The organism is Niabella drilacis, assembly GCF_900101395.1.
GTDB lineage: Bacteria > Bacteroidota > Bacteroidia > Chitinophagales > Chitinophagaceae > Niabella > Niabella drilacis.
The window spans coordinates 1-57,671 of sequence record NZ_FMZO01000001.1 but is presented as its reverse complement, the minus strand read 5'-3'; the positions used below and the strand labels follow the sequence as shown (position 1 = coordinate 57,671).

Below are 57,671 nucleotides of genomic sequence, written 5' to 3'. Positions count from 1 at the left end.
ATGGTACCGTGGGAGCCAGGGGCCAGGGCTTGCTCTCCAGCACTCCATTCATCAGGAAAAAGGTTCCGGGATTCCCAATTACACCACCGATGGAATCCCCAAAGGCCAGGCTAAACCCGAAAACCACCCAGATGATCGAAACAATTGCCATACAGATAAAACTTTGCAGCATGGTAGATATCACATTTTTCTTTTTTACCATACCACCATAAAAGAAGGCCAGTCCCGGTGTCATGATCAGAACCAGGGCCGCTGAGGTCAGCATCCAGGCCGTATCACCGGAATTGATCTCCGCGAACTGCTTTATTTCTGTAGGATTATGACCAAACAAAAGACTTAAGATTACAATAAGAATTAATAAGGCAAAAGGAATGATAGCTAGTTTTCGAGTCATTGACATATTGTATATATTTTATATTTTAAATTATAGATAAAAAAACAATAATGTAAAATTGATTTAGCTAAATCTCATACCAAAAATAGTGTTTAAAGAGATAAAAAGTCAAGACTCCATAAAAAATAATATATATATTATTTTTTATAATATATAAAATTAGATCTTTTTGATCCATTATCAGCGATTTACACGCTTTTAATAAATATTACTATTATATATAATGTTAATTTTATAGGAGCTCTTTTGACAAAATCGCAGGATCGGACATAAAAAAAGGAGCTCTGATTACAGCGCCCCTTTTATATATTTTTTTTTATGGTCCTGTTTATCGCCTTCCCGGGTATACTTTCAGCGCCTGTTCCAGACAGTCCATCGCCGCATTTATGGCATCCGTATTTAACACATAAGCTAACCGTACCTCATTGACCCCCAATCCTGGTGTTGCATAAAAGCCCGTTGCGGGGGCCAGCATCAGGGTTTGATTATTGTGTGTAAACGATTCCAGGAGCCATTGGCAAAACCGGTCGCAATCGTCTATAGGCAACCTTGCAATGGCATAAAAGGCGCCCCCCGGGTTAGGGCAAAATACACCCTCCATTGCGTTTAACCGCTGTACCAGGAGATTACGCCGCCTGCGATATTCTTCACGCGTGCCATCAAAATAATTTTCAGGAAGATCCACCGCGGCCTCTCCCAATACCTGGGCCAGTCCCGGAGGGCTCAGCCGCGCCTGGCCAAATTTCAGTGCGGTCTGGTAAACCTCTTTATTACGGGTGACCAGGGCGCCTATCCGTGCACCGCAGGCACTATACCGTTTGCTGATCGTGTCCATCACCACCACATGCTCCTCCAGCCCCGGCAGCTGCAACGGGCTCAGGTAATCACTGTCGTCCTCATACCGGAACTCCCGGTAGGCCTCATCTGAAAACAGGAACAGTTCATGTTTCCTGCAAATATTGCCCAGCGCCTCCACTTCGGCAGTGCTATACAGGTAGCCGGTAGGATTATTCGGGTTGCAGATCAGGATGGCCCTGGTCCTGGCAGTGATCGCCCGTTCAAAGTCCTCAACCGGCGGCAGGGCAAACCCGGTATCGATACCGGAGGGAATAGGAATTACCCTGATGCCGGCCGTGCAGGCAAAACCATTATAGTTGGCATAAAATGGCTCCGGAATGATCACCTCATCCCCGGGATTCAAACAGGCAAAAAAGGCAAACAGGATCGCTTCGCTGCCACCGGTCGTAATCAGGATCTCTTCATGCGTTACCGCAATCCCGATCCGCTTATAATATTCCACCAGCTTACGGCGGTAACTTTCATTTCCGGCGCTGTGGCTGTATTCCAGCACCCGCATATGCACATCTCTTACGGCCTGCATAATAGCAGGCGGTGTTTCAATATCCGGCTGTCCGATATTCAGATGGTACACCATCACCCCCCTTTGCTTGGCAGCCTCGGCATAAGGGACCAGCTTCCGGATGGGTGAAGCCGGCATTTCCACTCCTCTTTGAGAAATTCTAATCATACAGAAAAATAAGAGGGCAAAAATAAAAAAATTCCACCTTTGCAGATGGAATAAGTTGAAACTGTTCAATAAAACTAAAAAAAACTAAACTCTTAGATAATCTCCCCGGTAAAATATACCGTTTTAGGCTGGGCGCCTTTTATCTTAATGGTCACATCTTTTTTAAACGTACTGCCTGCAGCAGCTGTAGCATCATAGCCTACTTTTATCTTGCCCACTTTGCCCGGCATAACAGGAGCAGATGGTTTTTCTGCAACGGTGCAGCCGCATCCCACCAATACACTTTCCACGATCACCGGTTTTTTGCTAATATTGGTAAACTCCATAAAAAAGGAAGTCCCTTTTTTAAATTTCAATTTACCCACGTTGTATTCTTCTTTTGCCATTTTGATCACCTTGTCTGCCGGTACTGCTTCCTGTGCATTTGCAGTAACAGCAAGACCCATAAAAAACAAAACTGCTAAAAGGTAAAATTGCTTCATAATCCTATTTTTTATTGACAACAAATATAAAAACAACAAAATTACGGTATAGATGTTCAACAGTTTTCAAAAGTTGCATGCTTCTTTGAAAAATTATTCAGTAATGAGTATATTGTGATATCCCTATTTTTGCCAATATGGAGAATCAAACTTCCAACCTTACTACCCCTGGTGAAATGCTTTCTTTTGATAAGTTCAAAGACGGCATCCTGCACGACTACTATATTGCCTGCCTGAGTCGTGAAACCAGCTTACTGGGCCGGAGGGAGGTATTGACCGGCAAAGCAAAATTTGGCATCTTTGGAGACGGGAAGGAAGTGGCGCAGGTTGCGATGGCCAAATTTTTTAAACCCGGCGACTGGCGCAGCGGGTACTACCGCGACCAGACCTTTATGTTTGCCATAGGAGTAGGTACTCCCCAACAATATTTTGCGCAGCTGTATGCAGACCCCAACCCGGATCATGAACCATTTAGCGTGGGGCGGCAAATGAACAGTCATTATACCAGCAGGAATGTAGATGCAGAAGGCAACTGGCTGAACCTGGCAGAGATCAAAAACACGGCCACGGATATGGCCCCCACAGCCGCCCAGATGCCCCGCTCCTTTGGACTGGCCTATGCATCCAAAAGCTTCCGGGAAGTGCCGGAACTTCGGCAATTCACAAACCTGTCCCACAACGGGAACGAAGTCTGCTTCTGCACTATCGGCGATGCATCCACGAGCGAAGGGCATTTCTGGGAAACCGTTAATGCTGCGGGAGTGGCGCAGGTACCACTGGTTATCTTTGTCTGGGACGACGGGTACGGGATCTCCGTTCCCCGGGAAATGCAGACCACAAAAGGCTCCATCTCTGCCGCGTTAAAAGGCTTTGAGAAAGAAGAAGGGACCAACGGTTTTTATATTTCCAAGGTAAAGGGCTGGGACTATATGGGCATGATCGAAGCTTTTGAAGAAGGTATCAGCCTGGCACGGGAGACACATACCCCTGTTCTTTTTCATGTAGACGAGCTGACGCAGCCCCAGGGCCACAGCACTTCCGGCAGTCATGAGCGGTACAAATCTACCGAACGCCTGGAATGGGAGCGGGAACGGGACTGCCTGAAAAAAATGAAAGAGTGGATCCTGAAGAACGGGCTAACTGATGAATCGACGCTTGAGAAGATTGAAACAGATGCCCGCAGCAATGTAAAGGAAGGCCGGGATAATGCCTGGAAGGCCTACCTGACGCCAATAAAGGAACAGGTAGAAGCTACCAGGAACCTGCTGAACCAGCTGGTCCTTGATGTGCCGGAAAAAAGCGCGGAACTGAAAAAGCTGATCCCGGACCTGGTCACCAACCGGGAACCCCTAAGAAAAAACGTTTTGCAGACCTTGTATAAGGCCATCCTTATATGCGGCGACAAAGCCGGACAGGTAGCTGCTTATTATGATGAGCTCTGCAAGGAAAATGCAGCTATCTATAATTCAAATTTGTTAAATGAAGGAGCTAAAAGCGCTTTAAAAGTGCCCCCGGTGGCACCCGTTATAACCGGTGAATCCCCGCTGATCAACGGCTACGAGATCCTGAACCACTACTTTGACCGGCTTTTTGCCAGTAACCCCAAGGTACTGGCATTCGGAGAAGATCTCGGGCAGATCGGGGATGTAAACCAGGGGTTTGCAGGCCTGCAGAAGAAACATGGTGCAGAACGGATCTCCGATACCGGCATTCATGAACTCAGTATCATGGGGCGTGGTATCGGACTGGCATTAAGGGGGCTAAGACCTATTGCTGAAATTCAATACCTCGATTACCTGGTTTACGGGTTGCAGCCGCTTACAGATGATGTGGCCTCCCTTCAATACCGTACCGGCGGCCAGCAGTTCTGCCCGCTTATTATCAGGAGCCGGGGACACCGGCTGGAGGGTATCTGGCATAGCGGATCTCCTATGGGAATGATCATCAACTCCCTGAGAGGGATTCATATTTGTGTGCCCAGGAATATGGTACAGGCGGCAGGCATGTACAATACCTTATTGCAGAGTAATGATCCGGGGCTGATAGTGGAAAGTTTGAACGGCTACCGGCTGAAAGAGCGGCTGCCGGAAAACCTGGAAACGATGACGGTTCCCCTGGGCGTGCCTGAACTGCTGCAGGAGGGCTCCGACATTACCATCGTAAGCTATGGCTCTACCCTGCGCATCATCCAGGACGCGTTAAACAAGATCGCCCCGCTGGGCATCAGCTGCGACCTGATCGACGTGCAGACCCTGTTACCTTTTGACATCCACCATCGTATCCTGGACTCACTCAAAAAGACCAACCGTATTGTTTTTATAGATGAAGATGTACCAGGAGGCGCTGCTGCGTTTATGTTTAACAAGGTAATGGAAGAGCAGGGCGGTTACCGGTACCTGGATGTAGCACCGCGCACCGTTACAGCAAAGGAGCACCGGCCCGGCTACGGCAGCGACGGGGACTACTTCAGCAAACCCAATGCAGAAGAGATCGCTGCTGTGCTGATCGATATGATGCGGGAATAATTTTTTGTTCCAGGTTTGAAGTTGCACATCAGATCCGGTTCATGCCCGATGAGCTGTCCGCCGTTTTAAGCCGGGAGTGAAGCGTGCATAGTCCATAGTGAGAAATTTTACAATTCACCGTTTAACGTTCCGAACCTTCGGAAGAAGTTTAAAGTTCAGCACTAACCGGGTCCTTCGTATATTAGCAGGTTAATCAGAAATCAGAAATGGAACCATTAAAAAGATATTGTCTCGCGCTGGATTTAAAAAACGACCCGGCGCTTATTGCAGAATACGAAGCCTATCACCGGGCCGTATGGCCGGAGATCCTGCAGAGTATTCTTGATTCCGGTATCCGGCACATGGAAATTTTTCGCGTGGAAAACCGCCTGTTTATGATCATGGAAACCGCCCCGGGCTTCTCCTTTGAGAAAAAGCAGGCTGCTGATGCACAAAATCCCAAAGTGCAGGAATGGGAAGCGCTGATGTGGAAGTACCAGCAGGGGTTGCCGGCTGCAAAGCCGGGCGAAAAATGGATATTGATGGAATCGATCTTCAAAATCTGATTGATCCTCATTAAGTAATAGCTGAACCTGCTGCTTTGCGCCTGTTTTTAACACCCGGCATCGAACCTTTCTTTGCAACAAGCCGTCTATCCTCAAAATTTGGCATTTCAATTGCATAAAGCATAAAAACATTGATTATGAAAAGAATTTCACAAATCGCTCTGCTTCTGATGACCGTTTCTGTTATAGGCGTTGCCTGCTCCAATAGTAAAAAAAGCGCATCTTCCACTGTTCCTCGGCAGGATTTTAAAGGTACCTGGGTTGTAACCGGCGTCAGCATTGAAGGAACCAATACCAAGAACCTTAAGGTGGAAGCTTTTGATGATGTGGCCCTTTCATGTTTTGAAGGCAGTGTCTGGGTTTTTCCCAATAACGGTTATGGAAGCTATACGATTAACGGACAGGATTGTTCGGCAGGAGCCCGTGAGATCTTATGGTCGACCCGGAACTATAACGGCGTTACGCATCTTAATTTCAAACGGGTAGACGGGTTAAAAAAGAACCAGTCTAAAAATGTGGCCGAAGGATATTCGCTGGAAGTAACTTCTGCAGGAGACAATCAGTTCATAGCGCAATCGCCCATATCTTTTGAGGGAAAAACTATTTATATCGTTTACAATTTTGAAAAGAAATAACCATTAACCATCCAAATAACAAAAGGCCGTTCCTTTCCCGGAACGGCTTTTTTATATATGTTTTAACCTTCCGTTTCCTGCCATACAGCGTTTGTTGCCGGTTTTTCAAAAAGTATTGGTATAAATCCATTGCAGGAGGGTTACTGGCATGTGACTTGTAAGGATAATAGCATGCCCAAAAAAATCAAACCACAAGAATGGGTCCCCTGGGAGCTAAGAAGGATCAATCCTGATATTTTTTATTTTAAAGAAGACCCGCAAATTCCCAGCAGCCCGCTTCCGTTGCTGGTTTACAGGGGATTTTTCGACAAGGAATATGATGCCTGCGAGGATTGGCTGATAAAAAAATTCCGTTCCAATAAATGGTTCCCCTCCCCTGCACTCGGGGCGTTCAACTTTACCCATTACTATATTAACACGCATATTGTCCTGGGGGTTTGCGCGGGGGAGGCTCAATGGCAGCTGGGCGGCACACTGGGTATTATCACCGTTCTTGAAAAAGGGGACGTGATGGTGATCCCTGCGGGAGTGGCGCTCCGGCATCTTGGCTCAGGCACTGATCTGAACCTGGCAGGGGCCTGTTCTGTAAACGTGAGCCCGGAGCTCCAGAGAAGGCAAAGCGGCAACCGTGTTCACGCCAACCGCAGCATTGCCAACATTCCCACTCCCGATAACGACCCGATCCTCGGTCCGGGAGCCGGGCTGCTTACGATCTGGCAGCCGGTAGATTCCTGTTCCCGGTAAATATACCGCAAGCGCTTTCCCCTTCCTGCTGACCTGAAGCAAATATTGCTGCGTACTGATAGCCCCCCGACCCGCAGGCAGGCTGAAGGGGCATTCTCATTGCTGTTTATAGGGAATTTATTTCAAAACAATCTCCAAAAATCATTTAGCGCTGCATAAGGTTCATGCCCCTTCTGCCATCGACCTATCCATTAAACCGTTGCAGATATGCTGCCATTTCGGCCTGGTACTGACCGGCCACCGCAGCCGCGGCATCTGCAAAATCCTCTTTGCCTGAAGCATAAATAACCGCCCTGCTGGCATTTACCAGCAATCCGCAGTCTTTATTCATGGCCTTTTCAGAAACCTGTTCCAGACTGCCACCCTGTGCCCCCACCCCGGGCACCAACAGAAAATGGCCCGGAACCAACTCGCGGATGCGGATAAATGCATCCGCCTGTGTGGCCCCCACCACAAACATGAGGTTTTGATCAGTGCCCCACCCGGATACGGTTTTTAATACCCGCTCATATAAAAGTCCTTCCCCACTGGCCTGCAACTCAAAATCCTGCGCCCCCTTATTGGAGGTGAGCCCCAGCACGATCGCCCATTTCCCTTCATACTCCAGGAAAGGTCTTACACTGTCTTCCCCCATATAAGGCGCTACGGTGACCGCATCAAAGGGTAGTGCTTCAAAAAAAGCGCGGGCGTACTGGGTACTGGTATTACCAATGTCGCCACGCTTGGCATCAGCGATCTTAAAATGATCCGCCCCTATGTAGTGAACGGTTTTCTCCATCACCTCCCAGCCTTTTGTTCCCAATGCCTCGTAAAACGCAGTATTGATCTTGTAGGAAACACAGGCAGCACGGGTAGCGTCAATAATGGCTTTATTAAAACGGAACACGGCGTCTGCATCCCCGGATAAATGCGCCGGCAGCTTCGCAGGGTCAGTGTCCAATCCCACACATAAATAAGATCCTTTCTCGCGGATCAGTGCAACCAATTTTTCCCGGGTCATCTTTATACTAATTTATTAAATCTAAAAAATCTATAACGGAACAGTAGCACGGAACAAGAGCGAAGGAGCGCCGGCCAGTACTTTTACAGCCGCACCCGGAAAAGCTGCGGCAGCAATGCTACCGGCCTTTAATACTACCCGGATATCCCCGGAGGTAAGCTCCACCTCCCCTTCTGTAAGCAAAAACAACTCGGCCGTTACCGGCTGCAATACGGTTTCATCACCCGTTTTCAGCTCATAGGAATGCAGTTCAAAATCCGGAACGGGCGCCGGGTATACCTTTGCTTTTTTGTTGCCTCCTGCGGGAATGATCTGCGGATGCGTGGCTTCGCATTTCGTATGTTTCAGCAACTCCGCCGTGTCAATATGTTTGGAGGTAAGCCCGCCACGCAGCACATTATCAGAGCTGGCCATGATCTCTACATTATATCCCTCCAGGTAAGCATGGGGCACACCTGCGTCCTGGAAAATGGCTTCTCCCGTTTTCAGATGAACAATATTAAAAAAATAGATCGAAAAAATTCCGCGATCGATGGAGCCGGGCCGGATAAAGGTTTGCGCGGCCCGGGCTGCCCAGAAATCCTCCGCGGAGGGGTCCAGCTTTTCCTGCAGGTATAGCGGAATGATCCGGTTGATCAGAGGCTGCAACAGCGCATTCACTTCTTCCTGGGCCATTTCCATTGCCATCTTATACAGGCTTTTATAGCCTCCCTGCTTAAATACCGGTATAAAAACATGCAGCTCCGGCACGGCTTCCAGCGTTTGTAACAGCTGCGCTTCCGGTTTAAAGCCATGCAACAGATAAAACCCGCTGAGTGCTACCATCAGTTCGGGCTTATGGTTAGCGTCCCTGTAGTTGCGGTGGGGTGCATCCAACGGAACCCCTTTGCGGTTCTCTGCTTCAAAATCCAATGCAGCCTGGGATTTAGAGGGGTGCACCTGGATGGAAAGCATATCCTTTACATCCAGCACTTTTAACAAATAAGGCATCTGGCCGAATGCAGCATTTACGGAAGCGCCCAGTAACGCCCCGGGGGATGTGCTGATATACTCCCGGAGCAGTATCTCCCTCCCGTCGTCCATCGTCAATACACAGTTCGCCCCCGGGTGCACACCCATCCAATATTCAGCAAAGGGCTTCATTTGCGGATTTTCCACCTGAAGCAGGGAGGGTATGAACGACACGCCACCCCAGTCATAATGCTTGATAGCACCTTTTACTAATGCCAGTTTCTGCATAAAAAAAATAGATTAACTTGGGGGTAAAGATAACTGAATGGGAACACATAATCAATTGGGAAAACAGGGAGAGCAGCTTGCCGCAGCCTACCTGGCGCAGGAACATTATACCATCCTGTTCCGGAACTGGCGCTACTCGCATTATGAAATTGACATTATTGCCACCAAAAGCAACAAATTGCATTTTGTAGAAGTAAAAACCCGCAGCAGTAACCGGTCAGGCTATCCGGAGGAAAGCGTTACCAAAAGGAAATTCCGGTATTTACAGCAGGCTGCCGATGAGTTCCTTTGCCAGTACCCGGGGCACTATCGCATCCAGTATGATATTTTATCCATTACCATTGAAGCAGGCCGGCCGCCTGAATATTTTCTGATCGAAGATGTGTTTTTGTAGTATTGAGTATTGAGAACATGAGAACCGTGAATGGAGCGATGAGCCTCCAGAGAAAGGAGTCGAGTATTGAGATGATTCTGTCTGAAATCTCAATTCTCAACGCCGAATAGCTGATAACTCATCGTTAATCTGTAAATTAGCGATCTGCATTTATTTTATAACGATCTTAAACAACTAGAATGAAACTAAACTCACTTTCACTAAGTGCTATCACACTGGCGGTACTGCTTGCCTCCTGTGGCGGTTCTGAGGGAACAACCGAAACGGCCTCCTCCTCTTTTTGTACCGACTCTGCCTGTATTACAGAGCCCCTGCGTTTGGGCAGCCCTACACCGGACAAGCCTTCTGTTACCGTAAGTTTTAAAGATTGCCAGATTGATTCCATCCTCTTCGACAACGGGAAAACAGGTAATGCAAAGATCGGGTTTGCCGATTTTTTCCAGGGCCGCAATGTTAAACCCGGCAAATCGCTTTTTGGCTACGAATTCGGAGACGGGCAGGCCGCCTGGCTCAAATTCAATGATTGCGCCACCGGGCGGGGATATCTTATAAAAGTACCCGTAGGCAAGGGGATCAGTCCTATGAAATATTTCAGCGCCGTAAACAGCTTTGATCCCAAGTTCAAAGTGGAAGACGGGCTTGTTTCTTACTACGACAATACTTTTATTTATGTAGAAGATGTACATACCGGCAAAGTGGCAAAAACGCTGCTGACCGATACCGGTGTGAAGGGTGTTGACCATGACAATGTACACTCCTTCCTGGATTCTGTAAACATCCGGAAAGATCATCTTTATGCCAAGATCCGATATGAAGAAAAAGACATTGTTCATGATGTTCCCCTTACCTTCAAATAATTAACAAAAATCAAAAAAGCCTGTTATCTTTCCGACAGGCTTTTATTTTTATGTGGGACGCTTACAAGAAAAGTTTCCAGGCTTATTTAAAACTGGAAAAATCGCTTTCCGGAAATTCAACGGAGGCCTATCTGCGGGATGTAGATAAGCTTACGGATTACCTGCAGCTCCAGCCACAGTCACTGGCGCCTCCTGATATCACCCTGGAACACCTGCAATCCTTTGTTGGCTGGATAGCGGAGCTGGGAATGCAGCCGGCTTCCCAGGCCAGGGTCATCTCCGGCATCCGCGCTTTTTACCGTTTTTGCCTCCTGGAAAATATTGTGCAGCAGGATCCCGCACTGCTGCTGGAAGCGCCTAAAACCCGGCGCACCCTCCCGGATGTACTAAGTTTTGAAGAAGTGGAAAAAATCCTGCTGGCAATAGACCTCAGCAAACCCGAAGGCGGCCGCAATAAAGCCATTATTGAAACGATGTACAGCTGCGGGCTGCGGGTAACAGAGGTAGTACAATTGCGGATTTCACAACTCTACCTGGATGTGGGTTATATCCGGGTGATCGGAAAAGGAAATAAAGAGCGGCTGGTACCCATCGGTGATTCCGCCGCCAAATATATAAAACTCTACCTCCGGGAGATCCGCTGTCATTTAACCGTAAAACCCGGCAGTGAAGACATTGTTTTCTTAAACAAACGGGGCGCACAGCTGACCCGTGTAATGATCTTCCTGATCATTAAGGACCTGGCAGCAAAGGCCCGGATCACCAAGACCATATCGCCGCATACCTTCCGCCATTCTTTTGCCACCCACCTGATCGAAGGCGGCGCTAACCTGCGCGCCGTGCAGGAAATGCTGGGACATGAAAGTATCACCACCACTGAGATCTATACACACCTGGACAGGGAGTTCCTCCGTAAAACCTTACATCAATTCCATCCTCTTTTCAACAAAAACAGCTGAAAGTTGTTAGGCTGCTGGAGCAACTTATAATATTACGCTATTTTCGTAACTAACAAAAACAAGTAACAATGAAACGTATCTTATTTTCCTTTCTTCTTGCAGGCGTACTTTCAGCCAGCCAGGCTCAGGTAAAAATACCGGCCGCAAGTCCGGCCCAGACTATCAAACAGGATTTCGGGCTTGGCACACTGGAGTGGTCTTATAGCCGCCCCAGCCTCAAAGGCCGCCGGCTATACGCTGATCTTGCTCCTGCCGGGAAACTCTGGCGCACGGGGGCCAACGGCGCCACCACACTCACCGTAAGCGATGAGATCATCGTTGGCGGAAAAACGATCCCTGCAGGTAAATACGGGCTGCTCACCATTCCCGGGCAAAAGTCCTGGACCGTGATCCTTACCCAACAGACCGATGTAACCAGTGATCCTACCGCCTATAAAGAAGCGGACGATGTAGTAAGGATACAAGTAACCCCGGTAACTACAAAAACAAATACGGAAACCTTCACCATTCAGCTGGCGAATGTTACACCTACCACCGCTGATCTGCAGCTCTCCTGGGGTAATATATTGGTTCCCGTTCCGATAAAAACAGAACTTGATGCGCGGATCATGGCATCGATCGATGCTTCTATGCAGTCTGACAAACCGGCATATTTCCAGGCAGCAACCTACTACCTGGAAAACAACAAAGACCTGAATAAGGCGATCGGGTGGTTTGCCAAGGCAGCAGAAGCCCAGCCAAAGGCTTATTGGATCCAGTATCAATATGCAAAGGCGCTGGCAAAGACCGGGCGGAAAAAAGAAGCCCGGGCTGCAGCAGAAGCATCCATGCAGCTGGCCAAAGAAAATCACAACGATGATTATGTCCGGAACAATCAAAAGCTGATCGCCACGCTGTAATCGCCCATATTTAAAACACGATCATGAAAAAAACCATCCTGGCATTGTTCTGTATGGCCGCATCAGCGGCTTCCATGCTGCATGCCCAAACGGTTACGCTGAAATTCAATCCTGCAAACGGCAGCCGGTATGATGTAATCAATAATAATACCATCAGTATCCAGCAAACGCTCATGGGACAACCCGTGAACATGAAGTTCGGCAGTACTGTAAACATGCATTATGATATTGCAGATGCAGGTGCGGATAAGGACCTGACCCTGACCTACGGCCCTTCAAAAATGAACATTGACTTCATGGGCCAGGAGCTGGTTATGGATAGTGAAAGCCCCGATACAACCAATGCCGCCAACAGCATGTTCCGGTCTATCCGCGGGAAAAAAATAAAGATCCTCATAGCCGCTGACGGCACGGTAAAAAAAACAGAAGGATTTGAGGATCTGGCCGGCAGCATTAACACATCAGACAGTGAGGCCAAAAAGATGGCAGAAGAGCTTTTTTCCGAAGCTACTATAAAAAGCTTGCTGGAGCAGAGCTTTAAAATGTACCCCAAAGATCCGGTATCGCCCGGAAGTACCTGGACTGCCAATATCCGGATCGAAAAACCGTACACCCTGACCCTGCAGAACAACTATACACTAAAAAAAATAGAGAACGGGAAAAGCCTGGTCACCGTAGCCGGAAAAATAGGCACTGATGGCCTTACAAAAATGATGCAGCAGGGCATGGAAATGGAAATAAACCTGGATGGAACAGTGGCTGGTACTATAACGATGGACAATGCCACCGGCGTAACCGAGGTGCTGAATCTGGTACAGCAATTAAAAGGGATCGTAAAAGTTCAGGGAATGGAAGTTCCGATGGAGGCAACGGTAGACACAAAGATCGGTATGCAGCAACGTTAAGGAACAGCACGGTTTTATCCAAGACCTGTATAAAAAACGGTCCGTGCAAATGCGGACCGTTTTTTATTTTCTCCTTACGGTATATTGATCTTATAGTCTTTAGGAGGCCGGGCACCTAACAGGTATTCTACGAAATAATCCCATCTCCGGCGCATCATATAATAAGAGTCCGCTCCATATCCATGGCGCGCGTTCGGTACTACCACCAGGTCGAAGGACTTATTGGCTTTAATGAGCGCGTCGGCAACCAGGTAGGTGTTATAGGGAGGTACATTATCATCCATTCCACCGGTTACCAGCATTAATTTTCCCTGAAGGTTTTTTGCATAGCCCTGGTTGGCCTGTTTTTCGTAATTATCGCCTTCCAGCAGGCCGATATACCGCTCGCCCCAGTCATCTTCATAATTGCGGTTATCATGATTACCTGATTCCGCGATGCCTACTTTGAAAAACTCCGGATATCTGAACATAGCGGCGGCTGTTGCAAAACCACCACCGGAATGCCCCCAGATACCCACGCGGTCCAGGTCCATAAAGCTGTTCTTTGCTGCCAGTTGCCGGAGTCCCGCGATCTGATCCGGCAATGTATTTTCTCCCATATGACCATAGCAGGCATCGTGGAACGCTTTGGAACGGTTGGGGTTACAGCTACCTTCCAGCCGTACTACAATAAACCCAAGCTCTGCCAGTGCCTGAAAGTCACCGGCGGCAATATTAAAAGACCAGTTGCCCACGCTGCCGCCCTGTGGTCCCGGGTAGATATACACCACTACGGGGTATTTCTTTGACGGATCCAGGTTTTGAGGTTTATATAATAATCCATAGAGATCAAACTGCTGATTGGCCGATTTCACGCTGAACATTTCCGGGGCCTGCCAGCCGGCATCTTTTAGCCCGGAAAGATCAGTAGCGCCCAGCTCACGGATGGTTTTCCCCGAAAGGTCCTTCAGCTTTATAACCGGGGGTACAACGGGAGTTGAATACCGGTCCACAAAATACCGCCCTCCCGGAGAAAGGGTCATTGAATGATTTCCTGGTTCCGGCGTGAGCGCCACCATACGCTTTCCACCAAAATCAGTGGTATAAAAATGGCTGAAATAAGGGTTTTCTCCCGGCTCTCTTCCTTTTGCTTCAAAAAGGATCTGCCGTTTCTTTGCATCTACCTGCAACATTTTTGTTACTACAAAATCACCCCGGGTGATCTGTTGCTTTACGTTGCCCGTTAACAGGTCATACAGGTACAGGTGTCCCCACCCGCTCCGTTCCGAGTACCAGATCACTTCGTTGGTCTCCGGCAAAAATTTCCAGTTGGCCATTCCCTGACCGGATTCGTATTGTGTGGGTACTTTTTCCTCAAACACGGTACGGATATCCCCGGTTCCTGTATTAGCCACCCGGAACTGCGCTGTTTTGTGATCCCTGCTTACGGATACAAAAGCCAGCTGTTTTCCATCAGCACTCCAGTCATTATCGCCAAAACTGCCATCGCATGCAATATCGTCACAAAGCGTGCCCCTCCGGTCATCCGGTTTCATCTTAAAACGGATCATCGCCGTTGTTTCCACATCCAGTACCAGCCGGTGTATCTTAATAATGGCGCTATCGCCGGGAAGCGGGTATTTCCATTGCTCCAGTTCCGGTGCCCCCACTTTTGTACGAACCAGGTACATGTCCTTTATATGGCGCTGATCCTGCTGGAAAGTGGCAATTTTTTTACTATCCGGCGACCACAATACAATGGGGCGGTCCGAATGTGTCCAACCCGCATTATCAGTGGCATAGCCAAAATCCTTCACCCCGTCCGTCGTCAGCGGGCGTTCCTTTCCTGTTGCAATCTCCTTTACCCAAAGATTCCAGTCCCTGATATAAACAACCTTTGTTCCATCAGGCGATACCACACCCGGCCCTCCCGAAACCTTAACAGGAGCCGGCCTGGCAGGAGCCGGTGATTGCTCCGCTACTGTTTGTCCTCCTTTTTTTACAGAAGGGTCTATAATCAGGTACTGCCCTGTTGCCGGCAACCGGTACCACAATTTGTCGCCGGGCAGCCACTGCGGGTTAATGGATTGACTGCTATAGGCTTTAGCTGCTTTACCGCCACTCATTACACTTACAGCCCGGTCGTAGTCGGCAGGGGTAAATACGCTTTTTTGCTGCGCAGCCAGTCCAAGCACCATCTGGGCAAGGCCCGCCAGCAGGAAGTATTTCTTCATAAACAAAACAATTAAACCTGTCTCAAAAATTTCCGGCCAAATTAGTTCAAATTTTCGGAAATTTGTATCCGGACGGTCGGTTATCGGGTTCCAGGCTGCCGGGTTCTGTTTCTATATTATGATAAGAAGTTACCTGTTTCATTTCGAAAAACCAATGCGTCTACTGTTAAACGAAGTAAATGAGTGGTTCCAGGTATATAAAGCTGTTGGTGCTTCTGAGCATTGCCGGGCTAGTAGCCGGTTGCCAGAAGAACGGGGACTCTGCGCCCGGCCAGTACACCCTGACCACTATTTTTGAGAACCCCCTGCCGGAGTCCGTATCCATACAATATTTCAATGCCCGCGTCAATCCCAACGGGGATACCACCATCCTTTTCTCGGGAGAAAAGATCCTTGTAGACGCCAACTCGAGTACCCAGGTTGTTGAGGTCATCTGTTTAAAAGATTGTGCTCCCAGCCGCATACCACCGGTTTTTAATATGGCCCATATTACGATCGGTGACAAACAAAGAACAGACATCAACTGTAACCTTGTTTCTTCCGGCACTGCAATACCTGATTGCGGGAAAGACCCTTCCAACATTTTTAATGAGGCCTCATGGTCGGTCACAAAAAAGAATTCAGGCGACCTTCTTAAGACCTATACGCTGGGCCTCTTTGAACCCGGTATGACCCGATAATACCCCGGGCTTCAGGGGGCTATTTAACAAAACATTGGATGTACCGCAAATGCCGGAAGAGAAAGCCTGCTTAATTTTAATAACATCTTTCATTCTATATGCAACGAAGCATTTCCATATTGATCCTGGGTTTTGTGCTGCTGCCGGCAATAACATCGGGCCAAACCTACCTGCGGGGGAACATTTTTATGTATACGAACGATACTCCGGTCCCCGGGGCATCCGTCACCAATCTTACCAGTGGTAAAACAACACTGGCTACACCTTCGGGGTCCTATACTATTGAAGCGAAGAACAAAGACATCGTTGTCTTTTCTTTTACCGGCCTCACCAGTGATACCGTAAAGGTAGAGTCACAACTGTTAAAGACCGGCTATGATGTCGGCCTGACAGAAGATCCTCATACGCTCCGGAATGTGACCGTAACCAGTAACTACCAGCTGGACTCTTTAAGACGGAGGGAGGAATATGGCCGTTATTTTGAAAAAGGACCGGGCATCACCGGGGGAAACCGGCCTTCCGATGGATTCGGGATCTCCGTGAGCCCCATCAGTCATTTTTCCAAAAAGTCCCGCGAACAACGAAAGTTCAGGAAACAGCTGCTCAAAAACGAGGAAGAGGCCTATATCGACTATGTTTTTTCCCCCGCCTGGGTAACCAAGCTCACCGGTTTAAAAAACGACTCGCTGCGCCAGTTCATGTATCTTTACCGCCCTTCCTATAAACAGGCCAGGGATCTTGACCGCTCCAATATGACGGCCTATATCAACGACCGGTACAAAGAGTTTATACGTCCCAAAAATAAGTAGTGGTCAGTTGTCAGCCGTCAGTTTTCAGTGTCAACCTTAAACAATATTAAACCACATTCAACAATGTTCGATCATATGAGACCAGGAACCCTCCTGTGATCTTTGAGGGATAAAAACGGATCTAACGTGAAACCTGAAACTTTAAACAAACATAAGAGCTGTCAGACTTCATTAAACAATAATAAACCACGTTAAACCTGAAACAGGCGTAGGATATTAAAGGGCGCCCCCCGGCTGTTTACCGGCAGCTTCTCCGGACTTACCGATCTTCATTGGCCGGCAGGTTTGCAAAGCGCCATCTTTGTATTCTTAAATGAAGCAAACATGATGAAAATAATCTGCGTTTTATTCGCCCTTATTGCAAGCATACTGGCTGTTGTTGCGTTCATTCCTTTATTGGGCTGGCTGTACTGGCTGGTGATCCCCATTGGCATCCTCTCTCTTATCGTTTCGGTTGTAGGAGGTTCTTCTACCGGTAAAACACTTAGTATCATTGTTATCCTGGTGGGCATTTTCCGGCTGATGATCGGTGGCGGTGTTCTATAAAGCGGATGCGGTCACATTCGGTGCTACATTATTATTATGAAAGATAACCGGATTCTTCTCATAACAACCAGTTGCTGTCAATTTTATTGAAATATTTTCAAAAGGCATCTGCGGGCTCGAACTTCTACCGGGCCTGGTCAGGGTCTGCACTATCCATAAGGCAAGTGGCAAAAGGGCAATGCTGATGCCGGTTTATCATAAAAAAACTCCGGAACGGATCCCGGAGTTCAGCTTATGAACTCATTATAGTATTCCGCCGGTACATTGCATCGTCTCACCGCGGTCAAAGAGTTCTTCCAAAAAATGAAACTTACTGTATCAGTGCTCCCGGAAAATCGTGAATGGTCTCGCAGCAAAGCTGCTCCATTACCTGCTTCAGCTGTGCCTTCAGCATGGCAATGGTATGATTACCGCCTGCCTTCCCCAGGGCGCCTACTCCATACATAAAAGGTCTTCCCATAAATGTAAAATCAGCGCCGCAGGCCAGTGACCGGCCGATATCCGGCCCCGAGCGGAGGCCGCTATCGATCATTACTTTGTATTTATCGCCGTATTTTTCCGCCAGTCCTTTTAACGGCCGGATGGTGGATTCACCCGCATCGATCTGCCGGCCGCCATGGTTGGAAACAATGATCCCATCCACCCCGATCTTCGCACAAAGATCCGCATCCTGCTCACTCACCACACCCTTTACCACGAGTTTTCCTTTCCACTTATCCCTTATAGCCGCCACTTTATCCGCATCTACCCTTCCGGTAAACGTGGCATTCATGAACTTGCCCAATTGCTTCATGTCCATTCCCTTTTTCATATAAGGCTTTAATGTAGCAAAGGAGGGAATACCAACCCGCAGGGTTTCCAATCCCCATACCGGGTGCATTGCAGCCTGTACAAAGTTGCTGATGGTGTTCTTTGGCGGCATGGAAAGCCCCGCTTTTATTTCACGATACCGCAATCCAAAAGAAGGCACATCGATCAGCACCACCAGAACAGGACAATTTACGGCTTCCAGCCTCCGCAGGATATCATCCCGCAATTCATTTTCGGTGGGATGGTATAACTGGAACCAGAATTTACTTTCTGAAAGTTCGGCGATCCGCTCGATGCTGCTGGTAGAAACCGTGCTCAGGATATAGGGAATATTGTGTTGTAATGCTGCCCTGGCCAGGATCTCCGGGGCGTTGGGCCACATAAGCCCCTGCAGCCCAACCGGGGCAATGCCAAAGGGGGCATCATAAGTATGGCCGAATAGTTCTGTCCGCATATCTACCCCCTTATGTTTTTTCAGATACTGGGGCATCAGGAAAATATGCTTAAAGTCCTCCTCGTTCCTCCATACATTCAGTTCATCATTACACCCGCCCTCCAGGTAGTCGAAAGCAAATTTCGGGATCCGTTTCTTAGCCTTCCTTTTCAGGTCTGCTACAGAAGGATATTGCGGATTATACTGCAGTAAATTTGTGCTCATAACTCTTTTTGCAAAGAAAACCGTTTATAGAATGCAGCAAGATTAACAAATAAAATCCAGATCTCTGTCCTGCGCCATCCGGTAGCAGCCCTTCCTGAATAAATTGTTTTATAATTGGTAAAAATGGTTTACCAATAAAATAAACGTTCCTTATTTTTTTATTGCCGAAAAACTGTAACGGCCCGATCCCGTTTTTACGGGTGCCCGATCATATCCTGGCGGAAAGTAAATGGTAGCCCTGGTATTAGCCGGGATCTCCACATTTACGGTAAGCCGGCTGCCTTCTTTTTTCCAGTCAACTTTTATCATACCCCGTACAGAATGATAGCTTGCCTTTGCATTATTGATGGTGCCTGCGGGGTGCGGCCTGATCTCGATGTCCCTGAACCCGACGGAGCCTTCGGCCTGCCGGATGCCGCAAAGCCCGGAGTAGAACCACTCCATCAGGTGCCCCAGCATAAAATGGTTATTGGATACGGAAGGCAGCGCCGCCCATGATTCTGTAAGGGCGGTAGCCCCATGTGCCAGCTGGTAACCATATCCCGGAACATCACTGCGGTTATTCATATCATAGATCACGTCACTATACCCGGCATCTTCCAATGCACGCAATACGTAGCGGTAACCCACATCCCCGCCCGTGAGCGCGTTGTTACGGCCACGGATATCCTTTACCAGGTTTTGTACTACTGCATTGCGGTATTCCGGTTCTACCAGGTTCATGTATAAGGCCATTGCGTTGGCGGCCTGGCTACCGGTAGCATACTGCCTGGTTTGCGGGTTAAAGAATTTTTTATTGAATGCTGTCTTTACTTCTTTAGCCCAGTTTTGAAATAAAGGCAAATCTGCTTTTATACCCAGTAATGCCGCCACTTTTGAAAGAATGGTCAGATTGTAATAATAAGTGGCTGTAGCCGTAACTCCCATCGGCGTCAGCTGCGAAACACCGGGGTGTTGCGGACCAATATCATACCAGTCGCTCAGACCAAACTCAAGGATATGGTTCTTTGACCGGGCTTTCAGGTACGATACGTATTTCTTCATCATCGGGTAGGCCTCCTTCAGCAGGGCTGTATCGCCATACCATTGAAATGCATACCAGGTAAAGATCACGCCGGCGCTTCCCCATTCCGGCGAATCGCGGAAGCCACCGTCAAAATGTACATACTCCGGTGCAATATCCGGGATCAGCCCTTCTGCCGTTTGAGCATTGATCATATCTCTTACCACTTTTTTGCAAAGCGCAGCGATGTCATAATTGTATTGCACCGAGCTACCCATCAGGTGTGTTTCCTCCAGCCAGCCCAGTTTTTCGCGGTGCGGACAATCCGTAAATACACTTACCATATTGCTGCGGATGGCCCAGCGGATGAGATCGTTGGTTTTGTTGAACAATTCGTTTGAGCTGCTGAATGAACCGATCTCCGGCGCGCTGTTGCGGATATGCAGCCCTTTCAGCTCCCGGATCACCGGCAGGCCGGAGGCGTTGCCTTCCGGTGCCGCGCCCTCTACCTGCACATACCGGAAACCGTAATAAGTAAAGCGCGGCTGCCATTCTTCCACCCCGTTGCCTTTGAGCACATACGTATAAATATGTGGAGATCCTGTGGCTCCCTGGTTGGCTGCCCCTTCTTTGGTGATCAGTTCCGCAGGACGGAGCCGGATGGTATCTCCCTTTTTGCCGGAAACCTTTATTGCCGGAATGCCTGAAAAGTTCTGGCCCAGGTCATACAGCCAGGTACCCCTGCTCAATTCTTTTTTTGAAACCGGCTGAAAGGTTTGCAGCACCCGTACCGGCTCTGCCGGTTGCGCCTGCAATTGCGGCGGGCCATCAGTTACCACTGCAGCGGTCCAGCCTGCATCATTGTAACGCGGCCCGTCCCAGCCTGCTTTTTCACGGTTGGCATCATAATCTTCACCACCGTAAATACTGGAAAACCAGATGGGCGACTCCGCAGTTTTCCAGCTGTTGTCGGATACCACCGTTTCTGAAGAACCATCCTTATACTCGATCAGCAGCTTTGCGATCATCTTCGGAAACCCGTAGGCACCGGTCAGTTTCCGGTAGCGTTCTCCCGGTATATAATAAAACCCATTGCCCAGCATCACCCCCAGTACATTTTCACCCTTTTTCAGCTGATCCGTTATATCAAAAGTTACATATTGTGCATGTTTGGCATACTGCGTCCACCCCGGATCCAGGAAATGATCTCCTGTTTTTTCCCCGTTCACATGCATCTCAAAATGCCCGAGCCCGCTGATAAAAGCAGTTGCCTGCTTTACCGGTTTTGCGATCTCAAAGTGCTTACGCAGCAGCGGCAATACATCCGGCCGCCGGCCCCATTCATCCTGCCCGCCACCATGTGCAAAGGGAACGATCACACCGGCCTGAGGCAGCACCTCCCTTGCGATCCACTGCGCACCAGACCAATCAGCCTTATCCAGCAGCCCCATCTGCCACAATGCCGGCTCACTGAAGGAAGAGGGCCTGCCACCGGCATCCCAGGTCATCACTTTCCAGTAATATCTTTTACCGGAAGCCAGTTGTTTACCGGAGTAGCGGATCTGGATAGATGCATCGGAGGACACTTTACGCGAATCCCATACATTACCCGTTCCCTTTCCCAGCAGTTCCGGATCATCGGCCACCAGGATACGATAGGCCGACTGCCGCATATTTTTCTGGCTGCTGGTAAGCTCCCAGCTCAGCCTCGGATGGGGGTCCTCTACTCCAAGAGGGTTTTGCAGGTACTCACAGCGCAGGTACCGGGCTTTTAGCTGGGCATTGCTCCACAGACCGGTCATAAACAGCAGACCGAAAAAAAACCATTTTTTCATATGCAAACCATGTTTATTGAATGTTCTATTTTGCAGAACCGGGTAAATGTAAGAGGAATCTGTTGTTCAACCGTCCTGCGGTCTCCTGTACCGCCAGGCGCCGGCACAACGGTTGTGACCCCGGGCTGTTGCAAGCGCTTCCTTAAGAGATCTTAAGGCCCGGAGGGGATATTCCCGAAGAGATGTCAATACTTTTGTCCTGATGGGGTACGGGCTATTCGCAATGCCGGTTATCATCCTTTTTTTAATGCCTTATGATTTTACCAGCATCATTCAGCAGGATCTTTTCGTTTTTATATACGGTCAGCAATACTTCAGGTGTTTCACTGCTTCCCAGGCGGTTAACGGCCACTACATACCGGTATACATCGTTTGTAAAGCTGATGGTATGATTTCCTCCGCTTCCCTGTGCTTCATAAACCCCGTTATACAGCACAAGGTCCGGTTCTTTCTTCCCGCGCTGGAGCCCCCAGGACGCATAACGCAGCTGATCGCCTGCGCTTTCATCGATCCGGATCCGGTAGTGGTTCGTAATAATACTATAAAGGGGTTTATCAAACGAGCGCAAAGAGGGCGGCAGTTGCTGCCGGTCTTCCCGGATGGCATTTTCCAGCAATCGTTTTTCTTTTTCCGATTGATGGTTCACCGCTGTTATGTTGCCTGCATCATCCATCCAGAGCACGCCATTGCCCAGCATCGCGCCTCTCCAGCCCATAGCTGTCCAATCTCCTGCACCTGACCGGGCAAGCGGCTTCAGCAGTTTCCCGTCAAATACCACATCAAAACGGTCCAGCATAGCTGCTTTATTTTTTATATCACCGAGGGGATAGATTCTTTTTAAGGGATACGCCACCCGGGAGGCGATCTGCTGTTTATTACCGGTTTTTGCCGCATGCACCAGCTGGAGAACAGCGCTTTGCTGAGCGAGGGTTAATCCGTTTGTTTGGGCATACAACGCCTGCGGCATAATTGTAAGCAGTAATAGAAGAATGGCTCCCGGTTTCATCTGCCTAAGTTACAAAATAACGTACAACGGCAAACATAAAAAACCGGGTAAATGCTATGCACCGGGCTACCGGGAATACAAAAAAATCAGCTAAATTTGAGGAACGCGCCACCCCGGGATATGTCCCTCTTTCAATTAGTAAAACAGCAAACATGAATCCCATCAAAAAAGAAGATATCCGCCAGGAAGTATTTGATCTTTATGATGACTATGCACACAACCGCATCGACCGCAGGAATTTTGTTCAAAAACTTTCGGCCTATGCCATTGGCGGACTTACGGTTCCGGCACTGATGAGTTTTTTAATGCCCGATTATGCAACCACCGCACAGGTGGTACCGGGTGATGCAAGGGTGCAGACAAAATACATTCACTATAATTCACCCAAAGGCGGAGGCTCCATTAAGGCTTTACTGGCATGGCCGGAGGGCCTGAAAAAGAAGACCGGGGGCATTGTGGTGGTACATGAAAACCGTGGGCTCAACCCCTATATAGAAGACGTAGCGCGAAGGGCTGCACTGGAAGGATTTATAGCCCTTGCCCCGGATGCTTTATCCCCGCTTGGCGGCTACCCCGGCAACGATGATGAAGGGCGCGCACTCCAGGCAAAACGGAACAAAGACGAAATGCTTGAAGATTTTATTGCTGCAGCCGGCTATCTCAGGACCCAGCCGGATTGCAATGGAAAGGTTGGCGTTGTGGGCTTTTGCTTTGGCGGATGGATCGCCAATATGATGGCAGTCCGGATGCCGGACCTGTCGGCAGCAGTACCGTTTTATGGCACACAACCCGCAGATGCGGAGGTTCCCAAAATACAGGCCCCGCTCCAGCTACACTATGCCGCCCTGGACACGCGGGTTAATGAAGGCTGGCCTGCTTATGAAGCAGCGCTGAAGCGCCATCACAAAAAGTATACAGCCTATACTTATGCCAATGCCAACCATGGGTTTCATAATAACACCACACCCCGCTACGATAAAGAAGCCGCCGACCTCGCATGGAAACGGACTATCGTCTTTTTTAAGACACAATTGCTTTAGGGTGTTTTTATTCTAACTCCAGTCCGGCTAACCAGTCTGTCATTAACTGTATATAGCCGGGGGCAAAAACAGCCGCAGGGCTTTTGCTATACTGTTCCCTGCGTTTAATGGTTTCGGCCCGTTTACCCGTGCGGTTAAATGTAAGTGTATGGTCAGCATCAGGGATAATCCGGACCAGGACATTGCTGTTACCTGCCCGTTTCAATGCTTTCCGGTATACGCGGGCACTTTTCCGAGGAGGCACCGCCAGGTCGTTCGCACCCCAAATGGCCAGTACCGGGCAGCGAAGGCGGTCAATATCCGGCGGATGGTCTTCCTTAAATACGACACTTAAATAATCATATACCATCTCATCCCCCCGGATAACATAGCCCGACCATTTTTCATGACCCGTTTTGTTCTGCAGTTCCGAAAACTGTTGATATGCCCGCCCGGTCTTTATCATCTTCCGGAGCTTCCTGTTATAAGCAGCTGCCTGGCGCTGCTCCTTCCGGGCAAGGCCATCCGCCCTCATTTCTGCCCTTACCCGGTAACCTTCCTGCCGGAATGCCGTTGTTACCGGTGAGGAAACGGTGATAACAAATGCAGGCGCCATTATTCCGGCAACTTCCGGGATCACCCACCCGGCCTGACTGATCCCCCAAAGCCCCAGCCTTAAAGAATCAACCTCCTTCATTTTCTTAACCCGGCGTATGGCTTCAACCACTTCCCTGGCGCGGTCCGCAACGGACATCTGAAACCATTTCCCTCCGGAAGGTGCTACACCCGGCCGGTTCCAGGAATAACAGGCAAAACCCATTTTTGTAAACACTTCCCACAGGTACCGGTAATTTCCTGAAGAGCTGTAATCCTCCGGACCGGACCCATGAACAAAAACAATAACAGGTAATTTACCCTTAAATACCCCGGGAGTGATGAGCTTACCAAAAAGGGTGTCCCCATTATATGTAAAATGTACTTCCTGCTCCCTGTAGTGGGTAATATGGTCCTGGGCATTCAAAGCGCTTCCGCCCGGAAAGTTGCAGGTCAATAAAAATAACAGCAAACAAAACCTGCCAAAAAATAAAAAATCATTCTTTAATAGCATGTATCCCCGGTTTTATTCCTCAAACGGCGTGCCGGGCTACTCCGGTGACAATACATAATTGGTTAATAAGTACACCGCTGTTACTTATACCCGCAATATTCCCCGGAACCCCCTGGCGGCATAATAAGATTCTGCGCCGTTATGATACGTGAATACATGATCGTAACGCCGGTCGCAAAAGAGGGCACCGCCCAGTTTTCTAACAGCAGCAGGCGTTTGTATCCAGCTCGATGTTTTAAGATCAAAGGGCTCCAGTAGCTGCAGTTCCCGGTACTGTTCTTCATTCAGCAGTTCAATGCCCATGGCTTTTGCCATCTCCATGGCACTGTCTGCAGGTTTATGTTCTTTTCTTGAAGCCAGTGCATCACCGTCAAAGCAAAGACTCCTGCGGCCTTTCGGACTTTCGGGAGCGCAGTCAGCAAAAATATATGCTGCTGTTTTTTTATCATAACCTATTACATCCGGTTCTCCCCCGGTGCGCTCCATCTCATCCAGCGACCAGAGTTTTTCCGGGTTGGCATCCAGTTTGGCCTGCACATCCTTCCATTCTATGCCTTTATGCCGCGCCCTGTTCTTCTCAAAGCGTTTTTTCAATACGTCCAATAAAGTATCCTGTTGCGAAGCCGGCAATTGTCGTTTACTTGTTGTCATACTATTTGTTTATGGGTCCTGCAATTTTTGTTCCAGGTAATGTTCCAGTTTTTCAACATTCTGCTGCAGGCCCTCATCTGCTTTAAAAACCTTTACCACTGTTTCAAACAGCTCCGGCGTTTCAAATACCATGGTCCAATCCAGCAACGTGCCGCCTTCCCGGGCTTTAAAAAGAACAGTTGCTGTATAACCGGGGTTAAAATGCTGAAACACGATTTTCTGCAATGGCACTACTTCCAGGTACCGGCTTTTATTGGGATAATGTTTTCCATCGGGGCCCTGCATCGTCAACCTCCATTCCCCACCCTCTGTCACTTCCATTTGATGGATGGTACTGGTGAACCCCGAGGGGCCCCACCAATATGCGATCTCTTCCGGCCGGGTCCAAACCTGCCAGACGCGGTCTATGGGGGCATTGAATCTTTTTTCAACATGTATGGATCCACGTGCCGTATCAGATGTAACCCGGTTCATTCGTAATCATTTTAACAAGGTATGCTTCATTGAGTTCAGCTTTCCCTCAAATACCTATTAATCCTCCAACCCTTTTCCTTCCAGGATCTTCGGTATATATTTCTCTACCCGGGCCTCCCTCGTTTTAGATTGTTTGGCCTGGGTAAAATAAAACAGGTACCCTCTTTGCCGGCCCGGGGTCAGCGCTTCAAAGGCCTTTTTCAAAGCGGGGCTCTTACTGAGCCGCTTTTGAAACTCTTCGGGCACGGCATAATCCTTTGTCTTCTTCAACGGCACTTTTAACCCGGCACGCTCTACCTCTATCGCCTCATAAATATAGGATTTAATGACCGCTGCCCGGCTTTTGATTTCCTTTATACCTGTAAAACGGAGCTGTCGTGCCGATTGCACGTTTGCGGTCTGCTGAATAAGTATCCCCGCGGGGTCCTGCAACAGGGCGCCCTTAAAAAGCAGCAGGGCACAGTAATCCCTGAATACATGTATCAGCACGATGTTCCGGCCCTCAAAGATATAACAGGGGCACCCCCATTTCAGTTCCTCGGCCAAACCGCATTTGAGCACGATATCCCGCAGCAATGTAATTGCTTCCTGCCATTTTCCTTTATCAAAATAAAAGTCAACCTTTGGATTCATAACGTTCAATCATTGATAGCTTACCCTAAAGTTAGGAAGGCTTATTGAATAACCGGGCGGATTCTCCGGTCTGCTGGCCGGAAATACCAGGATACAACGGTAAGAACGATAAGCAAGGATGGCCCAAAAAGCCCCTGCCCCCCGTCGCCGCTGGCCAGGTGGGAAAAAACAGCCCCCGTCATCGCAAAGAAAAAGCCGGCATAGGCCCATTCTTTCAGCAAGGGACGGCGGGGGACCAGTATGGCTATGACGCCCAGTATCTTCCAGGCACCCAGCCATGTAAGCAGGTAAACGGGATAGCCCAAATGTTCCATCATTTCCGTTTCCTCCTTCATTTTGATCAGCTGTACAATACCGGTAGAGAGCATCCCCAGGGCCAGCCATGCGGTAGCGATCCAGTAAATAATATTGTTTCTCTTTTTCATAACCATGGTTTACTATTTATCTTAATTTACTTACAACCTGCTCCAGCCGGTCGTGTGCCATATTGATCCCGTACGAAAATGGCAGCTTTAACTGCTCCTCCCTGGCTGCGGCTGAGCGGTATACGATCTGCATAATGAGCCGGCTGGTATCTTCCGACAGCGGCTCAAATTCCAGGAACTCCAGCTGGATACCAAAGGGCGCGTTCTCCATTTCAAACGTGCGGGTGATCCTTTTTTCCGGAACAAATTCATGAATGGCCCCGTTGGCACTGAATACCACATTTCCTTTGCCATCGCGGGTTTCGAACCGGTAGCCGCCATGCTGTTTATTCTCCAGCTTCAGTACGTTGGTCCCCATCCATTGCTCCACAATTTCAGGCTCAGCATATGCCCTGAACAGGAGGTCCAGCGGTAAATCAAACTCCCGGGTAATCACCAGGTCCTGTCTGCCTTCTTCGGCATGGATCTTTGTTTTCCGTTCCATAATTTTTATTTTTTTGTTTTGTATTTTTTCATAACTGCTTCCAGCTTGTTAAACCGGTCATCCCACATCTTGCGGAAGGGCTCAATAAAGTCGGCTACCTCTTTCATTTTTTTTGCATTAAAATGGTAATAAATTTCCCGGCCATGCTGTTCCTGCTGCAACAATTCGCATTCGGTAAGGATCTGCAGGTGTTTCGACACCGTTGGCCTTGCGGTATCAAAATTTGCGGCGATGGCACCTGCCGTCATGGATTGCGCCGCCACCAATAGCAGGATGGCCCTTCTTGTAGGATCCGCTATCGCCTGAAAAACATCGCGTCTCAAATTCATTGTGTAGCCATTTGACTACAAATATACATGTAGTTATTTAACTACACAATAGTTTTTTGCTTTTTTTCTATGCCGGCCCCTATAAAATTGCGCCAGGTCTGTACGCCACAGGTTTACAGGGACACACTTCCGGGCAAACGCATCTAAACCGGGTGAAAGAACGGAAGCAGGAACGCTATCCGGCACTGTAAGCGCCCAGGGGGTTCCCGCACGGCGTTAAAGAGCATCAACCCGGCTCCTGCAGGAACCGCGTAAAATTGTCGGCGCCAGACAAACACGAGGTCCCTTTAGAGCCTGGCTGATTAAACCGACACCGTTGCTATAAACATTACGCTCCTCCAAGACTGACCAACGCTTAAATCCGATGCGTTTGTCCAGCAACACACCTGCACGTTCTTCCCTGTTTTTTTATATCTTGCCCCGGTTATCAGCATCATGCATCCGCTCATCCAACACATCCGGAAGATCACAGCACACTCCAATATTCCAGAAGAGGAGCTGCTTTCATTTTTTGAGACCCGCTCGTTCCGGAAAAAAGAGCTCTTACAGGAAGAAGACAAGCGTTGCCTTTCTTATTTCTTTGTAATAAAAGGATGCATACGGTTGTTCTTTACAGACCACAACGGGGCGGAACAAACCCTTCAGTTTGCGCTGGAGAACTGGTGGCTCACAGACCTCGATGCCTTTCGCTCGGGTAAAAACTCGGCGTACTCCATCCAGGCACTGGAGACAACCGAGGTATTGACCCTTACTGCAAAAAACCACACTTTGCTCCTGGAGCAAATGCCACTGTTGGAAAAATACTTCCGCCGCATATATGAGCGTGCCTATGCCGCCACGCTCCTTCGGGTGCAGATGATCTCGCGCATGCCTAAAAACGAGTTTTATGAATTATTTGCATCCAAATACCCGGATTTTATCCAGCGGGTGCCCCAAAAGATCCTGGCCTCCTTCCTGGGCTTTACGCCGGAGTACCTGAGCGAACTGCGTAAAAAGAAGATTAAAAAGAAATGACCGAACAATTATCAGCACATATCCGAGGGCTACTTCCGGGTTTGAGCATACCACAGGAAACAATGGCCCCCTTCTTCCGTTCGTATGCTGTAAAAAAGGGGGAACTGCTTTTAGAAGAAGCGGCGCCCTGCAACCATATCTACTTCGTAAATAAAGGATGCCTGTATCTGTTCTATACCCGCAATAGCCGGGAAGAGGTGATCCACTTTGCACTCGAGAACTGGTGGCTGACGGACTACAAAACATTTTGTGACGGCACTCCTGCCGTTTATGCCATAGCGGCTTTGGAAGACTCAGAGATCTCCTGTATCAGCCGCAAAGATTATGAAACACTGCTGTTACAGGTACCTTCAATGGCCCTGTATTTTAACAAGATCCATGAACGGGCCTATGGCGCTGCTCTATTTAAACAAAAAACCTATGCCACGTTATCCAAAGAAGATTTTTACCGATACTTCCGGACAACGTATCCTTCCGTAGTCCGGCGCATACCTGATCCTGTTTTCGCTTCATACATGGGAGTTTCACCGGAAGAGCTGAGCGCCCTGAAGCAGGCGTTCATTTCTTAAACCAGCTTAAGTTTTCCGGTTCCGCTGTGTTTCATCTTTGCGGTATAAATAGTACAAGATGAAAATAGTTGTTATCGGCGGTACCGGCCTTATAGGTAGCCAGGTAGTTCACCAGTTGCAGCAGGCAGGACATGAAGCGATTGCTGCATCACCCAATACCGGTGTAAATACGCTCACCGGCGAGGGATTGAAAGAAGTTTTACAGGGTGCGCAGGCAGTGGTGGATGTATCCAATTCACCCTCTTTTGCAGATGAGCCCGTGATGCATTTTTTCAAAACCTCAAATGAGAACCTGCTGCCGGCAGCAAAAGCAGCAGGCGTACTGCATCATATTGCCCTTTCGGTGGTAGGCACCCAAAAACTACAGGCCAGCGGCTACTTCCGTGCCAAGCAGGTACAGGAAGATATGATCAAAGCATCGGGTATCCCCTACACCATTGTACATGCCACACAATTCTTTGAATTTGCCGGTGGCATTACACAGATGAGCCTTGAGGGCGATACCGTTGTATTGCCCGATGCCAATATACAGCCCATTGCCAGCAGGGACGTGGCCGCTTTTGTAGCAGCAACCGCGCTGGCGGCACCTGCCAATAAGATCCTGGAAATAGGCGGGCCGGAAAAATTCAATATGACGGCATGGATCCGTCAGTATATGCAGGCAACCCATAAAACTTATGAAGCCGTTTCCGATGCAGGGGCACTTTATTCCGGCGCACCACTGGAAACCGATACGCTGGCACCCGAGGCTGCGGTATATCTTGGTCCTACGAAGTATGCAGACTGGATTTCCCTTCCTGAAAATCAGCGTTAGAAGCACAGCCCCAAGAGCACATCATAACAAGGCAGGCAAATAGCATAACTGCCTTGTTCATTGGCCAGACCTACGAAAAAGAGATGGGTCTTTTTATTAAAGACCAGGATGGCAAACCGCGTATCAAGATCTTTATCGACAAAAACAAACAGCCCCGGATACAGCTGCTAAACGCCGACGGTACTGTTGTGCGGTAACAATCTGCCTGGTCAACAGGCCCTATCCCAGCAACGCCGGCCGTTCCTTAAAGGTTTTCCAGAGCAGCTCTCCAAACAGGGTATTGGACCATGCAAACCACTTGCGGGTAAACTTCTCCGGAGCATCCTTGTGAAAAGATTCGTGCATAAAACCGGTACCTCCATGTGTTTTCTGCAGCGTATCGATGCACCACCGTATTTCCTGATCATCACCGGAGGTAAGGGCCTTCATAGTAATACTCATAGGCCAGATCATGTCTTTGCCGATATGCGGCCCGCCGATCCCCTCAGCCGCTGCCCCTTTAAAGAAAAACGGGTTCTCCGGAGACCATACATAACTGCGGGTAGCTTTATACAGGGGATCCCCCGCTGCCACCGCACCCAGGTAAGGCAGGCCCAGCAGGCTGGGAACATTGGCATCATCCATCAATACATGGCTGCCATAGCCATTAACCTCATAGGCATACATTTTGCCATATTGCGGGTGCGTGATCACTGCATATTTTTTTACGGCGGTCTCCACTTCGCCTGCCAGCTGCATCAGTTCATTGGCCAGTCCTGCATCGCCGGAGATCTTATCCACCATGTCCGAAGCCTGCCGCAGGCTTACCACGGCAAACAGGTTGGAGGGCACCAGGTAGGCAAAAATGGTGGCATCATCGCTGGGCCGGAACATAGAGCAGATCAACCCCACAGGCTTTACCGGGTAGCCATAACCGCCCATCGGAATACCATCGGTAGCCCAGGAAGTCTTCCGTTCAAATTTATACGGCCCCGGGCTATCCTTGCGCTGCTGCTCTTTGAAGGTTTTCAGCGTGCGCGCGATCCCCTCTTTCCAGGTTGCATCAAAGGGAGCCGTATCGCCGGTTTCCTTCCAGAAACGGTATGCCAGCCGGATAGGATAACAGAGCGAATCGATCTCCCATTTCCGTTCATGGATCCCCGGCTTCATATCCGTGTTATCGGTCTCCTTCCATTCGCTTACCTTGCTATCATCATTGTAAAAAGCATTGGCATAAGGATCCTTTAAAATGAAATGGGTTTGTTTGCGTATCACCCCCGCTATCAGCCGGTGCAGCGCCTGATCCCTCCTGGTGAACTGCAGATAAGGATATACCTGTGCCGAGCTGTCGCGCAGCCACATGGCATCAATATCTCCTGTAATGACATAGGTATCCGGCTTCCCTTCTCTTTCGGTATAATAAACCGTTGTGTCCAGCGTATTGGGAAAACAGTTATTGAACAGCCATCCCAACTCCTTGTTCTTCACTTTTGACTGGAACGCTCTTATCGCCTCTTCAATGACGGCGCTTTTAAAATGCCGTTCGCCCGCCGGGACCCGCACCACAGGAAAATCGTTTTTGCTTTGGGCAAAAGAAAAAGGGCTCATGGCCAGCCCGGTACCCAGCACACCGGTATGTTGCAGAAATGTTTTACGATTCATGGTTATAGACTTATGGGTAAAGCAAAAAATTATTACATGATTGTAAAGCTACTCGATTTTTTAAAAACATCCTCTTTTTTAATACCGGTACGCGGGGCGGGATGCTTTCCCCGGTCATTTAAAACATCCCCGAATGTTTTCCCATAAAACAAACGCCGTTTAAAAATTCCGAAAAGTTCACCACGTTTAATGCAACAGAAATGATCATCTTTGAGCCATCAGGATTGGATGATTTTAAAACCATGCTATACCCAGGCAGGAAGAACCGTATAAAGAGCCCTGCCTGTTTACAGGTTCTTTTAACCGTGTATGCCCTGCAAACAAGTCTGATGAAAATATATTTCCTCTTTTTATTTTTGCTATTTTCAATAACCGTTTTCGGGCAAACAAAAAACAGTAAAACCAAAAATAAAATGGATTTATCAAAAATTGAGAACGAAACCGTAAGAACCGCCATAAACGCTTTACAGGCAAACAACAGGGATACCTGGTACGCCTGCTTTACGGATGACGCTTCGTTTACGGATGATGGAAGGCCCCTGGATCTCAGGTCCTTTTTCGACAATGCATTCGATAAAAAAGAAAAATTTCTGGATATTGATGCCATAGAGAACAATGGAAAAGATATTTATGGAAATTTTTATGCAGGACAATGGGGAACCTTCCGGGTATTTTTTAAATTTCACCAGCATACCAATGGTAAGCTGGACCGGTTAGACATCGGACAAGCGCATCAATAATGACAAAGGAAACTAACACCTATAATAAGATTGCCGGGCAGGATACCGGCCGCATTCTGGCTATAAGCGACGGCGTTTTTGGCGTTGCACTGACGTTACTGGTACTGGAGATCCGGGTACCTTTTATGGACTCCATCCGTTCCGAACAGGATCTGATACAGGCTTTTTTGGGATTGAAATCTAAATTCCTGGTCTATTTTCTTGCATTTATGACCACCGGGATCTTTTGGGTAGGTCACTCGTCCCAATACAAATATATTGAAGGGAGCGACAGGAATTTAAACTGGATCAACCTGCTTTTTCTCCTGTCCGTAAGCATGCTTCCTTTTACCACTGCATTCCTGGGAGATTATACGCACTTTAAATTTCCAATTGCCGTGTATTGGTGCAACCTGCTTTTAATGGGTGCCATGCTGTACATTAACTGGGCTTATGCCTGCCGGCGTCATTTTGTTGATGAAAACATAAAGGCGTTGGTTGATCTTCCGCTGCGCAGGAGAATTATCATTGCGCAATCGCTCTACCTTATCGGGGCACTGTTATGTTTCATAAGTCCCTTTTTAAGCATCGCATTTATTATTCTGGTACAAATGAACTATGCATTTGCATTCCTGTCACAAAGAAAAAAAAGTTCCCGCCGGGCCATTCACGATAATATGGAATAACGGGTACGGGGCCCCTTCTTATTATAATGACACCCGAAAGACGTCCGACCCGGTTAAGGGGTGATCCGTTTTAATGACTAACGGCTGGCCAGGCAAAGTCCGGCACATCATTGGCAACGGATACACGACATTTTTCCGTTTTGAACGAACGCATAGGCGTAAGGTTATTTCCGCGATCAAAAAGCTGCAGGGCAATGTTGATCCTTTTAGCAAATACCTCCAACAGCTGATGAAGGTGTAGCGCACCGGTCATAGCGCATAATCTATACAGGCCGGGGTATAAGACAACCGCCGCACTGCTGCTGGGGTGATCAGGAAGCGCTCCTGGCTACAAAGATCTGCGGAAAAAAAGCGTCTAAACAAAAGCAGATCCAAGGTAAAACAGGAAGCATCGGCTCTTAGCATATTTTACCCCGCCATCCCATCTTTATACTGATACATATCCGAAACTCCGGCACAGGGGTTAAAGCCTTCCGTGCAAACCCGTGTAATGGGTGAGATAAACTAATTTCGGGTTCCACGTTATCAATAACAGGCCTAAAATTTATGCCTCCCCAGCAGGCCAACCCGCCACGGGTATCCGTTATTTGTTGTAACTTTAAAAGAAATTTTTCTTATGACCGATCATACCCAGGATGCCATTATTGTTGTAAGAACGTATAATGATATTGCAGCGGCTGTTTCTGCTAAAGAAAAACTGGAAGAGGCCGGTATTACGGCTACTATTGACGATATGGACGTGGTGGGCATCACCCCCCTGGCCGGCATCGAAGTAAAGATCTTCTCCAAAGATCTTGAAAAAGCCAACCAGGCCCTGGCAAGCTGAATTGCCGCCCGTTAAAACATCCTGGTTGCCGGTGCTGCCCACCGGGATGCTGCAGGTATGATCTGCAGGCTGCATTTATTTTTTTACCTGTACTGAACTTTTCCGATACTTCTTTGTTCTAAAATGCACAGCGGCGGCTGGCGTGCGGTAACAATAATGCGCTATAAATTCCAATAGTATTTGTTGTATTTTATTTGATTATTTCTTTACTTCGCGCCTTCAGCAACGCTTTTGCAAAACTCTAAATGATTACGGTTCCCGGGGAGATGAGAAAATTTGCCCACATACTGGCTTTATTGATTTTACTGATCGGCAGCAGCTTCGACACGCTGGAACTCCTGGTTCCTGCCCAGAAAACCGGTGCTTCCGCAGAAAAGAATCAACAGGGTAAAAGCAGCCAGCGGGAACTGGTAAATGATGAGCTGATCATTAGCAGAAGCGCACATCAATTGTCTGTAACAGCAGCCAGGCAATCATTAAAACAGCATCCGCTGTATCTTCCTCCGGGCGCGTTGTTACGGCAACTGCCTCCTCCCGTAACGTCAATGGCCAAACAACAGCCAGGCTATGGCACCCTCTTCCGTTATTATCTCTTCTGATACCACACTGCCTTTTTCTTCACAGAACGTATCTGTTCTGCACTTCTATATTTTAAAAACCGGCAACATGCCTTGCCGGTATCCTGTCCGTATTGCCGGCAACCGGCAATCCTGCCTTTTCAATCTATTTACTTATGACAAAAAGAACTATTGTTCAATTTATATTTATTGTTATTTTCATTGCTGCCTGCAAGGGAAACAGCCAGCAGCACAACCCCGCAACAACCAGGGGTAAAGAATATCCCGTACTCAGCGTAACGCCCAGGGACACACTGCTCAGCATTCCCTATGTAGCCCATTTACAGGCAGGCCGCAACATCGAGATCCATTCCCGTACAGAGGGATTGCTGGACAAGATCTATATCAAAGAAGGGCAGCAGGTGCGCAAAGGACAGCTGTTGTTCAAGATGAACGACAGTGAGCTGAGGATCGAGCTCAACAAAGCTGCGGCAGCTTACAAAAGCGCCGTGGCAGATGCAAAAGTAGCCCAGGTAGAAACAGAACGGGTTCAGGTACTGGTAGACAAAAAGGTTATTACCAAAACAGAGCTGGACCTGGTTACCGCAAAATACAGAGCGTTGCTGGCGAAAGCAGACGTAGCCCTGGCAGATAAAAATGCGGTACAGCAAAGGATCTCCTATACCAACATTACGGCGCCATTTGACGGTATTGTAGACCGGATCCCTTTAAAGGAAGGCAGCCTCATCACCACCGCATCGCTGCTTACCACCATATCTGATATCAGCACGGTATTTGCCTATTTCAACATCTCGGAAAACGAATATTTCCAAACCCTCCTCAACGGCAACAATGCACAACAGATCACGTCTATAAGCCTGGTATTACCGGATGGAACCAGCTATCCGCATAACGGTGTGCTGGAAAGCGCGGAAAGCGAAATTGATGAGCGCACCGGGAACATAGCCTATAAAGCCAGGTTCGGCAATCCTGAAAAAATGCTCCGCCACGGTGCTTCCGGCAAACTGCTGATCACAAGACCACTGCAGAATGTGATCCTGCTTCCGCAAAAGACCGTTTTTGAAATACAGGACAAAAATTACGTCTTTGTTGTGGACCAGGGTAATATTGCGCGGATGAAGCATATCCGGGTCGATCAGCGCCTGGCTGATTATTACGTGGTTTCCGGAGGGCTCAGCGCCAATGACCGCATTGTATACGAAGGCATACAAACCATTCGCGAAGGCGACAGGATCAGTCCCAAGGGTTAAACAAACATTTCCTTACTATTTACAGCCGGGCCGAGGCCCCGGCTGCTGAAATGCTATTATACAGCAGTATAACTAAACAATATGGTTGAAACATTTATAAGAAGGCCCGTCCTTTCTTTGGTACTCTCTATTTTTATCACGCTCATTGGTGTGCTGGCCTTATTCAGTTTGCCCATCACCCAATTTCCCGATATCGTTCCCCCCTCTGTTTCCGTAACAGCGCGCTATACCGGCGCCAATGCCGAAGTGTCTGTAGATGCCGTTGCCGTTCCGCTGGAACGCGCTATCAACGGGGTGCCGGGCATGACTTATATGTCTACCGTATCCGGTAACGATGGAGTTACGATGATCACGGTCTACTTTAAAGTAGGCACCGATCCGGATGTAGCTGCAGTAAATGTACAGAACCGCGTCACCACGGTGCTGGATGAATTGCCCGAAGAAGTAATCAAGGCAGGGGTAACCACCGAAAAAGAGGTCAACAGCATGCTGATGTACCTCAATATCACCAGCACAGACGAAGCCGCCGATGAGGATTTTATTTACAATTTTACGGATATCAACATTCTTAAAGAACTGAAACGGATCGACGGTGTGGGCCGCGCGGAGATCATGGGCTATAAAGATTATGCCATGCGCGTGTGGCTGAATCCCCAAAAGCTATTTGCCTACAGCGTTTCAACCGATGAGGTGATCACTGCCCTGCGCAGCCAGAACGTTTCTGCTGCACCGGGAAAAACGGGTGAAAGTTCAGGTAAAACAAAAAATGCACTGCAATATGTATTGCGTTATACCGGAAAATTTTCTGAACCCAGGCAGTACGAAAATATTGCAATCCGCTCCAACAGTGATGGTTCGATCCTCAAGTTAAAAGATGTTGCTGATGTGGAATTTGGTGCCATGAGCTACAGCATGGTTTCCAAAAGCGATGGCAAACCGGCAGCCTCCATTATGATCAAACAACGCCCCGGCTCCAATGCCAGCGACGTGATCGACAATATCAAGCTGAAAATGGAGGAATTAAAAAACACCACTTTCCCTCCCGGCATGAACTATAGCATGGCTTATGACGTATCGCGGTTCCTCGATGCGTCAATCAGTGCCGTGCTCACCACACTGGTGGAAGCATTTGTTCTGGTAGCCCTGGTAGTATTTATTTTCCTACAGGACTGGAGGTCTACACTCATACCGGTGCTGGCTGTTCCGGTGGCGCTCGTGGGTACCCTCGCCTTTATGCTGCTGCTGGGTTTTTCCATCAACCTGCTTACTTTATTTGCCCTGGTACTGGCCATTGGTATTGTGGTAGACAATGCCATTGTTGTTGTGGAGGCCGTCCACGTAAAAATGGCGGAAGAGCACCTGCCTCCGCTGGAAGCCACTATTGCGGCCATGAAAGAAATTACCGGCGCCATCATTGCTATTACCCTGGTGATGTCGGCGGTATTTATACCCGTTGCTTTTTTAAGCGGCCCGGTGGGTGTGTTTTACCGCCAGTTCTCATTAACACTGGCATTTTCTATCGTGATCTCAGGCATCAATGCATTAACGCTCACGCCCGCGCTTTGCGCCCTGATGCTGAAACACACGGCGCCCCGGAAAAAGGGATGGCTGGGCAAATGCTTTATTACGTTTAACAACGGGTTTGATAAAACGACCAACCGATACCGACACATACTTGGCCGTATTGCAGGACGGCGTATCATTACCCTGGGAATGCTGTTTTTTTTCTTCCTCGCTACCTGGGGCGCCGGCAGGATCCTGCCCGGAGGATTTATCCCAACTGAGGACCAGGGCATGATCTATGTGAATGTAACTACCCCCCAGGGCGCCACGGTAGAACGCACTGAAAAAGTGCTGGACGAACTGAATACAGTGACCCGGGATATCGAAGGTGTAGAAAGTGTAACCACCCTGGCGGGTTATAGTCTGACAAACGAAATCGCAGGGGCCTCTTACGGCATGGGCATGATCAACCTGAAGTCCTGGAAGGAGCGAAAGAGAAATGTGGAAGCGATCATTGATGAGATCGAAATGAGGACCGGAAAACTCACCGATGCAAAGATTGAAGTGTTTGCACCGCCTACTGTTCCGGGCTTTGGGAACACCAGTGGATTTGAGCTGCGATTACTCAACAGAAGCGGTGATGACATCACTGAAACATCGGAGATCACAAAAGCCTTTGTAGCCGCCATTGACAGCACAAAAGAAGTAACAAATGTATTCACCAGCTTTGACGCCTCCTTTCCGCAATACCTCATCCATGTGGACTATGATATGGCAGCCAAAAAGAATGTAACGGTAGACAACGCCATGAACACCCTGCAAACCCTGCTGGGCAGCTACTACGCTACCAATTTCATCCGCTTTAACCAGATGTATAAGGTAATGGTACAGGCTGCACCCGGGTTCCGGGCTGAACCGGCGGATGTACTCAGCCAGTATGTAAAAAACGCTAATGGGGAAATGGTTCCTTTTTCTTCCTTCATACGCATGGAGCGGGTATATGGACCGGAACAATTAACCCGCTATAACATGTATACTTCTGCCATGATCAATGGTGAGGCCGCACCCGGCTACAGCAGCAGTGATGCGATCAAAGCGGTAGAAAAAGCGGCTGCCGAAAAACTGCCCCGCGGCTATACCTTTGACTGGAGCGGTATGACACGGGAAGAGATCCTTTCCGGCAACCAGGCTATATATATTTTTGCACTTTGCCTGTTGTTTGTATACCTGTTGCTCGCCGCGCAATATGAAAGCTTTTTATTACCGCTTCCCGTTATACTTGGCTTACCCGCGGGCATATTCGGATCCTTCTTTTTTCTGAAGCTGGCCGGGTTAGACAACAATATCTATGCGCAGGTCGCATTGGTCATGCTGATCGGGTTGCTTGGTAAGAATGCCATCCTGATCATCGAATTTGCCATTCAGCGGCGAAAAGAAGGCTATACGGTATTGCAGGCAGCCATTGAGGGCGCCACCCAACGGCTGCGTCCCATCCTGATGACTTCCTTTGCTTTTATTGCGGGGCTTATCCCCCTGTGTTTGGCTACCGGTGCGGGGGCGGTAGGCAACCGCTCCATTGGTGTGGCGGCTGCAGGTGGTATGCTCACCGGAACCGTGTTTGGCCTGCTGATCATACCCGGTCTGTATGTGCTCTTTGCCTCATTGTCTGAAGGCAAAAAAAAGAAGCCTACGGAAACACCCCTGCAGATTTCTGAAATAAAAATCATTGAGAATGAAAATTAATATCGACCATCCATTCCTGGCAGTATTCACCGCATCCCTGTTATCCATTGGCTGTGCTGCTCCAAAAACAACTGCCATTAAACAGGCGGCACTACTTCCGGAACAATATACCGCTGTTGCCGGGGACAGTCTGTCCGTTGCCCGGCTGCAATTCAGGGACTTCTTCAGCGACAAACCCCTCGTAACGCTTATCGGCAAGGTCCTGGACAATAACATCGACGGACAAATCGCTGCGGCGCAGATAAAGATAGCAGAAGCCTACCTGGAGGCGCGTAAGACAGCCTTGCTTCCATCCGTCACCGCAGGATTACGCGCCTCCGGCACGCATTACGGGAAGCATACAATGGAAGGAGTAGGTAATTTTGATACCAACCTATCCCCCAATATTGACCGCAGTCAGCGCATTCCTACTGTTATTACGCCCGATTACTGGCTGGGATTAAGTGCTTCCTGGGAAATTGATCTTTGGGGAAAACTCGGCAACCTGCAGCACGCAGCCCGGGAACGGTTCCTGGCCACCCGGCAGGGAAGAGACCTGTTAACAGCAGCCCTCATTACGCATACCGCTACCCTTTATTATGAGCTGATCATGCTCGACAAAGAAGTAGGTACCCTGAACGAGAATATAGCATTACAGGACCGGGCACTTGAGATCGTAAAGATCCATAAAGAAGTGGGAAGGGCCACAGAACTGGCCGTTCAGCAATTTGACGCCCAGCTGGCCAATACCAGGGCTGCCCTTTATGGAGTACAGCAGGAAATTACGGCCACAGAGAACCAGTTACTGGAACTGAGCGGCAACTATACCGGAACTATTGAGCGCAGCGCTTCTATTGATATATCAGCGCTCCGTTACCTGGCCGAACACGGCCAGCCGCAGCAGCTGTTACAATACCGCCCCGATATCCGGGCCGCCTACCATGAGCTTCAGGCCAGCCATGCAGATGCAAAGGCCGCACGTGCAGCCTTTTTCCCTGCCGTTAACCTGGCTGTATCCGCAGGACCACAGGCTTTTAACGCGGCAAAGCTTTTCAATCCCACATCACTGGCTGCCCAGCTGCTGGGTGGCATTACAGCACCCGTATTCCAGAAAAAACAATTAAACGCTCATTTCAATATTGCCACAGCCGAACAGGAGATCGCCTTTCTGAATTATCAGAAAATCATCAACAAGGCCTTCCAGGAAGTAAAGACCTTATTGAGCTATATCGATCAGAATGAAAAAATACGGGCTGAGAAAAACAGGGAGGTAGCAGCGCTCGACAAAGGCATCGAAGTTTCCAACGACCTTTACGTAACGGCCTATGCCACGTACCTGGAGATCATCGCAGCACAGAAAAGCAAGATCACCGCAGACCTTGATCTTATCAAAGCAGAAAGGAACCAGGCACATGTACTGATCCAATTATATAAAGCCCTGGGCGGCGGGGCCGGGTAGACATATCAGGAAAAGCAATAAGCATTACCAGCTCCGGCAACGCAGATGGCAACACCAGGCCCTTTTTTAAAAAGGATAACAGGCGCTTGATCTGTACTGATCGGGGAACAGCCCCGCATTCCCCGATCAGGCAGCCGGGCCAGAGCCGGATCACTTCAATGCAGATATCACGGATACCTGGTTCCAATTGACCCGTATCTTTTATCCGCTACGGGAGTACAGCGATGCCCTGGCAGCACAACGATCATTTCACCTCTTCAAACGGCTCCGCATCCTGCCCCGTCCAGTGATACAACCGGAGGTCGCCGTATTGTTTCTTATCTTTGGTAACCCCGTTCCGGGCAATATAAAAATAGCCGTTGCCCAATGCATGTATGCCGGTAGCGCCCCATGGATAATACCATCCATGCACCCCGCTCTTTTGATCATACATGCCCGTGGCGGCCAGTTGCAACACATTTCCTTTTTCATGGCTATCAAACCCTTTTAACACCTCTTGTGCCGGGCTTTTAGCCCCGTCTATTGCGAACAGGCTATAATTGGGAAACTGCTTTTTTTTGCCTGCATAAACCGCCGCCAGCCAATACCCGGTATGCGCATCGTATTCCAGATTCTGAATGCCATAAGTGCTATTGCCGGTATACAGGAAATATTTATTCAAAGGTTTGACCGGCCCTGTTTTATTAAACCCGTTTTGCGACAATGGCCGTTCGTACCGGCGCAGGTCTTTTGCATCATATTGCAGGATCACCTGGTAATCGTTGTCTGTACGGGAGGTATCGCCATATATGCCATAAGCCAGGTTGAGGAAATTCTTTCCCCCTTTTTGCCCGAACTGCGGACCAAAAGCAATACCATCAATACCACTGCATCCATAACGGTGCTCCACTTGTTTTCCCCTGTTCATCACCGTTGCCTTATAATCATCGGCCACTTCTTTCAGGTAAACCGTATGAATGATATGATCTTTTTCAGCGCTCATACCAGGCCGGGTAATCTTTTCCCCATCAAAAATGGCAATATAGAAAGAGCTTTCCGCATCCGGATCCTTCGTTTCCTTTCCAAGTCCTTTTAAAATCCCTTTGCCGATGTTATCATTTTTATATTCCAGCGAAGCATAGATGCGGCCATCCTCCGGGTTTACATCCAGGCAACCCAGGTGCCCGATGAGCCCATCCACGCTCCCGATGAGTTCGCCTTTCAAATTGGTTTTTACCAGCTTTGTTGTAAATGAAAAATAAGCATACCCGCGTTGCACATCCACTACCACGCCCTGCACATGAAAATTGCCCTCTTCCCGGTAAATAGTGCGCGGAAGGCCGTTTGGAGAAAGCGATGCTTTTTCATTACCGGGGGAACCGCCCAGCCGGGCGGTTTTACAGCTCCATAAAACAAAAAGGACCGTAAACAAGACCAGGAAATTCCGAATACTCATGGGTGGAAACGCTTATGGTTGTAAACTATTATAATGCGGTTGCGTTCAGTTTTTTAAGGACCAGCACATTTTCATCATCCAGCTCAAAATACGACACGGCGGAGTTTTCCATATCAAAGCGGCGGTAGTTCGATAATGGCATACCCAGTTTCGATGCCAGGTACAACCGGTTGATGCCGTTATGCGCTACCACCATTACCCGCTGCCCGCTATGTTTGCGGTGCAGCTCTTCAAAAAAATCACTCACCCGCCTTACAATTTCCCCGCCCGTTTCTCCCGTACCTCCTGCCCTTGCTATCTCGGGGTCCTTCATCCATGCGGCCCAAAGCGTTGGATCCTCCGCATTGAATTCTTCTTTTGTTTTTCCTTCCCACAATCCGAAATCCGCTTCTATCAGCCGTTCATCCGTTATAACAGCCTGGTTGCCGGAAGCGATCGCTGCCGTTTCACGGGCACGCTGCAAGGGCGATGCATAAACGGCATCAACCTTTACGCCTTTCAGCGCTTCCAATACCTTACCGGCCTGTGCGGTTCCCTTCTCTGTAAGTCCTATATCCGTTCTGCCGCAATACCGGTTGCCATCAGCATTATACGCTGTTTCACCATGCCTCAATAAAATTACTTTTAGCATTTTTTCTTATTATTTATCCAAAGTTCGTTTTTTCTTTGCCCGGAATCCAAAATCAAATTATTCACATCAAAAGAAACACCCAGCAGTTTCGAAGGCCTCCCTAATCTTCATTGCTTAGTGGTTGGGCCCAGGCAGGTACGGCATATTTCCCGGAGCGAAACAGCAATTACCGCAGCGTCGGGGCAAAATGCCTACACTCATTCCACAAACCATTGTACCCCTGCCGGTCCTTATTCATTTATAAAGCCCCGCGCCTTCATCGTTTTCAGGAATAAACCATATTGATCCTCGTACTGCTGTTTCAGGTTCTCCCCCGGAGTCACCCATTTTTCTGCCTGAGTGAGCGCAGCAGTTGCTTCACTGATATCATTGAAACAGGTCGTCGACGCTGCAACGATAGCCGCCCCCACTGCACCTGATACGTATTTCATTTTACATACCGGCTTCTGCAATATATCACTGCGGATCTGCAGCCAGGTATCGCTGTTACTGGCTCCTCCTGCGGTATAAATGGCTTCCACATTTTCTCCCGACAAAGACCGGATCATTTCATAAGCGTAGCGTTCTGCAAACGCCACCCCTTCCATATTGGCCGTGTACAATACTTCCCCCGATACTCCATCCGGGGCAAAGCCCTCCGCCTCCGGTGCCACAAACGGGAACCGTTCACCTTTCTGAATCAGCGGGTAGGCGATCTTACCCGTAGGTGTTAAAGCAGCCGCAGCAGTATTGTAATGTTCCAGTGCGTCCCTGAAACCCGCCGCAACCCAGTCGGCACCAATATTTCCTGCACCACCCGGCATCCAGTAGCCGGCCGGGTGCCGGTGATTATATAAGCGGTTTAAAGGATCGTTTATTTCTTTTACAGACACGCCCTTTATAACGAGGGTAGTGCCTATGGTCGTATTCCACTGGCCTGGCTTCATAGCGCCCGATGCTACCTGCGAAGCACAACCATCGGTGATGCCGGTCGTAACCGCCACATGATCCGGAAGCTCCAGGTCACGCACCAGGTCTGCTTTCAACGTTCCGATAACCGTTCCGGACGGCTGTACCTCCTGCAGCCATTCTTTTCTTACCCCCAGGACATCATGAATATAATCCGGCCAGTTCAGTAAGGTCAGGTCGTAGCCGGATTTGAGCACATTGGTATAGTCCGTAACATTCCATACACCACACAGTTTACCGGTAATAAAATCGGCTGCATGGATCCATTGAAAGATCTGTGCTGCTTTTTCAGGAAAGGTTTCCGCGAACCATACCATTTTGGCCAACCCGGTAGAAGTACTGAAACCGGTAAACCCCTGGGGATGGTATTGCTGTGCCGCTGCCGTGCACTTTTTAGCCTGGATACCGGAGCGCTGATCGCTGTACATGATAGCGGGATGCAGCGGGCGGTATGTTTTGTCCATGGGGATCACCGTACCGGAGGTGGAATCAACGGCTATCGCAAGTACCCGGGCGCGTTGTTCCGCAGACAACCGGCCAATGGCTTTATCCAGGCAATGCCGGCAGATCCTCCACCATTCGTCCGGATCCTGCTCCATGCGCATCCCGGGCGATAATGGGAAACCCTGTTCCGCACCAGCCACAATGGAGCCCCTTACATCCAGCACTACCACACGCAATCCCTGGGTACCCAGGTCTATCCCTATAAAATATGCATCATTCATCTAAAAGATCTTCTTTAACAATTCACGGTGCTCCTTCCAGCTGTTATAAAAAAGGGACGGTTGTGTACCTGCTTCCGGTTGTACCGCCTCATACAGTTCCTTTTGCCCGGCAGTAATGCCCAATGCTGTATTGCAGATCATCATGCCTCCGATAACCGAAGCGTGCCGGTAATTGTCACGGATCCGGATCTCTTTGCCGGTAAGGTCGGCAATAAACTGCCGGAGCATCCTGCTTTCCATGCCACCACCGCAGGTCCAGATATAGGAATGCGCATTGGGCGTTACGGAAACCAGGGTTTTATAGTTTTCAAAGATACTGCAGGCGATATCCCACAATGTGGCCCAGACCATCCCGGCCCTGGACAGTTCGTGATTCACCGGCGTATTAAAGATAAACCCTCCTTTGATCAGTGGCTTTTTCTCATCGGCCACCAGCGATCCCAGGGATGCCACACATTGAAAGTCGGTAACAGACCGCAACTCTTCTTCAATGACCTCGTATCCTTCATTGGGATAAAATATTTTTTTCAGCCGCTGATAATTCAAACCGGTCACACCGGCATTGGCTTCCACCATATAGCTATTCGCATCGATGTACCTACCCGTCCAGGTCCGCTGCTGCTCATCCAGATCATAGGATGCGGAAAGCTTTATGATCGGTGTAGTGGTACCGGACACGATCACCACATCCCCTGCATGTGCGCGGGTGCTCAATACAGCCAGCTGTGTATCCGCCCCGCCTACGATCACTTTTGCATCCGCGTCGATGGACAGCGCTTCTGCAAGCGGCGGCCGGATCTTTCCCAGTACCGTACCGGAGCGGGTGAGCGGCGGCAATAACGACAACGGGAAAGAAAATAATGCACACAATGTTTCCGACCAGGTTTGCTGTGCCACATCATACAGCAAGGTTTCCGATGCCTGCGAATGTTCATAATGTTCCACTCCGCAAAACATATATTCGATCCAGTCGCTGATGCTGAGAAAGGTATCCAGCTGATTCCACCATTCCTTTCTTCCTTCCCTCAAACCGACCAGCTTGAATGCCGAAAACAAGGAGCCGGGATAACGCCCTGCCAAACGGTATACCTGCTCTTTATCGCTGATGACAGGTTCCCGGTTCCTTCCGCGATGATCAATATTGGGCATGCCCACCACCGGGGTACCTGCGGGGTCCAATACCACGATCCCTTCCCGCTGACTGGTAGCGGTAATGGCCAGGATGCGTACAGAACCGGCTTGCTTTAATGCGATCGCCGTCAGCTCCAGGATCCGGCCCCATAATACCTGCGGGTCAAAATAAATGGAGTCTTCATATTGCGTATCCCGTATATAAGGGATATCTTCACGGGCTACTCCCAGGACGGCACCATTAACAGAGATAACCGCTGCACGCAGGTTACCGGTGCCAAAGTCGATGATTAGATGTGCGTTTGTTAAAGCCATGACTACAGATTGGATAAATGTAGGGAATTAGACGGCTGGCCCTTTGCCCAGTTCAATAATTTTTCATTAAGAATGGAAACATGATGATCTTCCACTTCGTCAGTTGCGCCGGCAGTATGTGGTGTAGCCAACACGTTCGGATGATCGATCAGCCGGTAATCGGTAGCATCCGGCGGCTCATGATCAAACACATCCAGTATGGCACCACGGATGCTGTTATTTTCGATAGCCTGCAATAATGCAAGGCGGTCGACCACACTGGCTCTTGCGGTATTGACAAAGATCGCCCCCGGCTTCATTCTGTTGATAAGCTTTTCATCGATCATCCCAATAGTGGAGGGGTTCACCGGCAGGTGTATGGAAACAATATCGCAGGTTTCAAATATCGCTTCAAGGCTTATTTGTTCATAGGCCGGTCCGGGCGCGTCCTGATAAGGATCATAAAACTTTACAACGCAGGGAAAGGCCTGCACCAGGGCTGCGATCCGCTGCCCTACGGCACCAAACCCCACCATCCCGATGGTTTTGCCCGCCAGTTCATTTCCTTTAAACTGCAGGTAGGAAGCATGCGCTCCTTTTTGCCAGTTCCGTTGTTTCAGCCATTCCATAGCCGGCAGGGTCTTCCGCAAAAATGTGATCACGTTGGCTACAAACAGCTCTGCTACGGCCTGTGCATTTCTTGCAGGAGTGTGAAACACTTCGATACCCAGTTCTGCAGCTGTTTCTACAGCAACATTAGACGGCGTTCCCCGGCATACACCAATAAATTTCAGCTGCGGATGGTTCCGGATCACCGTTTCTGTAATTTCATCGTGCTCCGTAATCAATGCATCGGCCCGGGTTTCATCCAGCAACCGGTCCAGCTCTGCTGCATTAAAAGCACGCCCGTTTTCCTTCCAAACCCTGTAGATCACATTTCCAAAACGGGATTCCAGTTCCCGGCGTCCTGCTTCATGATACGGTGCTGTAATTAAAATAGTCATATATCAATTGAATTCTTATTAAATAGTTGATGGGCTCGCCTCCGCCTCTGCAACCGTTTCAGGTAACGTAATAAAACGGGTAAGCAGGGCACTGATAAAATACAGGATCGCCAGGATCCAGATCACACCAGCATTGCCGGCCGGCCCGATAAAAAGCCGCACGATCAGCGGCCCCACAAACACCGACAGGCCGGCGCCCAGGTTCAGAAATGCCATAGCAGCTCCTTTTCCTTTGGGAACCAGGGAAGGAACAAGCGCCGACAACGGCACATATCCCGCCAGCAACGCTCCCCATAGTATACCACTCAGCAGTACCATAAAAAAACTGCCGTCAAACAATTGCGGCGAATAATAAAACAGCAGGGTAGTGAGACCACAGCCGATCCCCCCGAAAAGCGAAATGGTCCTGCGCCACCCGAACCGGTCGCCCACAAACCCGAATATGAGGTTAAAAATGATATTGGCGGTAAAAATGGTTCCCCAGATCTTCAGCCAATCAGCGGTGGTAAATCCATACTTTTCAAAATAAATAGGCATAAATACCGGGAACGCGAACTGGGCCGTTGTATTAATGGTACGTACAATGCCTCCCAAAAATACCTTTGGCTCATTTACTGCTATTCTAATGCCATCCGCCAGCTCCCGGAGCTTATCCTGCGCGCCCGTTCTCTGGATCCGGTCGCGATTGATCAGCAACGCCAACAAGGCCCCCAGGGCTACCCAGAAAAGCGAGGTCCATAAGGTATTGATATGTCCCAGCCGGTTAATAGCCCAGCTGGAATAATACGCACCAAAAACATTGAGGCCACCGGTAAATACAAACCAGAACCATCCTACTGCAGTACCCAGTTTGTTCTGTGGTGTGCGGTAGGTGATCCACACCAGGAAGGTATATGCAAATAAGGGGTAACCAAACCCACGGATGGCATATGTCAGCAACATCATGCTAAAATCCAGGTCTTTAAGTCCCAGTCCCACAAATCCGAAGGTACCCGCCACAAAAAGTAAAAAGCCCGCCCACATGGCCTTGCGCACCCCCATCCCTTCCGCCAGTATCCCCGAGAGAAAGGAGGAAATGGCCACGGTAAGCCCATATACGCTAAAAAGTGTGGCCGACTGTTCAATTGTCAGCCCACGGTCATGGATAAGATAGGGGCTCAGCCAACCCTGCTCCACACCATCCCCCATCATAAAGATCAGGATACCCAGGTACCCCCATACCAGGTTGGGAGGAAGACCCATTTTCCCGATGAAACCCTTTTCATCATTTAATTGATTCATATGGCAATAATTTAAAACAAAAGTAAATGTAATAAAACATAATTAAACTAAATTAAATCAAAAAAAGTTAAAAAATTAAATAAACACTAACGAAAACGTTTTATATACACTTCTTTTTCATTTCTTTGTAGCATTGAATACTTGGGAATGAAAAATATTACGGAACGGCACGAGTTTATATTAGGCAAACTGAAAAAAGAGGGCAAGGTGGCTATTTTGGACCTTGCGGAAGAGATCAATATATCCAGCGTAACCATCCGGAAGGACCTGAAAATGCTGGAAGAGAAAAACCTGCTGTTTCGAACCAAGGGAGGCGGGTCGCTTACCAATCCTTATGCGGTTGATAAACCCATAAACGAAAAAGAGCTGATCAATTCTGATGAAAAAAGGAGAATTGCCAGGGTGGCGCTGTCTGTGATCGGCCAGACCGATTCGATCATGATCGGTTCGGGAAGTACGGTCTTTGAACTGGCCCGCATACTTTACCCCGATCATAAAATGACGGCCATTACCCCGGCCCTTAAAGTGGGACTTGAGTTAAATAACCGGCCGAATATTGAGGTATTGCAGCTGGGGGGACTGATCCGCCCTAATTCTTCATCCGTGGCCGGCACCCAGGCCCTGCAGGTGCTGGACGAGATCTCCTGCGACCTGTTATTTTTAGGTGTAGACGGCATCGATCTGGAGCATGGCGTATCCATTTCCAATATTGCCGAAGCAGCACTGAACCGGAAAATGATCGAAGTATCTCAAAAGCTGATCCTGCTGGCCGACAGCTCTAAATTTAATAAGCGGGGATTGGGTAAGATCTGCAACCTCGACCAGGTTGAATATATTGTAACGGATAAGCGCATATCAGAAAAAACCGTATTTGCGCTGCAGGAAAAAGGGATAAAAGTGATCCTGGCCTGAGGTATACCTGCCATATGGTTCTTCACCCGCCAGGGATCGCCTTTGCCAATATCTTTCCAGAACGGTTACAGCAACTACAGTACGATACGGCATCCCTGTTATCAGCGTTGATCTATAAAAAACGGGACCGTCTTAAAAGCCCGCACATCGTTTCAATAATGACTGGTGAAATGACGGGCTTTTATGACAGTCCCCGAAAGGGAAAGGATGCGGCAAATTAAAGCCGTCCTTCTTTGATCTCATCAACGATTGCAGGATCCAGCAGTGTAGTGGTATCACCCAGGTTTGCCAGCTCCCCTTCTGCCACTTTTCGCAGGATCCGCCGCATGATCTTCCCGCTTCTTGTTTTCGGAAGACCGCTTACAAACTGGATCTTATCCGGTTTTGCAATGGGGCCAATGATACGGCTTACAGTAGCCAGTATATCTTTCCGGGTAAGATCATCCTCATCCTTATGCCGTTTTTCATCCAGCACCACGTAAGCGTAAACGCCCTGCCCCTTTACCTCGTGCGGGTACCCCACCACGGCACTTTCAATTACGCTTGCATGCATATTGATCGCGTTTTCCACTTCTGCTGTTCCCAGCCTGTGCCCACTCACATTCAACACATCATCTACACGTCCCGTAATCTTATAGTTCCCATTTTCATCTTTCCAGGCCCCGTCGCCGGTAAAATAAAGATCCTTATAGGCGCTGAAATAGGTTTGGCGGCAACGCTCATGATCGCCATAGGTTGTTCTGAGAATGCCCGGCCAGGGTGCGCGCATACAAAGATTCCCGCTCATCACTTCATCGGTAAACTCTGTAATCTCCGCTCCTTTTTCATCTACCAGCAAAGGCTGTACCCCCGGAAGCGGCAGTGTGGCCCAGCTTGGGCGCGACGGTGTAACACCGGCGAGATTGGAGATGAGGATACCGCCGGTTTCGGTCTGCCACCAGGTATCCACGATGGGGCATCTCTTTTTTCCGATATTTTCATTATACCAATGCCATGCTTCTTCATTGATGGGTTCCCCCACGGTGCCCAGCACCCGCAGGGACGACAGGTCCTTATCCTTCACCGGATCCAATCCATAGCTCATCAGCGAACGGATGGCCGTTGGCGCCGTATACAATATATTTACCTTATGCTTGTCCACAATTTCCCAGAATCTTCCCGCATCCGGCCAGGTAGGTACCCCTTCAAACATCAGGCAGGTAGCGCCCGCCGAAAGGGGGCCGTATACAATATAGCTATGACCGGTGATCCAGCCGATATCGGCCGTGCAAAAGAAAACCTCCTTTGGCTGATACTGGAACACATTCACAAAGGTATACGTTGTCCAAAGCATATAACCGGCACAGGTATGCACCACACCCTTGGGCTTACCCGTGCTGCCGGAAGTATACAGGATAAATAGCGGATCTTCAGCATCCATTTCTTCTGCAGGAATATTCAGCACATCATCATGCATTGTTTCGATCACATCCTCTACTTCATCGCGCCACCAAACATCGCGTCCTTTGATCATACTCACCGGAGTACGGGTGCGTGTATGCACAATAACGCGCTTTACCACGGTATTGCCGATCAGCGCATCATCAATGATCGATTTTAACGGGATATCCTTTGCCCCCCTGTATGCGCCATCGCAGGTAATAATAAACTCCGATCCGGCATCAGCCAGGCGGTCGGCGATACTTTGCGCCGAAAAACCTCCGAATATAACGGAGTGAATGGCTCCGATACGGGCGCAGGCCAGCACCGCAATCACCAGCTCGGGGATCATTCCCATATATATACAAACACGGTCCCCTTTTTTTACGCCATTATTGCGCAATACCTGGGCAAACTCGCACACTTTGCGGTGCAGTACTTTATAGGTGAGCGTTCTAACTTTTTCATTAGGATCGTTCGGCTCCCAAACGATGGCCGGTGTGTCTCCGGAGGTTTTCAAATGACGGTCAAGACAATTTTCAGTAATATTCAGCTTCGCGCCTTCAAACCATTTCACTTTCGGCTCTACAAAATTCCAGTCAAGCACCCGGCTGCTGAAAGGCTGTTTCTTTCTCCACTCAAATGTATCAGCCACTTCCGACCAAAAACCCTCGGGGTCCTCCACACTTTTTTTGTACGCTTCCTGATATTCTTCAATCGTCTTTACCTGAAATGAATATGACATAACTAAAACGTTTTTTTTTGCGGCCTTAAAAATAGGCAATAAAAATTATTCAAATTTATTAATATTTTATTGAAAGAAATATTATCTTGACTGCTGTTAACAAGAACGTTAGCGAACGATTGTATTTATTTTATTGCACAAAACAAAATTACATGAAACAAGTGAGTGAAGCCGGTGTGCTTCGGAAAGTCATCGGGGCTTCGTCACTGGGCACCATGATTGAGTGGTACGATTTTTACATTTTCGGGATGCTGGCCAAAACCATCTCCACTGAGTTTTTCCCGGAAGGTAACAGTACCGCTGCCTTGTTAAGTACGCTGGCTATATTTGCTGCCGGTTTTATTGTGCGTCCTTTTGGCGCTTTGTTCTTTGGACGGCTGGGCGATCTGCTGGGGAGAAAATCCACTTTTTTACTGACACTTATTTTAATGGGAGGATCAACGTTCCTGATCGGGCTCGTACCCGGATATCATACGATCGGAATAGCGGCCCCGCTTATCGTGCTGCTCCTGCGCCTGCTGCAGGGCCTTGCCCTGGGCGGCGAATATGGTGGTGCAGCCACCTATGTAGCCGAACATGCGCCACCCGGGAAAAGAGGTTATTATACCAGCTGGATACAGACCACCGCAACCCTGGGGCTATTCCTTGCATTGGGTGTTATTATGCTGGTGAAAATGAATATGAGCGACCAGCAGTTTAATACCGAATGGGGCGGTTGGCGTTATCCTTTCTGGTTTTCGATCGTGCTGGTGGTCGTATCAGTTTATATACGGCTGAAGATGGAGGAATCCCCTTTATTCGCGCGTTTAAAGAGTGAAGGCAAAGTAGCCAAAAATCCGCTGAAGGAAAGCTTCCGGAAAAAAGCTAATTTTAAAATGGTGCTGCTGGCCTTATTTGGTGCCGTGATGGGCCAGGGTGTTATCTGGTATACCGGCCAGTTTTACGCGCAGAGTTTTCTCGAAACAAAGGCATTGCTCAATTTTGAACAAAGCCGTACCATCATGCTCTGGGCTATTTTATTTGCCACCCCCTTCTTTATCGTCTTTGGCTGGCTGAGCGACAAAGTGGGCAGGAAATGGATCATGCTGGCCGGTATGCTGCTGGGGGTCATTTTTTACAGACCGATTTTTAATGAATTCCTGAAAACCACAGATATCAAAAGCTGGATCGCCGATGGCGTACCGGCAGCGCAGGAAAAAGCGAAGATAGAAACCAAAAAATACAACGACCAGCTGATTGTAATACAAAAAAACAAATTGCATATTAATGGCATCACGGTCACTGAAAGCAGGTATGACACCCTGGCCCCGGGTGTAAAAGAGTCTACATTATATCCCCCATTAAGCGCACTGGATGGCGATGCAGGCATAACCGCAGCACTGGCCAGGGCCAGGCCGGTTTACTCAGATGTTACCCTGCCGGCATCATTGTATTACAAATTCATTTTCCTGGTTTGGACGATGATCATTTTTGTAACCATGGTATATGGCCCGGTAGCCGCCTTCCTCGTGGAAATGTTCCCGGTTCATATCCGGTACACATCCATGTCGCTGCCCTATCATATCGGTAACGGAGTATTCGGAGGACTGGTTCCGTTCATTGGAGTATTGTTGCAAACCACTTTTACGGAAGATCCGCTGGTGGGGCTCTGGTACCCGATCGGCATTGCGGCACTGAGCTTTTTGATCGGAATGGTATACCTCTCTAATAAAAGATCTGCCGCATTGGAATAATCAGCCGCTTCATTCAATGGCACACCATGAATATCCGCATCATCATATCCGTGTTATTCTTTACAGCGATCCTGCCCGCTGATGGCCTGCTGTGTGCTCAGAGCGCCCCAACAGACTCCCTGTTTGTAAAACCCGGCGATCTTTCCAACCTCATCTTCCAATTAAAAACGATCATAGAAAAAAACTATTTTGATAAAGAAAAAGCGGCCTCACTAAATAAAATCCTCACAGAGAAATTTGCCAATGGCGATTTTAAAAACCTCAGCCCGGAGCATACTACAGAAAAGATAACGCAGTTATTGAGAAAAGAAACCAACGACATACATTTCAAGGTAACACACTTCAGCACAAAGGCAGCCAATAATCAGCAGCAAAACCAGGCGGCCGATAATGGCGGGATTGCAGAAATACGGAAACTTAAAAATAATATCGGTTATTTAAAATGGACCGAGTTTAGGGCAGGCCCCGATGCATTTAAAAAAACAGTACAGGCATTAGAACGGTTAAAGGGAAGCCGCGCGCTCATTATCGATATCAGCAATAATGCCGGCGGCAATGGCGAAGCAGGAGGTTTTATGAATGACCATCTTTATCAATCGAAAGATTATCAGCAATTGCTTGTAAAAAAATGCAATGGCGAAACGAGGTGGCATCAAAGTGAAGTTCCCTACAACAATACGGAAGGCCCCCGGTTTTATAAAACGCCGGTATATATCATCACTTCTAAAAACACGTTCTCGGCTGCGGAGTATTTTGCTTTTATTGCCCAGGAAACGGGGAGGGCTGTTATCCTCGGCGATACAACTGCCGGAGCCGGGAACCCCGGGCAGGGTGTCGCTTTTATGCGGGGAGGTTCCGATATCGGGTTCTTTATTTTTGTTCCCACCTGCCAGATACAAACAAAGGCGGGAAAGTCTATTGAAGCCATTGGCGTGATCCCGGATATTCTCTTAACATCCGGCGACTGGCTTGAGGAAACCATCAACATTATCGGGTCAACCAGTGCAAAAGGACCAGGTACAAAGCAGTCAACACCCTAAAATCATAACACAATCACCGACCTCATTAATAAAAAAATATGGACCAAATAAAAAAACTCCTGGGCATACTGTGGTTACTGTTAGGGCCCGTTATCATTTACTTCCTGGTAACCGGTGCTATACACAATATTGATCCCGGGGGCAAAAAGGATATTAATAACCCGGTGATCTGGATCATCATTATTACCATCTTCCTGCCTATTGCCATAGGTCTCATGATCTTTGGGTGGTATGCTTTGAAGGGTGAGTATTCCAGAAAGATATCCGATCAGTAAACCGGTAAGACCGGTCTTCCGGCAATAACGTTTCCGGGGGTACTGCAATGCCTGGAAACGCTTTCCTGTATTTTCCCTTTCGGGGGCTGCTTCGTTAAAGAATTGTAATATTCTCCCGTTTTTTTGTCTGAAAAAAAACAATCTGCTATTTTCGCACTACGTGGTATCCGGTTTATTATACAACAGAACAATATACAGGGCCCTTGCTGTAATGCTGGGAGTTGCTTTATTGTGGCTTACCGTAAGCCTCCCTTTTGTATATGAAGCTAAAATCCGGCTGGCCGAACGAACCGAGACCAGGAGCAAAGACCGCTCTAATCCCCTGGCCGGAGCAACCGAAGAAAAAGTACCCTCCAATCCGACCATCACCATTACAGAAGAATATCTTCATCATGGTATGTACGATTTTTCGCTGACCAGGCTTCAAAAAGACAATGCTTACCTGCATGCACATGAAGGCACTTATATTGCTTTTCATGCAGAGCTACACGCCCCTCCCCCCAACACAATGCTGTAACCACCGTATACTCCGGCGCCTCCCGCTGCGGGTAATTTTTGCTGCAGTCACTTGCTGACTACAGTTACTCCCATGCATTTTTTATTTCTGATATCTGCTATACTCATAGCATGTATGATCATTTCCTTAATGATATTTTTATGAATACAAATTCAAAAACAAAAAATATATTTTCCAACCTGGCCGCGGATATCCCCTCCTCCGTAGTGGTATTCCTGGTAGCATTGCCCTTATGTTTGGGTGTGGCATTAGCCTCCAATGCACCCTTGTTCAGCGGCATCATTGCCGGCGTCTGCGGAGGGATCATTGTCGGTATCATGAGTGGGTCCCAGCTTAGCGTAAGCGGGCCCGCAGCGGGGCTTACAGCCATAGTTGCCTCAGCGATCATTACCCTGCAGTCTTTTGAGGCGTTCCTGGTAGTGGTAGTACTGGCAGGTATCATGCAGGTGATCCTGGGCTTTGTTAAAGCCGGCGTTATCGGGGATTATATTCCTAACAGCGTAATCAAGGGTATGCTTGCCGCCATTGGCCTGATCCTGATCATTAACCAGGTGCCGCAATTGCTCGGGGATAAATCGGCATTGCCCGCCAATGATGAAGAATCCATCGCTGCCACAGGCAATATTTTTGTCAATTTCTTTAAAGCCTTCGGGCATATTACTCCCGCTGCACTGCTGATCGGTATCCTCTGCCTGGTCATTCACTTTGTTTGGGAAAAGCTGGTGGCCGGCAAAAAAGGGTTTATTAAGCTGATTCCGGCACCATTGCTGATCGTTTTTATCGGTGTGGGGTTAAATGCATTATTTGCCGGCACCGGGCTGATGCCGGCTTTAACAGGCAGTTACCTGGTCAGCATTCCCATGGCCGGTTCTGCCGGGGAGTTTGCATCGTTCTTTACAAGCCCCGACTGGAGCGCCATCGGAAACTCCCAGGTTTGGGTGCTGGCGCTCACCATTGCACTGGTAGCCAGCCTGGAAAGCCTGTTAAGCCTTGAAGCAATTGACGACATGGATCCTTATCAGCGCGCCAGCCCTACCAACCGCGAGCTGAAGGCCCAGGGTATTGGCAATATCGTTTCCGGGCTCATCGGCGGTATCCCTGTAACCAGTGTTATTGTACGCTCCTCGGCCAATGTGAATGCCGGGGCCAAAACAAAAATGTCGGCTATCCTGCACGGGCTGCTGCTGCTGGGCTCGGTTGCCTTCATTCCTTTCCTGCTGAACATGATCCCCAAAACGGCTCTGGCTGCCATCCTGATCTTTACCGGTTACAAGCTGGCCAAGCCGGCGCTCTTCAAACTTTACTACCGTAAAGGCTGGGATCAGTTCCTGCCCTTCGTGATCACAATCATAGCGATCCTGGCAACCGACCTGCTGAAGGGGGTGATCGTAGGGATCGGTGTGGGCCTGTTCTTCGCCTTCCGCTCCAATTTCCGGAAGGCCGTGTTCGTGGTAAAGGACGATTCCAAATACCTGTTCCGCCTCCGTAAGGATGTTTCCTTTCTGAATAAAGCGATCATTAAGCAGAACCTGGAGAAAGTACCCGACGGTGCCAGGGTGATCATCGATGCTATGCGCGCAGACTATATTGACAAAGACATTGTTGAAGTGATTGAAGACTTCATCATCCACGCACCGTTAAAAGACATTGATGTACAGCTGGAGACCAGCGGGTTCATAGATCACGGTTTCTCTCATAAAATACTGGCAAATGACAACAGGGATGGACATTTAAGAAGGACATATACAAAGGTAATCACAAGCATCAAACAAACGTCAGTACCGGATGTTACGCCGGAATTGTCTAACTTAGCATCACATTCCCAATAAATTTAATTTCAAATAATACATTCAACAGATATTAATATTATGCAATCATACGAAAAGTTATTACAGAACAATAAAGAGTGGGCTTCACAAAAATTAAATGCAGATCCTCATTTTTTTGACCAGCTGGCTGAAACACAAAAACCCGAATTCTTATGGATCGGCTGCAGCGACAGCCGTGTACCGGCCAACGAAGTAACCGGAACCACTTCCGGTGAGATCTTTGTGCACCGGAACATCGCCAACCTGGTAGTGCATACGGATATCAACCTCATCAGCGTGCTGGAATATGCAGTAGCACACCTGAAGGTAAAACATGTAATTGTGTGCGGGCACTATGGCTGCGGTGGTGTAAAGGCAGCCATGAGCAATGGCGATTTTCACCAGGTGCTGAATATGTGGCTGCGGGTCATCAAAGATGTATATTACAAGCACAAAGAGGAGTTGAGCGGGATCGCAGATGAAACGGACCGGGCAAACCGCCTGGTTGAGCTCAATGTAAAAGAGCAGGTGGAAAAACTGGCCAAGACCTCCATTATCCAAAAAGCCTGGCAGGAGCGCCAGGCGCCCATACTTCATGGCTGGGTGTATGGACTGGAAGACGGGCTGCTTCACTCCCTGCAGACCATCACACCGGCCGCCAGCCCGGTAGATCCCATCTACGTGTACGAGAACCTTCAATAAAGGAATGTCTGTCCCTGTTATAGCCCCCGCTCCAACCGGGGGCTTTTTTATGAGCTGCTGTTGCCGGCGGGTAAGGCTATTTTATAAAAACAAAGGCCCATAGGCACAGCTACAACCCCGATCCTGCTTAGTGCTCCTGCAATCCCTAATGCCGGTTTAACCTGCAGGGTATGCTTCCGGCAAACCGATTCAAAGACAGTTTCATAATGAACCGGAATCAATTTTATTAAAATGCGTAATTACTAGTGGTTTGTGTCCTCACCAATGCTATTAAAATAAGAAAAGTCTGTATCCAGGATCGTCCTTCCAGGGAGACAGGCATCTGCGATGGTTGCTACTATTGTAGGTAATGGGCATAGTACAACCATGAGCCTGATCCTTAAGGTTTCTGGCTTTTCTGGCAAAGCGGATCCTGTTTTCAGCAGCTGATTGTGCTTTATTTGTACATGGGACTAAAGCGATTTTTTCGTTTAAACTTGTGGTTTCTGGCAAAAGACCTGT

Annotated in this window: 57 protein-coding genes (1 of these 57 running past the window's edge); 31 read left to right on the top strand and 26 right to left on the bottom strand. The window is 48.7% G+C overall.

The features are described 5' to 3' along the window. From BLS44_RS00275 to BLS44_RS00265, 3 genes are all read right to left on the bottom strand, one after another. A protein-coding gene (locus BLS44_RS00275) for an ammonium transporter (protein WP_090388043.1) crosses the window boundary here: on the bottom strand, positions 1 to 394 show its 5' end (the start). The gene continues 926 nt to the left of window position 1, outside the view; 394 of the gene's 1,320 nt are visible here — the first part of the coding sequence; the start codon lies at positions 392 to 394; the stop codon falls past the left edge of the window. A 328-nt stretch (positions 395 to 722) separates the two neighbouring features. Next, positions 723 to 1,922: a pyridoxal phosphate-dependent aminotransferase gene (locus BLS44_RS00270; protein ID WP_090388571.1), complete on the bottom strand. Its 1,200-nt coding sequence runs from the start codon at positions 1,920 to 1,922 to the stop codon at positions 723 to 725. Positions 1,923 to 2,014: 92 nt separating this feature from the next. Further along, a complete protein-coding gene (locus tag BLS44_RS00265) occupies positions 2,015 to 2,404 on the bottom strand; it encodes a DUF1573 domain-containing protein (protein WP_090388042.1) in 390 nt (129 codons plus the stop codon). Positions 2,405 to 2,541: 137 nt separating this feature from the next. Here BLS44_RS00265 and BLS44_RS00260 point away from each other — a divergent pair, with 137 nt between their 5' ends. The 4 genes from BLS44_RS00260 (at position 2,542) to BLS44_RS00245 (ending at position 6,853) form a co-directional block, all read left to right on the top strand. After that, on the top strand, positions 2,542 to 4,929 hold the full coding sequence (locus tag BLS44_RS00260) for an alpha-ketoacid dehydrogenase subunit alpha/beta (RefSeq protein ID WP_090388041.1): 2,388 nt from the start codon (positions 2,542 to 2,544) through the stop codon (positions 4,927 to 4,929). Positions 4,930 to 5,135: 206 nt separating this feature from the next. Continuing rightward, positions 5,136 to 5,474 (top strand): L-rhamnose mutarotase, encoded by a 339-nt coding sequence (locus BLS44_RS00255; RefSeq protein ID WP_090388040.1) that lies wholly within the window; start codon positions 5,136 to 5,138, stop codon positions 5,472 to 5,474. Between the two features lie 137 nt (positions 5,475 to 5,611). Further along, a complete protein-coding gene (locus tag BLS44_RS00250; protein WP_090388039.1) occupies positions 5,612 to 6,109 on the top strand; it encodes a hypothetical protein in 498 nt (165 codons plus the stop codon). A 171-nt stretch (positions 6,110 to 6,280) separates the two neighbouring features. Further along, positions 6,281 to 6,853 carry a cupin domain-containing protein gene (locus BLS44_RS00245; RefSeq protein ID WP_143019613.1) on the top strand — a complete coding sequence of 191 codons (573 nt, stop codon included), beginning with the start codon at positions 6,281 to 6,283 and terminating at the stop codon, positions 6,851 to 6,853. Between the two features lie 184 nt (positions 6,854 to 7,037). Here BLS44_RS00245 and pyrF read toward each other — a convergent pair whose 3' ends face one another. Further along, entirely contained in the window at positions 7,038 to 7,853 is an 816-nt protein-coding gene (gene pyrF / locus BLS44_RS00240) for an orotidine-5'-phosphate decarboxylase (protein ID WP_090388037.1), read from the bottom strand. Between the two features lie 30 nt (positions 7,854 to 7,883). Then, positions 7,884 to 9,092 (bottom strand): mannose-6-phosphate isomerase, class I, encoded by a 1,209-nt coding sequence (manA, locus tag BLS44_RS00235; RefSeq protein ID WP_090388036.1) that lies wholly within the window; start codon positions 9,090 to 9,092, stop codon positions 7,884 to 7,886. A gap of 37 nt (positions 9,093 to 9,129) precedes the next feature. Here manA and BLS44_RS00230 point away from each other — a divergent pair, with 37 nt between their 5' ends. The 5 genes from BLS44_RS00230 to BLS44_RS00210 all read left to right on the top strand — a co-directional run bounded on the left by BLS44_RS00230 (position 9,130) and on the right by BLS44_RS00210 (position 13,106). Beyond that, positions 9,130 to 9,486, top strand: a complete 357-nt coding sequence (locus BLS44_RS00230; RefSeq protein ID WP_090388035.1) for a YraN family protein — start codon at positions 9,130 to 9,132, stop codon at positions 9,484 to 9,486. Between the two features lie 179 nt (positions 9,487 to 9,665). Continuing rightward, positions 9,666 to 10,343, top strand: a complete 678-nt coding sequence (locus BLS44_RS00225; RefSeq protein ID WP_245729043.1) for a hypothetical protein — start codon at positions 9,666 to 9,668, stop codon at positions 10,341 to 10,343. Between the two features lie 50 nt (positions 10,344 to 10,393). Continuing rightward, positions 10,394 to 11,302, top strand: a complete 909-nt coding sequence (gene xerD, locus BLS44_RS00220; RefSeq protein ID WP_090388034.1) for a site-specific tyrosine recombinase XerD — start codon at positions 10,394 to 10,396, stop codon at positions 11,300 to 11,302. Positions 11,303 to 11,370: 68 nt separating this feature from the next. Continuing rightward, positions 11,371 to 12,201: a DUF2911 domain-containing protein gene (locus tag BLS44_RS00215; RefSeq protein WP_090388033.1), complete on the top strand. Its 831-nt coding sequence runs from the start codon at positions 11,371 to 11,373 to the stop codon at positions 12,199 to 12,201. 23 nt (positions 12,202 to 12,224) lie between these two features. Next, positions 12,225 to 13,106, top strand: coding sequence for a DUF6263 family protein (locus BLS44_RS00210; protein WP_090388032.1), 882 nt, complete (start codon positions 12,225 to 12,227; stop codon positions 13,104 to 13,106). Positions 13,107 to 13,180: 74 nt separating this feature from the next. On the opposite strand, the gene BLS44_RS00205 is transcribed toward BLS44_RS00210, so the two are convergent. Continuing rightward, the gene (locus BLS44_RS00205; protein ID WP_090388031.1) at positions 13,181 to 15,319 is read right to left on the bottom strand and encodes a S9 family peptidase; all 2,139 of its coding nucleotides are present in this window, start codon (positions 15,317 to 15,319) and stop codon (positions 13,181 to 13,183) included. Between the two features lie 179 nt (positions 15,320 to 15,498). On the opposite strand from BLS44_RS00205, the gene BLS44_RS00200 reads away from it, so the two are divergent. From BLS44_RS00200 to BLS44_RS00190, 3 genes are all read left to right on the top strand, one after another. Continuing rightward, positions 15,499 to 15,999, top strand: coding sequence for a hypothetical protein (locus BLS44_RS00200; RefSeq protein ID WP_090388030.1), 501 nt, complete (start codon positions 15,499 to 15,501; stop codon positions 15,997 to 15,999). Positions 16,000 to 16,097: 98 nt separating this feature from the next. After that, positions 16,098 to 16,808, top strand: coding sequence for a hypothetical protein (locus BLS44_RS00195; RefSeq protein ID WP_245729042.1), 711 nt, complete (start codon positions 16,098 to 16,100; stop codon positions 16,806 to 16,808). A 324-nt stretch (positions 16,809 to 17,132) separates the two neighbouring features. Beyond that, on the top strand, positions 17,133 to 17,354 hold the full coding sequence (locus BLS44_RS00190; protein ID WP_090388568.1) for a hypothetical protein: 222 nt from the start codon (positions 17,133 to 17,135) through the stop codon (positions 17,352 to 17,354). Between the two features lie 310 nt (positions 17,355 to 17,664). Here BLS44_RS00190 and BLS44_RS00185 read toward each other — a convergent pair whose 3' ends face one another. From BLS44_RS00185 to BLS44_RS00175, 3 genes are all read right to left on the bottom strand, one after another. Then, on the bottom strand, positions 17,665 to 18,822 hold the full coding sequence (locus BLS44_RS00185) for an alpha-hydroxy acid oxidase (protein WP_090388029.1): 1,158 nt from the start codon (positions 18,820 to 18,822) through the stop codon (positions 17,665 to 17,667). A 150-nt stretch (positions 18,823 to 18,972) separates the two neighbouring features. Then, on the bottom strand, positions 18,973 to 21,660 hold the full coding sequence (locus BLS44_RS00180) for a family 78 glycoside hydrolase catalytic domain (RefSeq protein ID WP_090388028.1): 2,688 nt from the start codon (positions 21,658 to 21,660) through the stop codon (positions 18,973 to 18,975). Between the two features lie 244 nt (positions 21,661 to 21,904). Next, entirely contained in the window at positions 21,905 to 22,666 is a 762-nt protein-coding gene (locus BLS44_RS00175; protein ID WP_090388027.1) for a hypothetical protein, read from the bottom strand. Between the two features lie 152 nt (positions 22,667 to 22,818). Here BLS44_RS00175 and BLS44_RS00170 point away from each other — a divergent pair, with 152 nt between their 5' ends. Next, the gene (locus tag BLS44_RS00170; protein WP_090388026.1) at positions 22,819 to 23,706 is read left to right on the top strand and encodes a dienelactone hydrolase family protein; all 888 of its coding nucleotides are present in this window, start codon (positions 22,819 to 22,821) and stop codon (positions 23,704 to 23,706) included. Positions 23,707 to 23,713: 7 nt separating this feature from the next. On the opposite strand, the gene BLS44_RS00165 is transcribed toward BLS44_RS00170, so the two are convergent. From BLS44_RS00165 to BLS44_RS00135, 7 genes are all read right to left on the bottom strand, one after another. After that, positions 23,714 to 24,793 (bottom strand): alpha/beta hydrolase family protein, encoded by a 1,080-nt coding sequence (locus BLS44_RS00165; protein WP_090388025.1) that lies wholly within the window; start codon positions 24,791 to 24,793, stop codon positions 23,714 to 23,716. 84 nt (positions 24,794 to 24,877) lie between these two features. Then, positions 24,878 to 25,444: a DUF4256 domain-containing protein gene (locus BLS44_RS00160; protein WP_090388024.1), complete on the bottom strand. Its 567-nt coding sequence runs from the start codon at positions 25,442 to 25,444 to the stop codon at positions 24,878 to 24,880. A 9-nt stretch (positions 25,445 to 25,453) separates the two neighbouring features. Further along, positions 25,454 to 25,918 (bottom strand): SRPBCC domain-containing protein, encoded by a 465-nt coding sequence (locus BLS44_RS00155; RefSeq protein WP_090388023.1) that lies wholly within the window; start codon positions 25,916 to 25,918, stop codon positions 25,454 to 25,456. A 57-nt stretch (positions 25,919 to 25,975) separates the two neighbouring features. Further along, a complete protein-coding gene (locus BLS44_RS00150) occupies positions 25,976 to 26,551 on the bottom strand; it encodes a YdeI/OmpD-associated family protein (protein ID WP_090388022.1) in 576 nt (191 codons plus the stop codon). Between the two features lie 41 nt (positions 26,552 to 26,592). Next, positions 26,593 to 26,976 (bottom strand): DoxX family protein, encoded by a 384-nt coding sequence (locus BLS44_RS00145; RefSeq protein ID WP_090388567.1) that lies wholly within the window; start codon positions 26,974 to 26,976, stop codon positions 26,593 to 26,595. A gap of 16 nt (positions 26,977 to 26,992) precedes the next feature. Then, positions 26,993 to 27,460 (bottom strand): SRPBCC family protein, encoded by a 468-nt coding sequence (locus BLS44_RS00140; protein WP_090388021.1) that lies wholly within the window; start codon positions 27,458 to 27,460, stop codon positions 26,993 to 26,995. Between the two features lie 5 nt (positions 27,461 to 27,465). Further along, positions 27,466 to 27,789: an ArsR/SmtB family transcription factor gene (locus BLS44_RS00135; RefSeq protein WP_090388020.1), complete on the bottom strand. Its 324-nt coding sequence runs from the start codon at positions 27,787 to 27,789 to the stop codon at positions 27,466 to 27,468. A gap of 435 nt (positions 27,790 to 28,224) precedes the next feature. On the opposite strand from BLS44_RS00135, the gene BLS44_RS00130 reads away from it, so the two are divergent. From BLS44_RS00130 to BLS44_RS26410, 4 genes are read left to right on the top strand one after another with little or no spacing between them, the layout of a single operon-like run. After that, positions 28,225 to 28,803, top strand: a complete 579-nt coding sequence (locus BLS44_RS00130) for a Crp/Fnr family transcriptional regulator (protein WP_090388019.1) — start codon at positions 28,225 to 28,227, stop codon at positions 28,801 to 28,803. Continuing rightward, positions 28,800 to 29,372, top strand: a complete 573-nt coding sequence (locus BLS44_RS00125; RefSeq protein ID WP_090388018.1) for a Crp/Fnr family transcriptional regulator — start codon at positions 28,800 to 28,802, stop codon at positions 29,370 to 29,372. The genes BLS44_RS00130 and BLS44_RS00125 overlap by 4 nt, the downstream gene beginning before the upstream one ends. 58 nt (positions 29,373 to 29,430) lie before the next feature. Further along, positions 29,431 to 30,186, top strand: a complete 756-nt coding sequence (locus BLS44_RS00120) for an SDR family oxidoreductase (RefSeq protein WP_090388017.1) — start codon at positions 29,431 to 29,433, stop codon at positions 30,184 to 30,186. Between the two features lie 53 nt (positions 30,187 to 30,239). Further along, positions 30,240 to 30,383, top strand: coding sequence for a hypothetical protein (locus BLS44_RS26410; protein ID WP_176954263.1), 144 nt, complete (start codon positions 30,240 to 30,242; stop codon positions 30,381 to 30,383). Between the two features lie 22 nt (positions 30,384 to 30,405). On the opposite strand, the gene BLS44_RS00115 is transcribed toward BLS44_RS26410, so the two are convergent. Then, the gene (locus tag BLS44_RS00115) at positions 30,406 to 31,827 is read right to left on the bottom strand and encodes a glycoside hydrolase family 125 protein (RefSeq protein WP_090388016.1); all 1,422 of its coding nucleotides are present in this window, start codon (positions 31,825 to 31,827) and stop codon (positions 30,406 to 30,408) included. Between the two features lie 413 nt (positions 31,828 to 32,240). Here BLS44_RS00115 and BLS44_RS00110 point away from each other — a divergent pair, with 413 nt between their 5' ends. Together BLS44_RS00110 and BLS44_RS00105 are read left to right on the top strand one after the other, a co-directional pair. Then, complete coding sequence (locus BLS44_RS00110; RefSeq protein ID WP_218127670.1) at positions 32,241 to 32,567, top strand: hypothetical protein; 327 nt, start codon at positions 32,241 to 32,243, stop codon at positions 32,565 to 32,567. After that, positions 32,567 to 33,232, top strand: coding sequence for a TMEM175 family protein (locus BLS44_RS00105; protein ID WP_090388015.1), 666 nt, complete (start codon positions 32,567 to 32,569; stop codon positions 33,230 to 33,232). Before BLS44_RS00110 ends, BLS44_RS00105 begins: the two co-directional genes overlap by 1 nt. Positions 33,233 to 33,302: 70 nt before the next feature. On the opposite strand, the gene BLS44_RS26405 is transcribed toward BLS44_RS00105, so the two are convergent. Beyond that, the gene (locus BLS44_RS26405; protein ID WP_090388014.1) at positions 33,303 to 33,485 is read right to left on the bottom strand and encodes a hypothetical protein; all 183 of its coding nucleotides are present in this window, start codon (positions 33,483 to 33,485) and stop codon (positions 33,303 to 33,305) included. Between the two features lie 363 nt (positions 33,486 to 33,848). Here BLS44_RS26405 and BLS44_RS00095 point away from each other — a divergent pair, with 363 nt between their 5' ends. The 5 genes from BLS44_RS00095 to BLS44_RS00075 all read left to right on the top strand — a co-directional run bounded on the left by BLS44_RS00095 (position 33,849) and on the right by BLS44_RS00075 (position 40,570). Beyond that, entirely contained in the window at positions 33,849 to 34,058 is a 210-nt protein-coding gene (locus BLS44_RS00095; RefSeq protein WP_090388013.1) for a putative signal transducing protein, read from the top strand. Between the two features lie 266 nt (positions 34,059 to 34,324). Further along, positions 34,325 to 34,657 (top strand): hypothetical protein, encoded by a 333-nt coding sequence (locus BLS44_RS00090; protein ID WP_143019612.1) that lies wholly within the window; start codon positions 34,325 to 34,327, stop codon positions 34,655 to 34,657. A gap of 134 nt (positions 34,658 to 34,791) precedes the next feature. Then, complete coding sequence (locus BLS44_RS00085) at positions 34,792 to 35,886, top strand: efflux RND transporter periplasmic adaptor subunit (protein ID WP_090388011.1); 1,095 nt, start codon at positions 34,792 to 34,794, stop codon at positions 35,884 to 35,886. Between the two features lie 81 nt (positions 35,887 to 35,967). Beyond that, positions 35,968 to 39,132, top strand: coding sequence for an efflux RND transporter permease subunit (locus BLS44_RS00080; RefSeq protein ID WP_090388010.1), 3,165 nt, complete (start codon positions 35,968 to 35,970; stop codon positions 39,130 to 39,132). After that, a complete protein-coding gene (locus BLS44_RS00075) occupies positions 39,122 to 40,570 on the top strand; it encodes a TolC family protein (RefSeq protein ID WP_090388009.1) in 1,449 nt (482 codons plus the stop codon). The genes BLS44_RS00080 and BLS44_RS00075 overlap by 11 nt, the downstream gene beginning before the upstream one ends. A 244-nt stretch (positions 40,571 to 40,814) precedes the next feature. Here BLS44_RS00075 and BLS44_RS00070 read toward each other — a convergent pair whose 3' ends face one another. The 6 genes from BLS44_RS00070 to BLS44_RS00045 form a co-directional block, all read right to left on the bottom strand. Continuing rightward, positions 40,815 to 42,005: a hypothetical protein gene (locus BLS44_RS00070; RefSeq protein ID WP_090388008.1), complete on the bottom strand. Its 1,191-nt coding sequence runs from the start codon at positions 42,003 to 42,005 to the stop codon at positions 40,815 to 40,817. 28 nt (positions 42,006 to 42,033) lie between these two features. Further along, positions 42,034 to 42,636 (bottom strand): histidine phosphatase family protein, encoded by a 603-nt coding sequence (locus BLS44_RS00065; protein WP_090388007.1) that lies wholly within the window; start codon positions 42,634 to 42,636, stop codon positions 42,034 to 42,036. Positions 42,637 to 42,866: 230 nt separating this feature from the next. Continuing rightward, on the bottom strand, positions 42,867 to 44,309 hold the full coding sequence (locus tag BLS44_RS00060) for an FGGY-family carbohydrate kinase (protein WP_090388006.1): 1,443 nt from the start codon (positions 44,307 to 44,309) through the stop codon (positions 42,867 to 42,869). Beyond that, positions 44,310 to 45,755: an FGGY-family carbohydrate kinase gene (locus BLS44_RS00055; RefSeq protein ID WP_090388005.1), complete on the bottom strand. Its 1,446-nt coding sequence runs from the start codon at positions 45,753 to 45,755 to the stop codon at positions 44,310 to 44,312. Positions 45,756 to 45,757: 2 nt separating this feature from the next. Beyond that, positions 45,758 to 46,738: an NAD(P)-dependent oxidoreductase gene (locus tag BLS44_RS00050; RefSeq protein ID WP_090388004.1), complete on the bottom strand. Its 981-nt coding sequence runs from the start codon at positions 46,736 to 46,738 to the stop codon at positions 45,758 to 45,760. A gap of 18 nt (positions 46,739 to 46,756) precedes the next feature. After that, entirely contained in the window at positions 46,757 to 48,019 is a 1,263-nt protein-coding gene (locus BLS44_RS00045; RefSeq protein WP_090388003.1) for an MFS transporter, read from the bottom strand. 147 nt (positions 48,020 to 48,166) lie between these two features. On the opposite strand from BLS44_RS00045, the gene BLS44_RS00040 reads away from it, so the two are divergent. Continuing rightward, positions 48,167 to 48,931, top strand: coding sequence for a DeoR/GlpR family DNA-binding transcription regulator (locus tag BLS44_RS00040; RefSeq protein ID WP_090388002.1), 765 nt, complete (start codon positions 48,167 to 48,169; stop codon positions 48,929 to 48,931). 217 nt (positions 48,932 to 49,148) lie between these two features. Here BLS44_RS00040 and acs read toward each other — a convergent pair whose 3' ends face one another. Beyond that, on the bottom strand, positions 49,149 to 51,095 hold the full coding sequence (gene acs / locus BLS44_RS00035; RefSeq protein ID WP_090388565.1) for an acetate--CoA ligase: 1,947 nt from the start codon (positions 51,093 to 51,095) through the stop codon (positions 49,149 to 49,151). 152 nt (positions 51,096 to 51,247) lie between these two features. Here acs and BLS44_RS00030 point away from each other — a divergent pair, with 152 nt between their 5' ends. From BLS44_RS00030 to BLS44_RS00005, 6 genes are all read left to right on the top strand, one after another. Continuing rightward, positions 51,248 to 52,828 carry an MFS transporter gene (locus tag BLS44_RS00030; RefSeq protein ID WP_090388001.1) on the top strand — a complete coding sequence of 527 codons (1,581 nt, stop codon included), beginning with the start codon at positions 51,248 to 51,250 and terminating at the stop codon, positions 52,826 to 52,828. A gap of 26 nt (positions 52,829 to 52,854) precedes the next feature. Beyond that, positions 52,855 to 53,868 (top strand): S41 family peptidase, encoded by a 1,014-nt coding sequence (locus tag BLS44_RS00025; protein WP_090388000.1) that lies wholly within the window; start codon positions 52,855 to 52,857, stop codon positions 53,866 to 53,868. Between the two features lie 38 nt (positions 53,869 to 53,906). Continuing rightward, the gene (locus BLS44_RS00020; RefSeq protein ID WP_090387999.1) at positions 53,907 to 54,143 is read left to right on the top strand and encodes a DUF6814 family protein; all 237 of its coding nucleotides are present in this window, start codon (positions 53,907 to 53,909) and stop codon (positions 54,141 to 54,143) included. Positions 54,144 to 54,354: 211 nt separating this feature from the next. After that, positions 54,355 to 54,660: a hypothetical protein gene (locus BLS44_RS00015; RefSeq protein ID WP_245729041.1), complete on the top strand. Its 306-nt coding sequence runs from the start codon at positions 54,355 to 54,357 to the stop codon at positions 54,658 to 54,660. A 140-nt stretch (positions 54,661 to 54,800) separates the two neighbouring features. After that, entirely contained in the window at positions 54,801 to 56,489 is a 1,689-nt protein-coding gene (locus BLS44_RS00010) for a SulP family inorganic anion transporter (RefSeq protein ID WP_090388564.1), read from the top strand. 39 nt (positions 56,490 to 56,528) lie between these two features. Next, entirely contained in the window at positions 56,529 to 57,170 is a 642-nt protein-coding gene (locus BLS44_RS00005) for a carbonic anhydrase (protein ID WP_090387997.1), read from the top strand. A gap of 270 nt (positions 57,171 to 57,440) precedes the next feature. On the opposite strand, the gene BLS44_RS26750 is transcribed toward BLS44_RS00005, so the two are convergent. Further along, positions 57,441 to 57,671: hypothetical protein (locus BLS44_RS26750; protein ID WP_218127669.1), on the bottom strand; the 231-nt coding region annotated here is incomplete at its 5' end.

Bases quoted from the DNA above. Each gene is read 5' to 3' on its own strand.
- BLS44_RS00065 (WP_090388007.1), bottom strand. From the start codon at position 42,636: ATGCTAAAAGTAATTTTATTGAGGCATGGTGAAACAGCGTATAATGCT.
- BLS44_RS00105 (WP_090388015.1), top strand. From the start codon at position 32,567: ATGACAAAGGAAACTAACACCTATAATAAGATTGCCGGGCAGGATACC.
- BLS44_RS00085 (WP_090388011.1), top strand. From the start codon at position 34,792: ATGACAAAAAGAACTATTGTTCAATTTATATTTATTGTTATTTTCATT.
- xerD (WP_090388034.1), top strand. From the start codon at position 10,394: ATGTGGGACGCTTACAAGAAAAGTTTCCAGGCTTATTTAAAACTGGAA.
- BLS44_RS00270 (WP_090388571.1), bottom strand. From the start codon at position 1,922: ATGATTAGAATTTCTCAAAGAGGAGTGGAAATGCCGGCTTCACCCATC.
- BLS44_RS00245 (WP_143019613.1), top strand. From the start codon at position 6,281: ATGCCCAAAAAAATCAAACCACAAGAATGGGTCCCCTGGGAGCTAAGA.
- BLS44_RS00150 (WP_090388022.1), bottom strand. From the start codon at position 26,551: ATGAATCCAAAGGTTGACTTTTATTTTGATAAAGGAAAATGGCAGGAA.
- BLS44_RS00005 (WP_090387997.1), top strand. From the start codon at position 56,529: ATGCAATCATACGAAAAGTTATTACAGAACAATAAAGAGTGGGCTTCA.
- BLS44_RS26405 (WP_090388014.1), bottom strand. From the start codon at position 33,485: ATGACCGGTGCGCTACACCTTCATCAGCTGTTGGAGGTATTTGCTAAA.
- BLS44_RS00030 (WP_090388001.1), top strand. From the start codon at position 51,248: ATGAAACAAGTGAGTGAAGCCGGTGTGCTTCGGAAAGTCATCGGGGCT.
- pyrF (WP_090388037.1), bottom strand. From the start codon at position 7,853: ATGACCCGGGAAAAATTGGTTGCACTGATCCGCGAGAAAGGATCTTAT.
- BLS44_RS00050 (WP_090388004.1), bottom strand. From the start codon at position 46,738: ATGACTATTTTAATTACAGCACCGTATCATGAAGCAGGACGCCGGGAA.
- BLS44_RS00040 (WP_090388002.1), top strand. From the start codon at position 48,167: ATGAAAAATATTACGGAACGGCACGAGTTTATATTAGGCAAACTGAAA.
- BLS44_RS00115 (WP_090388016.1), bottom strand. From the start codon at position 31,827: ATGAATCGTAAAACATTTCTGCAACATACCGGTGTGCTGGGTACCGGG.
- BLS44_RS00020 (WP_090387999.1), top strand. From the start codon at position 53,907: ATGGACCAAATAAAAAAACTCCTGGGCATACTGTGGTTACTGTTAGGG.
- BLS44_RS00225 (WP_245729043.1), top strand. From the start codon at position 9,666: ATGAAACTAAACTCACTTTCACTAAGTGCTATCACACTGGCGGTACTG.
- BLS44_RS00185 (WP_090388029.1), bottom strand. From the start codon at position 18,822: ATGAGCACAAATTTACTGCAGTATAATCCGCAATATCCTTCTGTAGCA.
- BLS44_RS00170 (WP_090388026.1), top strand. From the start codon at position 22,819: ATGAATCCCATCAAAAAAGAAGATATCCGCCAGGAAGTATTTGATCTT.
- BLS44_RS00140 (WP_090388021.1), bottom strand. From the start codon at position 27,460: ATGGAACGGAAAACAAAGATCCATGCCGAAGAAGGCAGACAGGACCTG.
- BLS44_RS00215 (WP_090388033.1), top strand. From the start codon at position 11,371: ATGAAACGTATCTTATTTTCCTTTCTTCTTGCAGGCGTACTTTCAGCC.
- BLS44_RS00095 (WP_090388013.1), top strand. From the start codon at position 33,849: ATGACCGATCATACCCAGGATGCCATTATTGTTGTAAGAACGTATAAT.
- BLS44_RS00110 (WP_218127670.1), top strand. From the start codon at position 32,241: ATGGATTTATCAAAAATTGAGAACGAAACCGTAAGAACCGCCATAAAC.
- BLS44_RS00265 (WP_090388042.1), bottom strand. From the start codon at position 2,404: ATGAAGCAATTTTACCTTTTAGCAGTTTTGTTTTTTATGGGTCTTGCT.
- BLS44_RS00075 (WP_090388009.1), top strand. From the start codon at position 39,122: ATGAAAATTAATATCGACCATCCATTCCTGGCAGTATTCACCGCATCC.
- BLS44_RS00195 (WP_245729042.1), top strand. From the start codon at position 16,098: ATGCAACGAAGCATTTCCATATTGATCCTGGGTTTTGTGCTGCTGCCG.
- BLS44_RS00205 (WP_090388031.1), bottom strand. From the start codon at position 15,319: ATGAAGAAATACTTCCTGCTGGCGGGCCTTGCCCAGATGGTGCTTGGA.
- BLS44_RS00130 (WP_090388019.1), top strand. From the start codon at position 28,225: ATGCATCCGCTCATCCAACACATCCGGAAGATCACAGCACACTCCAAT.
- BLS44_RS00010 (WP_090388564.1), top strand. From the start codon at position 54,801: ATGAATACAAATTCAAAAACAAAAAATATATTTTCCAACCTGGCCGCG.
- BLS44_RS00045 (WP_090388003.1), bottom strand. From the start codon at position 48,019: ATGAATCAATTAAATGATGAAAAGGGTTTCATCGGGAAAATGGGTCTT.
- BLS44_RS00175 (WP_090388027.1), bottom strand. From the start codon at position 22,666: ATGAAACCGGGAGCCATTCTTCTATTACTGCTTACAATTATGCCGCAG.
- BLS44_RS00155 (WP_090388023.1), bottom strand. From the start codon at position 25,918: ATGAACCGGGTTACATCTGATACGGCACGTGGATCCATACATGTTGAA.
- BLS44_RS00090 (WP_143019612.1), top strand. From the start codon at position 34,325: ATGAGAAAATTTGCCCACATACTGGCTTTATTGATTTTACTGATCGGC.
- BLS44_RS00120 (WP_090388017.1), top strand. From the start codon at position 29,431: ATGAAAATAGTTGTTATCGGCGGTACCGGCCTTATAGGTAGCCAGGTA.
- BLS44_RS00180 (WP_090388028.1), bottom strand. From the start codon at position 21,660: ATGAAAAAATGGTTTTTTTTCGGTCTGCTGTTTATGACCGGTCTGTGG.
- BLS44_RS00230 (WP_090388035.1), top strand. From the start codon at position 9,130: ATGGGAACACATAATCAATTGGGAAAACAGGGAGAGCAGCTTGCCGCA.
- BLS44_RS00060 (WP_090388006.1), bottom strand. From the start codon at position 44,309: ATGAATGATGCATATTTTATAGGGATAGACCTGGGTACCCAGGGATTG.
- BLS44_RS00165 (WP_090388025.1), bottom strand. From the start codon at position 24,793: ATGCTATTAAAGAATGATTTTTTATTTTTTGGCAGGTTTTGTTTGCTG.
- acs (WP_090388565.1), bottom strand. From the start codon at position 51,095: ATGTCATATTCATTTCAGGTAAAGACGATTGAAGAATATCAGGAAGCG.
- manA (WP_090388036.1), bottom strand. From the start codon at position 9,092: ATGCAGAAACTGGCATTAGTAAAAGGTGCTATCAAGCATTATGACTGG.
- BLS44_RS00210 (WP_090388032.1), top strand. From the start codon at position 12,225: ATGAAAAAAACCATCCTGGCATTGTTCTGTATGGCCGCATCAGCGGCT.
- BLS44_RS00125 (WP_090388018.1), top strand. From the start codon at position 28,800: ATGACCGAACAATTATCAGCACATATCCGAGGGCTACTTCCGGGTTTG.
- BLS44_RS00015 (WP_245729041.1), top strand. From the start codon at position 54,355: ATGCTGGGAGTTGCTTTATTGTGGCTTACCGTAAGCCTCCCTTTTGTA.
- BLS44_RS00135 (WP_090388020.1), bottom strand. From the start codon at position 27,789: ATGAATTTGAGACGCGATGTTTTTCAGGCGATAGCGGATCCTACAAGA.
- BLS44_RS00190 (WP_090388568.1), top strand. From the start codon at position 17,133: ATGATGAAAATAATCTGCGTTTTATTCGCCCTTATTGCAAGCATACTG.
- BLS44_RS00145 (WP_090388567.1), bottom strand. From the start codon at position 26,976: ATGAAAAAGAGAAACAATATTATTTACTGGATCGCTACCGCATGGCTG.
- BLS44_RS00255 (WP_090388040.1), top strand. From the start codon at position 5,136: ATGGAACCATTAAAAAGATATTGTCTCGCGCTGGATTTAAAAAACGAC.
- BLS44_RS00200 (WP_090388030.1), top strand. From the start codon at position 15,499: ATGAGTGGTTCCAGGTATATAAAGCTGTTGGTGCTTCTGAGCATTGCC.
- BLS44_RS00260 (WP_090388041.1), top strand. From the start codon at position 2,542: ATGGAGAATCAAACTTCCAACCTTACTACCCCTGGTGAAATGCTTTCT.
- BLS44_RS00025 (WP_090388000.1), top strand. From the start codon at position 52,855: ATGAATATCCGCATCATCATATCCGTGTTATTCTTTACAGCGATCCTG.
- BLS44_RS00160 (WP_090388024.1), bottom strand. From the start codon at position 25,444: ATGACAACAAGTAAACGACAATTGCCGGCTTCGCAACAGGATACTTTA.
- BLS44_RS00080 (WP_090388010.1), top strand. From the start codon at position 35,968: ATGGTTGAAACATTTATAAGAAGGCCCGTCCTTTCTTTGGTACTCTCT.
- BLS44_RS00250 (WP_090388039.1), top strand. From the start codon at position 5,612: ATGAAAAGAATTTCACAAATCGCTCTGCTTCTGATGACCGTTTCTGTT.
- BLS44_RS00070 (WP_090388008.1), bottom strand. From the start codon at position 42,005: ATGAGTATTCGGAATTTCCTGGTCTTGTTTACGGTCCTTTTTGTTTTA.
- BLS44_RS00055 (WP_090388005.1), bottom strand. From the start codon at position 45,755: ATGGCTTTAACAAACGCACATCTAATCATCGACTTTGGCACCGGTAAC.